47 protein-coding genes (1 of these 47 cut by a window edge) are annotated in these 49,567 nt (G+C 72.1%); 28 read left to right on the forward strand and 19 right to left on the reverse strand.

The genetic code is table 11. The features are described from left to right. A protein-coding gene (locus tag ACZ7OO_RS26165) for a helix-turn-helix transcriptional regulator (RefSeq protein WP_471508180.1) crosses the window boundary here: on the reverse strand, positions 1-1,175 show its beginning. Its footprint begins 1,633 nt before the window's first position; the window shows 1,175 of its 2,808 coding nt (coding positions 1-1,175); the start codon lies at positions 1,173-1,175; its stop codon lies beyond the left edge, outside the window. Between the two features lie 171 nt (positions 1,176-1,346). On the opposite strand from ACZ7OO_RS26165, the gene ACZ7OO_RS26170 reads away from it, so the two are divergent. The 5 genes from ACZ7OO_RS26170 (at position 1,347) to ACZ7OO_RS26190 (ending at position 7,712) form a co-directional block, all read left to right on the forward strand. After that, positions 1,347-4,127, forward strand: coding sequence for an AAA family ATPase (locus ACZ7OO_RS26170; RefSeq protein WP_471508182.1), 2,781 nt, complete (start codon positions 1,347-1,349; stop codon positions 4,125-4,127). Positions 4,128-4,158: 31 nt separating this feature from the next. After that, positions 4,159-5,124 carry an alpha/beta hydrolase gene (locus tag ACZ7OO_RS26175; RefSeq protein ID WP_471508184.1) on the forward strand — a complete coding sequence of 322 codons (966 nt, stop codon included), beginning with the start codon at positions 4,159-4,161 and terminating at the stop codon, positions 5,122-5,124. A 73-nt stretch (positions 5,125-5,197) separates the two neighbouring features. Further along, complete coding sequence (locus tag ACZ7OO_RS26180) at positions 5,198-6,226, forward strand: AraC-like ligand-binding domain-containing protein (RefSeq protein ID WP_471508186.1); 1,029 nt, start codon at positions 5,198-5,200, stop codon at positions 6,224-6,226. Positions 6,227-6,231: 5 nt separating this feature from the next. Further along, positions 6,232-7,251 carry a helix-turn-helix domain-containing protein gene (locus ACZ7OO_RS26185; protein WP_471508188.1) on the forward strand — a complete coding sequence of 340 codons (1,020 nt, stop codon included), beginning with the start codon at positions 6,232-6,234 and terminating at the stop codon, positions 7,249-7,251. Beyond that, positions 7,248-7,712: a DUF5709 domain-containing protein gene (locus ACZ7OO_RS26190; protein WP_471508190.1), complete on the forward strand. Its 465-nt coding sequence runs from the start codon at positions 7,248-7,250 to the stop codon at positions 7,710-7,712. The genes ACZ7OO_RS26185 and ACZ7OO_RS26190 overlap by 4 nt, the downstream gene beginning before the upstream one ends. A 163-nt stretch (positions 7,713-7,875) precedes the next feature. On the opposite strand, the gene ACZ7OO_RS26195 is transcribed toward ACZ7OO_RS26190, so the two are convergent. From ACZ7OO_RS26195 to ACZ7OO_RS26205, 3 genes are all read right to left on the reverse strand, one after another. Next, positions 7,876-8,781, reverse strand: a complete 906-nt coding sequence (locus ACZ7OO_RS26195) for a LysR family transcriptional regulator (RefSeq protein ID WP_471508192.1) — start codon at positions 8,779-8,781, stop codon at positions 7,876-7,878. 48 nt (positions 8,782-8,829) lie between these two features. Then, positions 8,830-9,417 (reverse strand): Dps family protein, encoded by a 588-nt coding sequence (locus ACZ7OO_RS26200; RefSeq protein ID WP_471508194.1) that lies wholly within the window; start codon positions 9,415-9,417, stop codon positions 8,830-8,832. 198 nt (positions 9,418-9,615) lie between these two features. Further along, positions 9,616-10,848 (reverse strand): MFS transporter, encoded by a 1,233-nt coding sequence (locus tag ACZ7OO_RS26205; protein ID WP_471508196.1) that lies wholly within the window; start codon positions 10,846-10,848, stop codon positions 9,616-9,618. Between the two features lie 111 nt (positions 10,849-10,959). Between ACZ7OO_RS26205 and ACZ7OO_RS26210 the strand changes: the two genes are divergently transcribed. The 5 genes from ACZ7OO_RS26210 to ACZ7OO_RS26230 all read left to right on the forward strand — a co-directional run bounded on the left by ACZ7OO_RS26210 (position 10,960) and on the right by ACZ7OO_RS26230 (position 14,135). Then, positions 10,960-11,103 carry a hypothetical protein gene (locus tag ACZ7OO_RS26210; RefSeq protein ID WP_471508198.1) on the forward strand — a complete coding sequence of 48 codons (144 nt, stop codon included), beginning with the start codon at positions 10,960-10,962 and terminating at the stop codon, positions 11,101-11,103. 500 nt (positions 11,104-11,603) lie between these two features. Further along, positions 11,604-12,575, forward strand: coding sequence for an alpha/beta hydrolase (locus ACZ7OO_RS26215; RefSeq protein WP_471508200.1), 972 nt, complete (start codon positions 11,604-11,606; stop codon positions 12,573-12,575). 13 nt (positions 12,576-12,588) lie between these two features. Then, positions 12,589-12,870, forward strand: a complete 282-nt coding sequence (locus ACZ7OO_RS26220; RefSeq protein WP_471508202.1) for a hypothetical protein — start codon at positions 12,589-12,591, stop codon at positions 12,868-12,870. Continuing rightward, a complete protein-coding gene (locus ACZ7OO_RS26225; RefSeq protein WP_471508204.1) occupies positions 12,867-13,592 on the forward strand; it encodes an alpha/beta fold hydrolase in 726 nt (241 codons plus the stop codon). The genes ACZ7OO_RS26220 and ACZ7OO_RS26225 overlap by 4 nt, the downstream gene beginning before the upstream one ends. 105 nt (positions 13,593-13,697) lie before the next feature. Beyond that, positions 13,698-14,135: a glutaredoxin domain-containing protein gene (locus tag ACZ7OO_RS26230; RefSeq protein WP_471508206.1), complete on the forward strand. Its 438-nt coding sequence runs from the start codon at positions 13,698-13,700 to the stop codon at positions 14,133-14,135. A gap of 14 nt (positions 14,136-14,149) precedes the next feature. Here the strand turns inward: ACZ7OO_RS26230 and ACZ7OO_RS26235 are convergent, their stop codons facing one another. After that, a complete protein-coding gene (locus ACZ7OO_RS26235; protein ID WP_471508208.1) occupies positions 14,150-14,692 on the reverse strand; it encodes a GNAT family N-acetyltransferase in 543 nt (180 codons plus the stop codon). Between the two features lie 163 nt (positions 14,693-14,855). On the opposite strand from ACZ7OO_RS26235, the gene ACZ7OO_RS26240 reads away from it, so the two are divergent. Together ACZ7OO_RS26240 and ACZ7OO_RS26245 are read left to right on the forward strand one after the other, a co-directional pair. Continuing rightward, positions 14,856-15,185, forward strand: coding sequence for a hypothetical protein (locus tag ACZ7OO_RS26240; RefSeq protein ID WP_471508210.1), 330 nt, complete (start codon positions 14,856-14,858; stop codon positions 15,183-15,185). Positions 15,186-15,206: 21 nt separating this feature from the next. Beyond that, positions 15,207-15,953 carry a sigma-70 family RNA polymerase sigma factor gene (locus ACZ7OO_RS26245; protein WP_471508212.1) on the forward strand — a complete coding sequence of 249 codons (747 nt, stop codon included), beginning with the start codon at positions 15,207-15,209 and terminating at the stop codon, positions 15,951-15,953. Here ACZ7OO_RS26245 and meaB read toward each other — a convergent pair. The 4 genes from meaB to ACZ7OO_RS26265 form a co-directional block, all read right to left on the reverse strand. Further along, entirely contained in the window at positions 15,941-16,927 is a 987-nt protein-coding gene (meaB, locus tag ACZ7OO_RS26250; protein ID WP_471508214.1) for a methylmalonyl Co-A mutase-associated GTPase MeaB, read from the reverse strand. The two genes, ACZ7OO_RS26245 and meaB, sit on opposite strands and share 13 nt — an antisense overlap. Further along, on the reverse strand, positions 16,924-19,098 hold the full coding sequence (gene scpA, locus ACZ7OO_RS26255) for a methylmalonyl-CoA mutase (protein ID WP_471508216.1): 2,175 nt from the start codon (positions 19,096-19,098) through the stop codon (positions 16,924-16,926). The genes meaB and scpA overlap by 4 nt, the downstream gene beginning before the upstream one ends. Continuing rightward, entirely contained in the window at positions 19,098-20,903 is a 1,806-nt protein-coding gene (locus tag ACZ7OO_RS26260) for a methylmalonyl-CoA mutase family protein (protein WP_471508218.1), read from the reverse strand. Before ACZ7OO_RS26260 ends, scpA begins: the two co-directional genes overlap by 1 nt. 113 nt (positions 20,904-21,016) lie before the next feature. Then, complete coding sequence (locus ACZ7OO_RS26265; RefSeq protein WP_471508220.1) at positions 21,017-21,514, reverse strand: MarR family winged helix-turn-helix transcriptional regulator; 498 nt, start codon at positions 21,512-21,514, stop codon at positions 21,017-21,019. A 102-nt stretch (positions 21,515-21,616) separates the two neighbouring features. On the opposite strand from ACZ7OO_RS26265, the gene ACZ7OO_RS26270 reads away from it, so the two are divergent. Then, on the forward strand, positions 21,617-22,132 hold the full coding sequence (locus ACZ7OO_RS26270) for a YceI family protein (protein WP_471508222.1): 516 nt from the start codon (positions 21,617-21,619) through the stop codon (positions 22,130-22,132). A gap of 38 nt (positions 22,133-22,170) precedes the next feature. Here the strand turns inward: ACZ7OO_RS26270 and ACZ7OO_RS26275 are convergent, their stop codons facing one another. Then, positions 22,171-23,877 carry a hypothetical protein gene (locus ACZ7OO_RS26275; protein ID WP_471508284.1) on the reverse strand — a complete coding sequence of 569 codons (1,707 nt, stop codon included), beginning with the start codon at positions 23,875-23,877 and terminating at the stop codon, positions 22,171-22,173. Between the two features lie 292 nt (positions 23,878-24,169). On the opposite strand from ACZ7OO_RS26275, the gene ACZ7OO_RS26280 reads away from it, so the two are divergent. The 4 genes from ACZ7OO_RS26280 to ACZ7OO_RS26295 all read left to right on the forward strand — a co-directional run bounded on the left by ACZ7OO_RS26280 (position 24,170) and on the right by ACZ7OO_RS26295 (position 27,537). Further along, positions 24,170-24,559, forward strand: a complete 390-nt coding sequence (locus tag ACZ7OO_RS26280; RefSeq protein WP_471508224.1) for a cell division protein SepF — start codon at positions 24,170-24,172, stop codon at positions 24,557-24,559. An 817-nt stretch (positions 24,560-25,376) separates the two neighbouring features. Then, the gene (locus ACZ7OO_RS26285; protein ID WP_471508286.1) at positions 25,377-26,564 is read left to right on the forward strand and encodes an AAA family ATPase; all 1,188 of its coding nucleotides are present in this window, start codon (positions 25,377-25,379) and stop codon (positions 26,562-26,564) included. Then, positions 26,561-26,893, forward strand: coding sequence for a nucleotide pyrophosphohydrolase (locus ACZ7OO_RS26290; protein ID WP_471508226.1), 333 nt, complete (start codon positions 26,561-26,563; stop codon positions 26,891-26,893). The genes ACZ7OO_RS26285 and ACZ7OO_RS26290 overlap by 4 nt, the downstream gene beginning before the upstream one ends. 185 nt (positions 26,894-27,078) lie before the next feature. Beyond that, a complete protein-coding gene (locus ACZ7OO_RS26295; RefSeq protein WP_352224872.1) occupies positions 27,079-27,537 on the forward strand; it encodes a DUF6099 family protein in 459 nt (152 codons plus the stop codon). A 422-nt stretch (positions 27,538-27,959) separates the two neighbouring features. Here the strand turns inward: ACZ7OO_RS26295 and ACZ7OO_RS26300 are convergent, their stop codons facing one another. Further along, the gene (locus tag ACZ7OO_RS26300; RefSeq protein WP_471508228.1) at positions 27,960-28,118 is read right to left on the reverse strand and encodes a hypothetical protein; all 159 of its coding nucleotides are present in this window, start codon (positions 28,116-28,118) and stop codon (positions 27,960-27,962) included. A 240-nt stretch (positions 28,119-28,358) separates the two neighbouring features. Between ACZ7OO_RS26300 and ACZ7OO_RS26305 the strand changes: the two genes are divergently transcribed. The 5 genes from ACZ7OO_RS26305 (at position 28,359) to pheA (ending at position 34,903) form a co-directional block, all read left to right on the forward strand. After that, a complete protein-coding gene (locus ACZ7OO_RS26305; protein ID WP_471508230.1) occupies positions 28,359-29,282 on the forward strand; it encodes an LLM class F420-dependent oxidoreductase in 924 nt (307 codons plus the stop codon). 646 nt (positions 29,283-29,928) lie between these two features. Next, entirely contained in the window at positions 29,929-32,685 is a 2,757-nt protein-coding gene (locus ACZ7OO_RS26310; RefSeq protein WP_471508232.1) for an alpha/beta fold hydrolase, read from the forward strand. An 18-nt stretch (positions 32,686-32,703) separates the two neighbouring features. Further along, on the forward strand, positions 32,704-33,627 hold the full coding sequence (locus tag ACZ7OO_RS26315) for an NAD-dependent epimerase/dehydratase family protein (RefSeq protein WP_471508234.1): 924 nt from the start codon (positions 32,704-32,706) through the stop codon (positions 33,625-33,627). 7 nt (positions 33,628-33,634) lie between these two features. Then, positions 33,635-34,042, forward strand: coding sequence for a nuclear transport factor 2 family protein (locus tag ACZ7OO_RS26320; protein ID WP_471508236.1), 408 nt, complete (start codon positions 33,635-33,637; stop codon positions 34,040-34,042). A gap of 9 nt (positions 34,043-34,051) precedes the next feature. Beyond that, complete coding sequence (gene pheA / locus ACZ7OO_RS26325) at positions 34,052-34,903, forward strand: prephenate dehydratase (protein ID WP_471508238.1); 852 nt, start codon at positions 34,052-34,054, stop codon at positions 34,901-34,903. On the opposite strand, the gene ACZ7OO_RS26330 is transcribed toward pheA, so the two are convergent. Next, entirely contained in the window at positions 34,876-35,817 is a 942-nt protein-coding gene (locus tag ACZ7OO_RS26330) for a LysR family transcriptional regulator (protein ID WP_471508240.1), read from the reverse strand. The genes pheA and ACZ7OO_RS26330 overlap by 28 nt on opposite strands. A 119-nt stretch (positions 35,818-35,936) precedes the next feature. Between ACZ7OO_RS26330 and ACZ7OO_RS26335 the strand changes: the two genes are divergently transcribed. Then, positions 35,937-36,608 carry an FMN-dependent NADH-azoreductase gene (locus tag ACZ7OO_RS26335; protein WP_471508242.1) on the forward strand — a complete coding sequence of 224 codons (672 nt, stop codon included), beginning with the start codon at positions 35,937-35,939 and terminating at the stop codon, positions 36,606-36,608. Positions 36,609-36,638: 30 nt separating this feature from the next. Here the strand turns inward: ACZ7OO_RS26335 and ACZ7OO_RS26340 are convergent, their stop codons facing one another. Together ACZ7OO_RS26340 and ACZ7OO_RS26345 are read right to left on the reverse strand one after the other, a co-directional pair. Continuing rightward, positions 36,639-36,779 (reverse strand): BBE domain-containing protein, encoded by a 141-nt coding sequence (locus tag ACZ7OO_RS26340; protein WP_471508244.1) that lies wholly within the window; start codon positions 36,777-36,779, stop codon positions 36,639-36,641. Positions 36,780-36,784: 5 nt separating this feature from the next. Further along, entirely contained in the window at positions 36,785-36,979 is a 195-nt protein-coding gene (locus ACZ7OO_RS26345; protein WP_471508246.1) for a hypothetical protein, read from the reverse strand. Between the two features lie 80 nt (positions 36,980-37,059). Between ACZ7OO_RS26345 and ACZ7OO_RS26350 the strand changes: the two genes are divergently transcribed. Beyond that, positions 37,060-38,532, forward strand: a complete 1,473-nt coding sequence (locus ACZ7OO_RS26350) for a 3' terminal RNA ribose 2'-O-methyltransferase Hen1 (protein ID WP_471508248.1) — start codon at positions 37,060-37,062, stop codon at positions 38,530-38,532. Further along, on the forward strand, positions 38,529-41,072 hold the full coding sequence (locus ACZ7OO_RS26355) for a polynucleotide kinase-phosphatase (RefSeq protein ID WP_471508250.1): 2,544 nt from the start codon (positions 38,529-38,531) through the stop codon (positions 41,070-41,072). The genes ACZ7OO_RS26350 and ACZ7OO_RS26355 overlap by 4 nt, the downstream gene beginning before the upstream one ends. 22 nt (positions 41,073-41,094) lie before the next feature. On the opposite strand, the gene ACZ7OO_RS26360 is transcribed toward ACZ7OO_RS26355, so the two are convergent. Together ACZ7OO_RS26360 and ACZ7OO_RS26365 are read right to left on the reverse strand one after the other, a co-directional pair. After that, complete coding sequence (locus ACZ7OO_RS26360) at positions 41,095-41,988, reverse strand: hypothetical protein (protein ID WP_471508252.1); 894 nt, start codon at positions 41,986-41,988, stop codon at positions 41,095-41,097. A 199-nt stretch (positions 41,989-42,187) separates the two neighbouring features. Next, the gene (locus ACZ7OO_RS26365; protein WP_471508254.1) at positions 42,188-43,291 is read right to left on the reverse strand and encodes an SPFH domain-containing protein; all 1,104 of its coding nucleotides are present in this window, start codon (positions 43,289-43,291) and stop codon (positions 42,188-42,190) included. A 128-nt stretch (positions 43,292-43,419) separates the two neighbouring features. Here ACZ7OO_RS26365 and ACZ7OO_RS26370 point away from each other — a divergent pair, with 128 nt between their 5' ends. From ACZ7OO_RS26370 to ACZ7OO_RS26380, 3 genes are all read left to right on the forward strand, one after another. After that, positions 43,420-44,643, forward strand: coding sequence for an arginine deiminase (locus tag ACZ7OO_RS26370; protein ID WP_471508256.1), 1,224 nt, complete (start codon positions 43,420-43,422; stop codon positions 44,641-44,643). A 99-nt stretch (positions 44,644-44,742) separates the two neighbouring features. Then, complete coding sequence (gene argF / locus ACZ7OO_RS26375; RefSeq protein WP_471508258.1) at positions 44,743-45,750, forward strand: ornithine carbamoyltransferase; 1,008 nt, start codon at positions 44,743-44,745, stop codon at positions 45,748-45,750. A gap of 125 nt (positions 45,751-45,875) precedes the next feature. Next, complete coding sequence (locus ACZ7OO_RS26380) at positions 45,876-47,312, forward strand: amino acid permease (RefSeq protein ID WP_471508260.1); 1,437 nt, start codon at positions 45,876-45,878, stop codon at positions 47,310-47,312. Here ACZ7OO_RS26380 and ACZ7OO_RS26385 read toward each other — a convergent pair. The 3 genes from ACZ7OO_RS26385 to ACZ7OO_RS26395 form a co-directional block, all read right to left on the reverse strand. Further along, entirely contained in the window at positions 47,272-47,724 is a 453-nt protein-coding gene (locus ACZ7OO_RS26385) for an ATP-binding protein (RefSeq protein ID WP_471508262.1), read from the reverse strand. The genes ACZ7OO_RS26380 and ACZ7OO_RS26385 overlap by 41 nt on opposite strands. Positions 47,725-47,969: 245 nt before the next feature. Beyond that, a complete protein-coding gene (locus ACZ7OO_RS26390) occupies positions 47,970-49,181 on the reverse strand; it encodes a sulfate adenylyltransferase subunit 1 (RefSeq protein WP_471508264.1) in 1,212 nt (403 codons plus the stop codon). Positions 49,182-49,183: 2 nt separating this feature from the next. Then, positions 49,184-49,567 (reverse strand): phosphoadenosine phosphosulfate reductase domain-containing protein (locus tag ACZ7OO_RS26395; RefSeq protein WP_471508266.1); only part of this gene is annotated, 384 nt, incomplete at its 5' end.

The raw sequence follows: 49,567 nt of genomic DNA on the forward strand, positions 1-49,567 counted from the left end.
CCCCGGCCACGGGCCCGCTCGGCGCTCTCGGCCAGGGCGTCGGCGACGTCCGCGTCCTGGCCGGTCGCCGCGGCGGCCAGATGCCAGGCGCGGCGGTCCGGCTCCCCGGTGAGTGCCGCGGCCAGGGCCAGATGGGCCCGCCGGCGCTCGTGGAAGGAGGCAGCGTGGTAGACGGCCGAGCGGACCAGCGGGTGCCGCGGCAGCACCCGGCCGTCCGCCACCCGGACCAGGCCGACGCGCTCGGCCGGGTCCAGGGCCCGGACGACGTCCAGTTCCGGGGCAGCGCGGATGAGGTCGGTCAGCTCCGCCGTGCCCGCCGCGGCCACCAGCAGCAGGGCCTCCCGGGTGGGCGCGGGCAGGCCCGGCAGATCGGCGGCGAACAGGTTCTCCAGCCGCGCGGTGAGCGGAAGAGCCGCGCCCCCGGCACCTCCAGCGCCCCCGGCTCCGCCCCGGGCCAGGGCGCGCGGCAGCTCGATGAGGGCCAGCGGATTGCCGGCCGCCTGCTGGAGGATCTCCGCGCGCGCCTTGCCCCGGGGCGGATCCGGCTGCGTGTCCAGCACCTGCCCGGCCGCGGTCCGGCTCAGCGGGCCCACCGTCACCTGCGGAAAGTCCCGGTCGAAGCGGGCCGGCACGCTCTCCTCACGGGCGGCCAGGAGCATCACCACCGGCTTTCCCTCCAGCCGCCGGGCCAGAAAGGCCAGTACGTCCACCGAGCCGAGGTCCAGCCACTGGGCGTCGTCCACCAGCAGGAGCAGCGGCCGGCGCGTCGCGGCCTCGGCGATCAGCCCGAGCACACTGACGCACAAGGACAGCTGGTCGAGTCGGAGTTCGTACTCCGCCGCCGCCGGCCCGAAGGCCCGCTCCAGGGCCTCCCGCTGCGCCGCGGGCAGACCGTCGCCGCGCAGCAGCGGATGCAGCAGCTGGTGCACGCCCGACAGACCGAGGCCGGCCTCGCCCTCGCTGCCGCGCACCCGCAGGATCCCGAGGCCCAGGGCCCGCCCCCGCTCGGCCGCCCGGTCGACGAGGGTGCTCTTGCCCGCCCCCGGTTCCCCGGTCAGCACCAGCACCTGGGGACCGCCGCCGTCCACCGCCTCGAGCAGCCGGTCCAGCCGGGCCAGTTCGGCGGCCCGGCCCAGGACGGCCGGATCGGCGGGACGGTCGGTGCCGGTGTGCATGAGCGGTCCTTGTGGTCGAGGGGGCCGGGCTCCTGATACGGCCATCCTGCCAGCGGCGGCCCTCACGGCAGCGACCGCGGGTGACTGGTCATGTGACAGAAGCGTGACTGCCCGGCGTGCGCGATGATGCCCCTGGCCAGGGAGAACGTCCACCGCCAGGGGAGTATGTGCATGACGGTCCAGTCACCCAAGCAGTCCGCGATCGGCGCCGAGGCCGTCGTTCTGGGCCGGGACGGCGAGATCGAGCGGCTCCTGCGGTGCGTGACACGCGAGCCCGGCACTCCCCAGATTCTGCTGGTCCTCGGCGAGGAGGGGATCGGACGCACGGCTCTGCTGCGGCGGGTTCGTGAACTGGCCGTCGGCGAGGGCGTGTCGGTGCTCTCGGCACAGGGCTGGGCCGGTGACCCACAGCATGCCCGGGCCTGCCTCCAGCAGCTGCTGGCGCCGCCGGTTCTCGACGAGGTGGCCGCCCTGCCCGCCGTGCCGCACCGGGTGCTGACCGCCGTGCTCCACGGAGACGAGACGCCGGACGAGGGGGAGCTGCGGGCGGCGCTGACCGCGCTGCTCGACCGGCTCGCCGCCGCGCGGCCGGTGCTGGTGTGTGTGGACGACGCCGACCTGTGCGACCGTGCCACCCTGGAGGCACTGTCCGCCGCCGCCCGGCTGCTGGCCGGCCGCCCGCTGACGGTGCTGCTCGCCGCACGCCACGAGACCGCCCTGCCCGGTCTGCCGCCCGACGCCGAGACCCTGAGCCTGGGCCCGCTGGACGACGCCTCGGCCGCCGCGCTCCTCGACCGGCAGCCGGCGCCGCCCACCGGCAGACACCGGCTGGAGATCCTGGCGGAGGCCGAGGGCAACCCGCTGGCCCTCGTCGAACTGAGCCGCGCCGCACCCGGTCCCGCCGGAGCGGTGCGGCGGGCGCCCGCCGAGCCCGTCTTCGGCGTACGACTCGACGCGCTCCCCGCCGACACCCGCCGCGCCCTGCTGTACGCGGCGGCCGCCGGACCCGGCGAGACCGTCGCCGCCGTCATGACCGCCCTGGACACCGGCGACCTCGCGGTGTGGGCCCCGGCGGAGACCGCCGGACTCGTCTCGCTGGTCGAGGACCGGCTCGTCTTCCGGCATCCGCTGGCGCGGTCGTCCGCATATCTGCGGCAACCCGCGGGCGAGCGCCAGCAGGCCCACCGGGACCTCGCCAAGGTCGCCGTACTGCCGGAGGTCAGGGCCAGGCACCTGGCAGCCGCCACCGTGGGCGGCAACGCGTTCGTCGCCGCCGGGCTGGAGACCTCCGCCTGGCGGTGCGGGGACGCCGTACAGGCCGCCCGCGCCCTGGAACAGGCGGCCCGGCTCACCCCCGGGCGGTCGGCACACGCCCGCCGGCTGGCCGAGGCGCTGACGGCGGCGCAGACGGTGGGCGACCCCGACTGGGTACGGGACCTGTACGGCCGGCTCCTCCAGAAATCCGCCGAGCCGGAGTTCGTTTGTGTCGCGGCCGGTGCCCTGGCCTCCGTCCTCTCCCACGAGTCCGCCCAGCGCGAGGCCTTCGACCTGCTGGCCGCCGCCTCGGAGCACTTTCCTGTGGTCAGCGCACCGCTCGCGCTCGCACTGACGGCGCTGGCGGCGGCCATCGCCGCCCAGTCCGGCCTGCCCGAGCACCGCGCGACCCTACCCACACTGCTCGAACGGGCCCACCGGGCCGCCGGGCCCGAGCGAGGCCACCCGACCGCGCCCGGGCCCGTCGGGGGACTGGACGCACCGGACAGTCGGCGGGCCATGGACGCGCTGGTTGCCGTGGTGGGCCGGCCCGAGACCGCCACCGGTGCACTGCGCGGCCTCGGTCGGCCGCCCCGCGCGCCGCTCGGCGGCCCGGACGCGCCGGCCGGTCGGCCGGCCGCCGCCGCGGTGGCCCACCACGCGGACGAGGCCGACCTGGACCTGGGGCAGTCCCGCATGGCCGACGACCGGCTGCGCGTCGCCCGCGCCTTCGGCCTGCGCGGCTGGTCGGTCCTCGGCTTCGTGGACACCCTCCTGGCCATCGGACGGTTCAGCGAGGCACAGGACGTGATCCAGAACGCCATGACCGAGGCCGCGGTGCTGCGTCTGCCACGCCTCCACGCGGATCTGGAGACGCAGGCGCTGACCCTGCGGGCGCTGCGCGGAACCCTCCCCCCGGAACCCTGGCTCACCCCTGCCGTCTGGAGCACCGTCGGCCTGCAGGAGAACCGGGCCACCCACGCCCGCCTGCTGCGCGCCCACGGCCTTGCCGCCATCGCGCGCGGAGACTGGGACGATGGCTGGCGGCAGCTGCGCGAGCTGTTCACCGCCGACGGCTCGCCACTGCACCCCTTCCTGTCGCCCCGGAGCATCGCCGAACTCGCCGTCGCGGCCCAGCGGACCGGCCGGCCGGCCGAGGCGCTGCCGATCCTGGCGCGGGTGCAGGAGGTGCAGGGGGACCGGCCGAGCACCAGGATGACGCTGCTCCTGCACCACGCGACCGCCCTCCTCGGCCCGGACGACGAGGCCGAGGAGCACTTCCAGCTCGCCCTGGTCAACCACGCGGCGAACCGCTGGCCGTGGGAGTGCGGCCACGTCCGCCTCAACTACGCCCTGTGGCTGCGCCGTTGCCGCCGTACCCTGGAGGCGCGCCGGCAGCTGACCACGGTCCTGGAGACCGCCGAACACCTCGGCGCCGGCCCCCTCGCGGACGCCGCCCGCCGCGAACTGCGCGCCAGCGGAGCCGCACCCGCCCCCGAAGCCGGCGGCCCCCTGGAACAGCTGACGGCACAGCAGCGCGAGATCGTGCAGCTGGTGGCACGCGGCCTGTCCAACCGCGAGATCGGCGAACGGCTCTTCCTCTCGCCGCGCACGGTCGGCTCGCACCTCTACAATGTCTACCCCAAGCTCGGCATCAGCAGCCGCCACCAGCTCCGCGACCTGGTGCAGGGCCGATGAGGAAGCCGGCAGGCCGGCCGGAGGAGCGTGCATGAGGCCCGGACCAGCGGACACGGCTGTCGTCCTCGACCGTGTGGTGCAGCGCCTGGTCACCGCCTCCGCCGCCCCGCCCGCCCTGGACGACCTCGCTCCGGACGCGGCACGGCGGGCGCTGCGGGAGACCCAGGCCGACCGGTTCGGGGACTTCGGCGTGGACGCGTCCTTCCGCGTGGCCCCCATCGGCCCGTCGGGGCTGCTCGGCTTCTGGACCGTGCGCCCGGCGGGGGCGACCGGCCCGCTGCCCGCCGTAATGTATGTGCACGGCGGCCGGTGGACGCTCGGCGACGCACAGACCCACGCCCGCCTCATCAGCGAACTCGTCACCGGCGCGGGCGTGTGCGCGCTCGTCCCCGAGTACAGCCGCACCCCCGAGGCCCGCTACCCGCTGGCACTGGAGGAGTGCTACGCCCTGCTGACCTGGGCGGCCGGCCGGGTCGGTGAACTCGGCCTTGCCCTGGACAGGCTGGCGGTGGCGGGCGACTGCGCCGGGGCCACGCTGGCGGCCGCCGTGACGATGCTGGCGAAGTCCCGGCACGGGCCGCGGATCGCCGCGCAGCTGCTCTACTACCCCCTCACCGACGCCCGCTGCGACAGCGCCTCGCAACGGCAGTTCGCCACCGGCTACCTGCTCACCCGCCGGGCGCTACGCGCCTACTGGGCACGCTATGTCCCCGACCAGGCCCGACGCGCCGAACCCACCGCGGCGCCGCTGCGGGCCGGCACGGAGCAACTGGCCGGACTGCCGCCGGCCCTGGTCGTCACCGCCGAGGCCGATGTGGCCCGCGACGAGGGCGAGCAGTACGCGCGCCGGCTGAGCGAGGCCGGCGTCGACGCGCTGTCCGTGCGCTTCCTCGGCACGATCCACGACTTCGTGGCGCTGCACGCCCTCGCCGACAGCATGCCCACCCGGGCGGCGATCCTGACGGGTTGCGCGTTCCTACGTGCCCGTTTGTCCTGACGGGCCCGGAATCGACCGAGGACCAGTCGGCCGACTGATGCGCCGCCGCCCCTCGCCCGGCGAAGCTGGCGGCATGCCAATCGCGACCGGTTCCCACGAGGAGAGACGGCGGCGTCCGACCGCCTCGGCGCATGCCCGGGCCAGGGTCCTGACCACCCGCTCGGTGCCGCCGGGCGAGAGCCTGGACTACTGGCACGACGCCGTGCTCGACACCCTGGTGGGGATGGACATCGCCACCGAGGGCGGCACCTACGACGCGACGATGCGGACCGACCGGCTCGGGGATCTGGAGATCACCACGGTGGACGCCGACCCCGGCCAGGTCCACCGGGCGCCGCGCTTCATCGCCCGCGGCGACGGACGCAAGGTCTTCGTCGCCGTCCAGAGCACCGGCCGCGCCCGGGTCGAACAGGACGGCCGAACCACCGAGTTGCGGACCGGCGACATCGGGATCTTCGAGACCGTGCGCCCGTTCCGCACCACCTTCCCGGAACGCTTCCGGCTGAAGATCTTCGCGATCCCGCGCCGGCTGCTGGAACTTCCGGAGGCCGACGTGAGGCGGCTCACCGGCCGCGCGGTACGCGCCGGCGGTGGCCTCCCCGCCCTGCTCGCGCCCTTGCTGGAGCGGCTGGCGGACACCTCCGAGTCGTATGCGACGCCGACGGCCGAGCGGCTGGCCGAGAGCGTCATCGACCTGGTGGCCGCCACCGTGGCGGACCAGCTGGGGGAGGACCCCGCCGAGCTGCCGGGCGCCGACAGCGTCCTGCTGCTGCGCGTCAGGACGTACATCCGCTGGCATCTGTCGGACCCGGGACTCACCCCCTCCGTCATCGCCGCGGTCCACGGCATCTCGGTCCGCTATCTGCACCGGCTGTTCCAGGACGAGGACACCACGGTGTGCCAGTGGATCCGCGAACTGCGCCTGCACGAGTGCCGCAGGGAACTCGCCGCCCAGCCGCCCGGAGCCGTCAGCCTGGGCCAGGTCGCCCGCCGCTGGGGTTTCACCAGCTCCGCCGGGTTCGGCAAGGCCTTCCGCAACTCCTTCGGGCTGTCACCGACGGACTGGCTCGACCGGGTACGGGCGGGCGGGACGCCATGCTGACCGCGGTGTCCCGTGCCACCCGGGAACCGGCACCCGGCGACCGCCTCGCCGCCTGGCAGCGGGCGCTGTCGGAGGCCTTCGTCGACCTGGAGGTCACGGTGGGACGGGGCCGCCCCTGGACGGGCGAACTCACCGCCGAACGCCTGGGCGCCCTCCAGATCGCCGTCGAGGAGTCAGGGCCCGGAACTGTCCTGCGCAGCGCCCGCTCGGTGGCCGCCGACCCGCGCACCCACATCCTGGTCCGCCGCCAGCTGGCCGGCACCGCCCTGCTGCTCCAGGACGGCCGCACCGCCGAACTCCGGCCCGGACGACTGGCCTTCCACGACGCGCGGCGCCCCTTCCGGATCGTGCTCCCGGAGCGCCAGCGGGCGCGGATCCTCATGGTGCCCCGCGCCCTGCTGCGCCTGGAGGAACGGCACCTGCACGCCCTGACGGCCACGGTGGTGGACGAGGCCGAAGGGGGCGCGGCGGCCCTGCTGCTGCCGCTCCTCGACGGGCTCGTCGACGAGGTCACCCGGGCCACCCCCGCCCGACGCGAACAACTCGCCCGCACCGCGGCGGACATCCTGGCCACCGTCGCCCTAGTCCAGGCCGGCCGGCAGCCCGAGCCGGCCCTGTGGGAGCGGATCACCGCGTCGGTACGGGCCCGGCTGGGCGAGCCCGGACTCACCCCGCAGGACATCGCCGACCAGCACGCCATCTCGCTGCGCTATCTGCACCGCCTCTTCCAGCGCCAAGGCACCACCGTGGGCGCCTGGGTGCGGACCCGGCGCCTGGAGTCGGCCCGCGAGGAACTCGCCGAGCCCGGCGCAGCCCACCGGTCCATCGCCGCGGTGGCCGCCCGCTGGGGCTTCACCAGCCCCTCCCACTTCAGCCGGGCCTTCCGGGACACGTACGGCATGTCACCGGCACAGTGGCGGAGGGCGACGGCCGAGTACACCCCCGGGCCGCGGCCCGGACCTCCTACCCTTTCCGTTGACGGCCGGAACGAACCGATGGCCCGAGTGACGATGGAGCACGTATGACCGACGAGGCGATGGGTGACGACGTCTACCAGCCGGACGGTTCGGAGGTGCAGGACGACGCCGGTGTGCTGGACGCGTCGGACACCCTGGACTACCGGGCGGGCGAGGAGGCCCTGGACGAGGGCTACTCGCCGCCGGAGCGGCCCTGGGCCGTGGAGCACACGGGCGTCACGGCGGCAGAGGGGTGGCGCGGGGAGACCCTCGACGAGCGGCTCGCCGAGGAGGTGCCGGACACCGCCGACCTGGAGGGCGACGGCATCGGCGACGCCTGGGACACGGACGGCGAGCTCCTCGACGACGAGGTCGGCGACGGCCGTGCCGGACGCCTTGTCGCACCGGACGAGGGCGCCCACGAGAACACCGAGACCGACCTGTTCGCCTCCGACCGGGGCCTGGACGGCGCCGGGGCGTCGGCGGAGGAGGCTGCGATGCACGTGATCCCGGAGTCCGAGAACTTCTGACCACCGGCACCCGTGGGCGCGGGGACGGATTCCGTCCCCGCGCCCACGCTTTGGCCGGCCGGCGGCGACCGTTCGACACCGCCCGTGGCCGCCCGCACCGAGAAACTGACCTTCGCCCGCCTGCGTGCGGCGGCTGTCCGCCCCGCGGTTCGACTGGGGCCGGTCAGACGATGTGGCGCAACAGTGCCGCGACGGCCGCCGGGGGCTCCCCCGGTGGCCGTACCACCATCACCTTCCAGCTCGGCGCGTGCCGGGTGAACCGGTAGGTCGTCAGGTCCGGGAAGCGGTGGGCGATGGTCGGCGGCATGATGCAGACGCCGAGGTCGTTGCGGACCAGTTCGGACGCGGCCACGATGTCGTTGACCTCGAAGGTCGTGGCGCGTTCCACGCCGGCCGCCCGGAACGCGCGGTCGGCCGCGTCGCGGATCGCCCAGCCGGGGGTGAACTCCACCTGCGGCAGCTCGGCGATGCCGGCCAGGTCGACCGTGCCCCCGGGGCCGCTCGCGGTGACGCTCCGGCGGGGCGAGGCCACCAGCACCATCTCCTCGTGGGACAGCAGCTTGGTCACCAGCCCGCGCTGCTGCTGGCGGTCCAGTGCCACCACCGCCAGGTCCACCGTGCCCTCGCGCAGCGCCTGACGGAGGTCGATGACCGCCGCCTGCCGCAGCCGCACCAGCACCCGCGGGTGTTCCGCCCGCAGTGCGGCCAGCGCGTGGTGCAGGTTCGCCCAGACCCCCTGCATCGTGCCGACCGTCACCCGGCCGCGCAGCTCCCCCTTCGCCGCGTCGACCGCCTCGCGGGCGAGCTCGGCGGCGCGCAGCGCCTGCCGTGCCGCCGGGACGAACGCCTCGCCGGCCGGGGTGAGCCCGACCCGGTGCGTGGTCCGGGTGAACAGCGCGGCGCCCAGCTCGCGTTCCAGCGCGCGGACCGTGCCGGAGACGGCGGACTGGACCACGTGCAGCCGCCGCGCCGCAGCCGTGAACCCGCCCGCGTCCGCCACCGCGACGACGACTTCCATCTGCCGTAGGTCCATCATCCGCTCCCGCCGGCGCAGCGCCCGCCTCGGCAAGGCGGCGATCTTCGCCGCATCCTAGGCGGCCGTGTCCGCCGGCCTGTCTCAGGCGCGGACCAGGGGAGTGTCGACGAGGTGCTCCGCCAGGAACCAGGCCTGCAGCTCCCCGGTGCGGATCACCTGCGACACCAGCAGGTCGTTGGTGCCGTCGTCGCCCAGCTCGGCGCTGCGGGCGGCCGCGTCATGGGCGTCGACCAGGATGGTCTCGTGGGCCTCCAGGAGCCGCGAGAGCATGGCCGGGACCTCCTCGACGCCGTCCGGCGGGCGCGGGATCGAGGTGATCTCGGCGACGTGCCGAGGGTCGCCCACCGCGACACCGCCGAGGGTCTGGACCCGTTCGGCGAGAGTGTCGACCAGGGCCAGCTGCTCGCCCGCGTGCTTGTCCAGCAGCAGGTGCAGCTGGTAGAAGGTCGCGCCGCGCAGCAGCCAGTGGTGCTTCTTGTAGAGGCCGTACAGGATCTGCGTGTCCGCCAGGACCCGGTTCAGACGCTGGCAGGAGTACATGCGCGCGTCGTACGAGAGGCCGAGCGGGAACTGCTTGACGGTCCCGAACTCCTGGATGACCTCGCCCTTCTGGTGCAGCCACGGCTGGCTGTGCCCCAGGGCGTTCCCGGGCTCGGAGCTGGTGGTCATGTGCGCCTCCTGGTGGATGTGCTGTGGGGGTGGGTATCGGGTGACGCTAGGCGACTACGCGAGCCGGGCTTTGCCCCGGAGCGCATGAGGTGGCGCCCGTGAGCGCACCCGGTTCGCTCCCGGACCGGCAGCCGTGCACGCACAGGCACGGCCGCCGGCCGCACCGCCCTGAAACCGGTGGAAGCGGCCCCGGCTGCCCTACGCCGAGCGCTCCGCGCGCTGCCGGCGTTCGGTCAGCCAGTACAGCAGCCCAAGCACCGGCAGGGCCGCCCCGAAGAGGCTGACCGCGCTCCAGCCGCCGGCCCGGTAGGCGATCGAGCCGAACTGCGAGCCGAGGGCGCCGCCGATGAAGAAGATGGCGATGAAGGCGCTGTTGAGGCGGGACCGAGCGAGGGGATCGAGTTGGTAGACGGTGTGCTGGCCGAGGATCAGGCTGGTCTGGACGGCCGTGTCCAGCGCGACGGCCGCGAGGGCGATCAGGATCACGCTGTGCTGACCGAAGCCCGCTATCGCGAAGGCCACCGCGGCGAGCGCGAACGCGGCACCGGTCATCTTCCGGGTCAGCCCGTGGTCGGCCCAGCGTCCGGCGATCGGCGCCACGGCCGCACCGGCGGCTCCGACCAGCGCGAACACACCGACACCGACGGCGGAGTAGTGGAAGTACGGCCCGGTCAGGACGTACGAGACGGTGGTCCAGAAGGCGCTGAAGGCACCGAACATCGCCGCCTGGTAGAGGCCGCGGCGCAGCAGCGCGGGGTGCGTGCGCACCAGCGCCACGGTGGAGCGCAGCACATGGTGGTAAGACACGGACGTGGTCGGCGCGTGCCGGGGCAGGGCCAGCCGCAGGGCCACGCCCAGCAGGGCCATCAGGACGGCCGAGCCGAGGTAGACGACCCGCCAGCCGGCGACGCTGGAGACCAGGCTGCTGAGCGTCCGGGACAGCAGGATGCCGGTGAGCAGGCCGCTCATCACCCGGCCCACGATCCGGCCCCGCGCGTGGTCGGGCGCCAGGCTCGCGGCGAACGGCACGAGGATCTGCGCGACCACCGAGGTGGCCCCGCTGATCAGCGAGGCGATCAGCAGCATGGGGAACCCGGTCGCGAGACCGGCCGCCACCAGGGCGAACGTGGTGATCGTCAGCAGGGCGGTGATCAGGCTCCGCTTCTCCAGCCGGTCACCGAGCGGGACCAGGAAGACCATGCCGATCACATAGCCGACCTGGGTGAGTGTGATCAGCGCACCCGCGGTGGCCTCGCTGACGTGGAAGACGCCGCGCAGCTCGGACAGCAGGGGCTGGGCGTAGTACAGGTTGGCGACGGTCATACCGGAGGCGACGGCGAACAGCGCGATCAGCCAGCCCGGCACCCCGTGGGCGGGCTCGGCGGCTGCCTTCCGGCGCGGGGAGCGGACTTCTGACGACGACTGGGACACGGGAACCTTCCTCACATGAGGTGTTGCTCTCACTGAGCACAAGCGCTCCGCGGCCAGCCATGCTTCCCCCTGCACGGCGATGGTCCGGGATGTCAGTCATCTCCGTGGCAGATGGCCGTCTTCGTCGGCCGGGGCCTGGCCGGGCTGCTGGTCCAGGAGGCGCTCACCGACGTCCTGCAGTGGCTGCACACCGAACTGGACCGACCGTTCCCCGGTGCGCCACCGGAAGCGGTCCCGTGCGCTGACGCGTGCTGAGCGGCGGCGTCGGCCGCATGGTCCACCTGGCGCGGGCCAACCTCCGCAACATTCCCCGCCCCTGAGCGCGCAGCTCGGCACGGCTGGTCCGCCCGGCGTGTCGAAGGCGTGTGTCACCCCGGGCAGCGCTCCCGGGGTGACCAGCGCGGAACTCCTCCTCGAAGCGGCGGTCGGTGGCCGTCACCCGGACATGGTGCTGGGCCGACGTGCGGGGACACGTCCTTGTCGGCGCCGACGAGCGTGACCACACCGTCTCGGACGGCGATCGCCCCCGCAGAGGCGAACCGGGGCAGCCGAGCCGTGACGCCGGGTCCGCTCCCCACTGCGCTGTGTCCCCTCCGTGCACACGCACCCGCCCCACAGCGCACCGCGCCGGAGCGTGCGCTGCGGGGACGCCGGAAGTGCGCTCGGGGGCAACTGCCCAGCGCGCCGGGCTCCTACGGTGAGGCGTGACGGCGCCGGAACGACCGGTGTGCCCCACGCAATCCCAGGAGACTCGCATGTCCGAAGCCTTCACGCCCGTCAAGCCGGTGCTCGAACCCGCCGCCCAGGCCTTCGTCGAGGCCACCGCCAACCCGCCCTACCTCTTCGACCTCGCCCCGGCGGAGGGCCGCAAGGCCGTCGACGAGGTGCAGTCCGGGGAGACCGCCAAGCCTGCGGTGGACGAGGAGTGGATCACCGTCTCGGGCGGCCCCACCGGCACCGTCCGTGCCCGCATCGTGAAGCCCGCCGACGCCACCGGCACCCTGCCGGTGATCATCTACATCCACGGCGCCGGCTGGGTCTTCGGCAACGCCCACACCCACGACCGCCTGGTCCGCGAGCTGGCCGTCGGCGCCAACGCCGCCGTCGTCTTCCCCGAGTACGACCTCTCGCCCGAGGTGCGCTACCCGGTCGCCATCGAGCAGAACTGGACCGTCGCCAAGTGGGTCGTCGAGCAGGGCGCGACCAAGGACCTGGACGGCACCCGGATCGCGGTGGCCGGTGACTCGGTCGGCGGCAACATGACGGCCGCGCTGACCCTGATGGCCAAGGAGCGCGGCGGCCTCCCGCTGCTCCAGCAGGTCCTCTTCTACCCGGTCACCGACGCGAACTTCGACACGCCGTCGTACCACCAGTTCGCCGAGGGCTACTTCCTGCGCCGCGACGGCATGTTCTGGTTCTGGGACCAGTACACGACCGACGAGGCCGAGCGCGCCCAGATCACCGCGTCCCCGCTGCGCGCCACCCTCGAGCAGCTCAAGGACCTGCCCCCGGCCCTGGTCATCACCGGTGAGGCCGACGTGCTGCGCGACGAGGGCGAGGCCTACGCCAACAAGCTCCGCGAGGCCGGCGTCCCCGTCACGGCGGTCCGCTTCCAGGGCATCATCCACGACTTCGTGATGCTCAACGCCCTGCGCGAGACGCACGCCGCCGAGGCCGCCATCTCGATGGCCGTACACACCCTGCACACGGCCCTCCACACCGCCTGATCCGGTGTCTGGCGTGACCACCGGCGAGCCGTCCGAGCACGACGGCCACCCGCACCTCAGGCACCTCAAGGAACAGCTGACCGAGCACCACCGCCGGACCCGGGCCGAGCACGAGGAGGCCGAGCTGGAGGCGGCGATCGGCACCGCCGCCTTCGACCTGGGCGCCGACATCGCGCACCCCGCCCCCGGTCACACGGCGAGCGGATACGACGTCGACACGGACATCGGCGTCGGCCCGCACCAGCCGACCAGCCGGACCTCGGACAGCAGACAAGCAGACAAGGAAATCCCATGACCGACGCCACACCCACCGTCGTCCTGGTGCACGGCGCCTTCGCGGACGCGTCGAGCTTCGCCCGGGTCATCCCGGAACTGCTCGCCGACGGGCTGAAGGTGCTCGCCCCGGCCGTGCCCAACCGCAGCCTGACCGGCGACGCCGCCTACATCGCCTCGGTCGTCCGCGCCATACCCGGCCCGGTCGTCCTGGTGGGGCACTCCTACGGCGGTGCCGTGATCACCGTCGCGGGCGCCGAGGACAACGTGAAGGCCCTCGTCTACCTGGCTGGTTACGCCCTGGAGGAGGGCGAGAGCCTCGGCGAGCTGCAGGGCCGGTTCCCCGACTCCGAGCTGGCCTCCGCCCTGGTGTACACGCCGTTCCCGGTCGAGGGCTCGGACGAGCCCGGCACCGATGTCACCGTCGAGATCGACAAGTTCCCCGCGATCTTCGCCGCCGACGTCGACCCGGAGCTGGCCAGGGTGCTCGCCGTCTCCCAGCGGCCCCTGGCCGGCGCGGCCTTCGCCGAGGCGGCCCCGGTCGCGGCCTGGAAGACCAAGCCGTCCTGGGGCCTGGTGTCCTCCTCGGACCACACCATCAACCCCGACGTCGAGCGCTACGGCTACGAGCGCGCCGGCATGATCACGGTCGAGGTCGACTCGTCCCACCTGGTCATGCTCGCCCACCCCGAGAAGGTCGCCGACCTGATCCGCGAGGCGGTCAAGAACCTCGCCGCGGATTAACCCCGCGAGGGCGATGCACTACGGGCCGCGCACCGGTGCCGACCGTGCGCGGCCCTCGCCGTCGTGACCCGGGAGCGATTCGAGTCATCGATAGTCTGCGTCACCATGACGCGCGCCTGGACCTTGCCGATGCTGTTCGTGCTCTGTGGATCAGCCGTTGCGACCGGCCTGCTCCTGCGGGGGAGCCCGGCCGCCGCCGCGGCACTCCTGCTGGTGTTCGTGCTGCTCGCAGGCGTGAACTCACCGCTGGTGTTCCCGCGGTCGATCAGTGCGCCGGAGGCACAACGCCGCAGCGCGGCCGACGGCCGACCGGTCGTCTTCTGGCGGCCGGGCTGCCCGTACTGCATGCGGCTGCGCTTCCGGCTGGGCCGCAGCGCCCGTCAACTGCACTGGGTCGACATCTGGCGTGACCCGGCGGGAGCGGCAGCGGTGCGGGCGGTCAACGACGGGAACGAGACCGTGCCGACTCTCTTCGTGGCAGGGCGGCCGCACACCAACCCGGATCCCGAATGGGTGCGCGAACAGCTCTCTCCCTCGGCGTGAAAGACAAGCCGAACCTAGCCCTCCGAGGCCGGCTTCCAGTCCCGGGCGAGGAGGCCGAGGAGTACCTCGTCCAGGAACTCGCCCATCACCCAGGCCGCGGAGCGAAGTACGCCCTCGCGGACGAAGCCGTTGCGCTCGGCGGAGCGCAGCATCGCGGTGTTGTCCGCCAGTGTCTCGATCTGCAGCCGCTGCAGGCCGCGTACGACGAAACCGTAGTGGCACAGCACCGCGACCACGTCGGTGCCGTAGCCCTTGCCGCGGGCGGACGGCAGCAGCCCCAGACCGAGGTGCGCGGACCGGTTGTGGGTGTCGATGCCCCACAGGACCGCGGAGCCGACCAGCGTGCGGCCGTCCAGCTCCACCACGGAGAACGGGACGTGCCCTTGCTCCTTGTCGTCCACCACGAACCGCGACTCCTTCGAGCCGGGCGTGATCGGCCGCCATGGCCGGCCCTGGGCCCGCGAGTGGGTGACCACGTCGTCGTGGAGTTCGGCCTGCAGGACCGGGACGTCCTCCTCGTGCCGGGCCCTGAGCCCGACCTTGCTGCCGCTGAGCATGCAAGCTTCCTATCCGAGCGGGCCGGCCGGCGGCAAACGAATAAGAAGCGCGGGGCGCCGCCGACTGTGAGGGGGCTCACCGAGCCTGTGAGTTGAGCACGCCACCTGTGGATCGCGGTGCGTCTCCCTGCTGAGCCGGCGCCGGCTGCCAGGACGAGGCGCCATGACGGCAGGGTGGTGTGCGCGCACGTTACGGGCCGCGGTGTTCGCGGTCGTCTGTGTGCTGCTCGCCGCCCTGGGCCACGTCATGATGTCCGGCGGCCCGGTGCCCGGCTGGGCGCTGGCCGCAGGGTTGGTGGCCACCGGCGGCCTGGGCTTGGCCCTGGCCGGACGTGAACGCGGGCTGCCGCTGGTCGTGTCCGCCGCGGTCGGCGCCCAGACGGCGCTGCACAGCGGCTTCTCCACGGCCCAGGCATGGACGTCCCAGAAGGACGCCATGGCCTCCATGCAGATGGCCCCGTGCACATGGCCCCCATGCACATGGCCTCCATGAGCATGGACATGGCCGGTTGACATGGCAGGCATGCACATGGGCCCCACCCACCTGGCTCCCCTCGCATACCTCGGCTTCGGCACCGGCGGCACGGCCTCCACCGGCATGTTCGCCGCCCACCTCCTCGCCGCACTGCTGTGCGGACTGTGGCTCGGCCACGGCGAACGGGCCGCCTTCCGCATCCTGCGGGCCGTCGCCGGCCGCCTCACCGCACCCCTGCGGCTGCTGCTCGCCCTGCCCGCCACACCCGAGCGCCCGCGCCCCCACCCGCTCCGCCGCCGCTCGGACCGGGCGCCGCGGCTGCTGCTCCTCATCCACGCGATCACTGTGCTGCGTTACGTCGCCCATCTGTGCGCCGACCCGCAGGCCGTCGACGACCTCGCCCAGGACACGTTCCTGCGTGCGCTGGGCAGCCTGCACCGCTTCGAGGGCCGCTGTTCGGCCAGGTCCTGGCTGCTGTCGATCGCCCGCCGGGCGGTCGTGGACAGTCACCGGTACGCCGCCGCCCGGCCGCGACCGGCGGACGTCCCCGACTGGCAACTCGCCGTCGAGCGGGCCCAGCCGTGCGGGCTGCCCGGCTTCGACGACGGGGTCGCGCTGCTTGACCTGCTGGCGGCACTGCCCGACGAGCGGCGGGAGGCGTTCGTCCTCACCCAGCTGGTCGGGCTGCCGTACGCGGAGGCCGCGGAGGTCAGCGACTGCCCCGTGGGCACGGTCCGCTCCCGGGTGGCCCGGGCCCGCGAGGCGCTCCGGGGTCAGTTGTCCTGAGGCCCCTCGAAGGCCTTCAGGATGCGCTCGGCGGCCAGCGTCGCCGTCAATGTGCCGTCCCTGACCTGTCGTTCGAGGCCGGGGGCGGCCGCGCGCACCGCCGGATGGGCGGACAGTCGGCCGAGCAGCTCGTCCCGCACCATCGACCAGGTCCAGCCGACCTGCTGCTCACGGCGTTTGTCCGCGAGCCGCCCCGTCGACTCCAGCAGCGCCCGGTGCTGCTCCAGCCGCTCCCAGACCAGCTCGAGCCCGGTCGACTCCCGCGCGCTGCAGCTCAGCACCGGTGGCGTCCAGAAGGCGTCCTTGCCGTGCATCAGGCGCAGCGCGCCCGCCAACTCCCGTGCCGCGGACCGCGCGTCACGCTCGTGCGGGCCGTCCGCCTTGTTGACGGCGATGACGTCGGCCAGCTCCAGGACGCCCTTCTTGATGCCCTGGAGCTGATCGCCGGTGCGGGCCAGGCTGAGCAGCAGGAAGGAGTCGACCATGTCGGCGACCGCCGTCTCGGACTGCCCGACGCCGACGGTCTCGACCAGGATCACGTCGTACCCGGCGGCCTCCATGACCACCATCGACTCCCGGGTCGCCTTCGTGACCCCACCGAGGGTGCCCGCGCTGGGGGAGGGGCGGACGAAGGCGTTCGGGTCGACCGCCAGCCGCTCCATCCGCGTCTTGTCGCCCAGGATCGAGCCGCCCGTGCGGGTGGAGGACGGGTCCACGGCGAGGACGGCCACCCGATGACCCAGCCCCGTCAGCAGAGTGCCGAACGCGTCGATGAACGTCGACTTCCCCACGCCCGGCACCCCGCTGATGCCGATACGCCGCGCCCGGCCGCCGTGCGGAAGCAGCTCGGTAAGCAATTCCTGTGCCAGCGCCCGGTGTTGTGGCCGGGTGGACTCGACGAGGGTGATCGCGCGGGCGATGACCGCCCGCCTCCCGTCGAGTACACCCTTCACATAGGCGTCGACATCGATCACAGGTCGTGCCCGAGTTCCGCCGACAGCCGCTTCACCAGGTCGTAGGCCGCGTCGGGGATCACCGTCCCGGGCGGGAACACGGCCGTGGCGCCCATCTCCAGGAGGGTCGGCACGTCCTGCGGCGGGATGACACCGCCGACCACGACCATGATGTCCGCCCGGCCCTCCTCGGCGAGCCGCTCGCGCAGCGCCGGTACGAGGGTGAGGTGGCCGGCCGCCAGCGAGGACACGCCGACCACGTGGACGTCCGCCTCCACCGCCTGGCGGGCGACCTCCTCCGGGGTCTGGAACAGCGGGCCGACGTCGACGTCGAAGCCGAGGTCGGCGAAGGCGGTGGCGATCACCTTCTGGCCGCGGTCATGGCCGTCCTGGCCCATCTTGGCGACCAGGATGCGCGGCCGCCGCCCCTCGGCCTCGTCGAATGCGTCGACCAGGGCCCGGGTGCGGTCCACGTTCGGGGACTCACCGGCTTCGTTGCGGTACACACCGGAGATCGTACGGATCTGGCTGGCGTGCCGGCCGTAGACCTTCTCCAGGGCGTCGGAGATCTCGCCCACGGTCGCCTTGGCGCGAGCCGCGTTCACGGCCAGCTCCAGCAGGTTGCCCTCGCCGTCGGCCGCCCGGGTCAGCGCGTCGAGCGCGTCCCGGCACGCCGTCTCGTCCCGCTCCGCCCGCAGCCGCCGCAGCTTCTCGATCTGCTGGGCGCGCACCGAGGAGTTGTCCACCTTGAGGACGTCGATCGCCTCGTCGGTCTCCACCCGGTACTTGTTGACGCCGATCACCGGCTGCCGCCCGGAGTCGATCCGCGCCTGCGTCCGCGCGGCCGCCTCCTCCACGCGCAGCTTGGGGATACCCGCGTCGATGGCCTGCGCCATACCGCCCGCCTGCTCGACCTCCTGGATGTGCGCCCAGGCCTTGCGGGCGAGGTCGTACGTCAGCCGCTCCACGTAGGCGCTGCCGCCCCACGGATCGATGACCCTCGTCGTCCCCGACTCCTGCTGGATCAGCAGCTGGGTGTTGCGGGCGATACGCGCCGAGAAGTCGGTGGGCAGGGCGAGCGCCTCGTCGAGGGCGTTCGTGTGCAGCGACTGGGTGTGGCCCTGGGTCGCCGCCATCGCCTCCACGCACGTCCGCGTGACGTTGTTGAAGACGTCCTGCGCGGTCAGCGACCAGCCCGAGGTCTGCGAATGGGTGCGCAGAGACAGGGACTTGGTGTTCTGCGGCTCGAACTGGCCGACCAGCTTCGCCCAAAGGAGCCTGGCCGCCCGCAGCTTGGCGATCTCCATGAAGAAGTTCATGCCGATCGCCCAGAAGAAGGAGAGCCGGGGCGCGAACGCGTCCACGTCCAGGCCGGCTTCGCGACCCGCCCGGATGTACTCGACGCCGTCCGCGAGCGTGTACGCCAGCTCCAGGTCGGCCGTGGCACCGGCCTCCTGGATGTGGTAGCCGGAGATGGAGATCGAGTTGTAGCGGGGCATCCGCTGCGAGGTGAAGGCGAAGATGTCGGAGATGATCCGCATCGACGGCTTCGGCGGATAGATGTAGGTGTTGCGGACCATGAACTCCTTGAGGATGTCGTTCTGGATGGTCCCGGCCAGCTTCTCGGGCGGTACGCCCTGTTCCTCCGCCGCCACGATGTACAGCGCGAGCACCGGCAGCACGGCGCCGTTCATCGTCATCGACACGGTCATCTTGTCGAGGGGGATCCCGTCGAACAGCTGGCGCATGTCGTAGATGGAGTCGATGGCCACGCCCGCCATGCCGACGTCGCCGGTCACCCGCGGGTGGTCGCTGTCGTAACCCCGGTGGGTGGGCAGGTCGAAGGCGACCGAGAGGCCCTTCTGCCCGGCCGCGAGGTTGCGCCGGTAGAAGGCGTTGGACTCCTCGGCCGTGGAGAAGCCCGCGTACTGGCGGATGGTCCAGGGCTGGTTGACGTACATCGTCGGGTAAGGGCCGCGCAGATACGGCGCGATGCCCGGGTACGTCCCGAGGAAGTCCAGGCCCTCCAGGTCACGGCCGGTGTAGAGCGGCTTGACCCCGATGCCCTCCGGGGTCTCCCACACCGGGGCCTCGGAGCCGGTGGCGTGCTTGACGGCCGTACGCCACTGCGCGTCACCGCCCTCGGTGACGGGGGTCCCCAGCTCGATGCCGGAGAAGTCGGGGATTCCCATCAGGACACTCCCATGCGGTCAAGGGTCTCGGACAGCACGGCCACGGCGTCGCAGCCCGCGAAGACGTACGCGTCGACGCCGGCGTACTCGCCCCGGCCCGCGAGGAACACGTGAGCGGCACCGGCCGCCTTCAGCGACCGGGCCGTCTCCTCGGCCTGTTCGGTGTAGAGCGCGTCGCTGGAGCAGAGCACCGCCTCGGCGGCGCCGCTCTCCTCGAAGCGGCCCTCGGTGACGGGTTCGACGCCACCGGCCTGGAAGAGGTTGGCGGCGAAGCCGGCACGCGCGGTGTACGCGGCGGCCGGGCCGATCGTCGCCAGGTAGATCCGGGGGCGGGCGCCGGTCGCCGCGAGGTGGGCGTCCGAGCGGGCGCGCAGTTCCTCGTACGCCTCGTCCCGGCGCACCCGGGGGAGCCCGCCGGACGGAAGCTCGGGCGCGGGCTCGCGCACCGGCGGCTTCTCGGCCAGGTTCGGGAACTCGCTGACGCCGGTGATGGGTTCGCGGCGCTTGGCGAGCTTCTTGGAGCGCTCCGCCCAGGTCGTCGCGAGGTCGGTGCGCAGCCGGCCCGAGCGCAGCACGGCCGCCTGGCCGCCGTCCCGCTCGATGGACCGGAAGAACTCCCAGCCGGCGTGGGCGAGTTCGTCGGTGAGCCGCTCCACGTACCAGGAGCCGCCCGCCGGGTCGATCACCCGGGCCAGATGTGACTCCTCGACCAGGATCGTGGAGGTGTTGCGGGCGATCCGGCGGGCGAACGCGTCCGGCAGGCCCAGCGCGTGGTCGAACGGCAGTACGGTGACCGAGTCGGCGCCGCCGACCCCGGCCGCGAGCGTGGCGACCGTGGTGCGCAGCATGTTCACCCACGGGTCGCGGCGGCTCATCATCACCGGCGAGGTGACGGCGTGCTGCACCTGGGCGCCCGCGTCGGGCGCCCCGCTGACCTCGGCGACCCGCGCCCACAGTCGGCGCGCGGCGCGCAGCTTGGCGATCGTGAGGAACTGGTCGGCGGTCGCCGCGTACCGGAACTCCAGCTGTCCGAGGGCCTGTTCGATGCCCAGCCCGGCTTCGGTCAGATCTCGCAGGTAGGCCACCCCGGTGGCCAGCGAGGCGCCCAGCTCCTGGCCGGCCGAGCCGCCCGCCTCGTGGTACGGCAGCGCGTCCACGGTCAGCGCACGCAGCCCCGGGAACTCCTCGGCGCACCGCTTCGCCAGCTCGGCGACGGGGGCATAGGCCAGGGACTCACCGGTACGCGCCTCGAACCCCAGCGGGTCGGCGCCCAGGTTGCCGCGTACGGCCTTGGGGTCGACGCCCTTCTCGTCGTAGAGCCGGAACAGCTCGGCGGCCGCCTCCGCCACCTCACGGCCGGCGTCGAGTGCGACCGGAGCCAGGTCGAGGTAGACACCGTCGAGGGCGCGGGCGAGGCCGGACACCGGGATACCGCCTTGGCCGACGATCAGCCAGAGCGAGGTGACGCCGTTCTCCAGATCGGCGAGGACCGCGCCGTCGTGTGCTGCCACGTGCCGCTGCCTTATGTCCCAGCCGCCCGCGGTGCCGACCTCGGGCCGTCCGCCGCGCACATACGGCGCGAAGCCGGGCAGGCCGGGGTCGGGCGCCGTGTCGCGCGCGGTGTAGAGGGGACGGGTACGCAGCCCGTCCTCCAGCGTCGTGGACAGAGCTTCCTCAGCGGCCTCGCCCGAGACTTCCCTGCCCGACTTGCGCAGCACACCCTCCACGAGGCGTTGCCACTGCTCGTGTGTCGCGTCAGGGAACTCGGCGGCCAGTGAGAGCCCGTCGTCAGGCAGGACCGTCATGCTCGGATGCTAGGGCAGAGCGCCAAAAGTGCACGGGTGACGGGGCTGTGACCTTGCCCTCTCCGTGGTTGTGACCTGAGCCTCTCCCGGGTGAAGTGACCGGATTCGTGCGGTCAGTCCGTGCCGTCGGCGAGCTTCGGCACGAGCGCGCACAGGGCCTCGCGCTGTTCCGGTCCGATGACGTGAGTGAACGCCTGCCCGACCGTCTCCGCGAGGGTGGCGGAGGCGTCACCGAGGAGGCCCCGGGCCTTGTCGGTGAGGGCCACCTCGACGCCCCGCTTGTCACCGCAGACGGCCTTGCGGGTGACCAGGCCGGCGTGCTGGAGGCAGGCGATCTGGTAGGTGAGGCGGGTCTTGGGGCGGCCCAGCAGCTCGGCGATCCGGGTCATGCGCAGGCCCTCGCTCGGTTGCTCGGCCAGCAGACACAGGATCAGGAACTCGTCGTGGGAGACGTCCAGCGTCTCCTTCACGACCGACCGCAGCCGCTGCTCCACCGCCCCCGTCGCGGCCAGCAGCAGCATCCAGGCGCGCAGTTCGCCGGGGAGCAGTCCGCCGCCTGTGACGGACGGGCATTCGGGCAGCTCTGCGGGGTGTTCCTGGGAGGCCGTCATGGCATCGAGTCTACCTGTTGTCCAAATTTGAATAGTGGGCTAGCGTGATGGTCATCCAAATTTGGACCATAACTCGGACCACTACTCGATGGGAGTACGGCCATGACCGTCACCGTGGAAACCGGCCTCTGGCAGCTCGACCCGACCGCCTCCACCGTCGCCGTACGGCACAAGTCCGTCTGGGGCCTGGTGACCGTCAAGGGCACCTTCACGGGCGTCACCGGCCGGGGCGAGGTCGCCGCCGACGGCACCGCCACGGGCGCGCTGGCGATAGACGCGGCCTCCCTCGACACCAGGAACAAGAAGCGGGACGACCATCTCCGCTCGGCCGACTTCTTCGACGCCGCCAACCACCCGGAGATCACCTTCGCGGTGCGCGGTGCCGAGCGGCGCGCGGGTGACGTGGTGCACGTCGACGGTCAGCTGACCGTCCGGGGCGTCAGCAGGCCGCAGCAGGTCACCGCGAAGCTGGTCTCGGCCGACGCCGACGGACTGACGCTTCAGGCCGAGTTCACGGTGGTGCGCGAGGAGTTCGGGGTCACCTTCAACCAGATGCGCATGATGGGCGGGCCGACCACGGTGGCCGCCACCCTCCGCTTCACGCGTGTGACTGCCTGACCGACTCTCCTGTGATCTGAGGGGTTTCGCGTGACCGGCTATCCGGCCGTCCTGCGCAGCTTGACGTCCTTGCTGGACAGGGTCTGCGGATCCGCCGTGAAGGCGCGCAGCCGGATCCGGGTGCTCGGCTTGGCGGGGATGCCGAACCGGCCGTTCGGCGGCTTGAGTTCCACGCTCGCCGTGCCGTGCGCGGGAATCGTCGCCGGACCCCGCACCAGCAGCCAGTACCTGCTCATGCCCTGGCCGGTGGTGAGGGTGTAGTGCGGGGTGAGCGGGACGCTCCCCGTGTTGACCACCTTCAGCGTCATCGCCCGGACCACAGCTGTCGACTGCTTGGCCCGGCGCAGGGTGGTGATCTCCATCCGCAGCGGTGGCCTGCCGGACACCGCGAGGCCGGCGCTCACCAGCGCCGGCACGAACAGCAGGACGACCGTCCCGACCAGGACGGGTCGGCGGCGGGACCCGGTCAGGAAGGCCGGGCGCGGCTGCCAGGCGTGCCCGAACTCCGACAGGGGTGCGGTGACGGCCGCCGCCAGCCACAGCGGGGTCATCAGCAGGTAGTAGCCGTCCTGTGAGCGGGTCGCCAGGAAGAAGGCGAGCCAGGGCAGCACGGTCGCGGCCGGGCCGAGGCGCCGTACGAACAGCACGAACAGGGCGAGCAGGGCCGCCGCGAGCAGCATGCTCGCGTGCGAGTACCAGTCGATGCGGTCACTGCCGTTCGTGAAGTACAGCGTGACGTCCACCAGGCCCTGGCCGTGCACCACGGCGCCCTGGGTCAGCGGCAGCGCGATCCCGCCCAGCCAGCGGCCGGGCTCGGACACGATGAAGTACATGTTGATCAGCAGCCAGACCGCGACGGCGACGCCGACGATCCGCAGCACCACCAGAGCGGCGGCCCGGCCGCCCAGCTCCCCGCGCCGCACCGCGTAGATCCCGGCCAGCAGGAACGGCGTGACGAACCACGGCAGCTGCTGCGCCGCACACGCGGCGCCCAGGCACGCCGCCCGGGCGACCCCCGCCGTGCCCAGCCGGCCGCCCGCGCCGATCCGCGGCCAGCGCACCACCACCGGGATCAGCAGGGCGAGCCCGATGATCGCCGGATAGCCGACCCGGGCGTACGACGGCAGGAAACCGAAGCCCAGACACGCCAGCGTCGCCGTCGACCGCCACGGCAGCGGGAGCATCCGCCACAGCGTGATCGTGCCGGCGATCAGCGCGCCCGTGCACACCGCCGTCGCCGGGGCGCCGGAGTGGCCCAGCCACAGCAGCGGGACGGTGAGCAGCGGGGCCAGCGGGGGATAGCCGTACGTGAAGTCGTAGCCGCCGCCTATCGTCGGCGTGAGGGCGATGCCCGTGCCGTGGAACAGCCAGGGCCAGGCCTGCCCGTAGACGGTGTGCCCCGCGACGAGTTCCTTGGCGGCCTGGGTGGTGAGGACGCCCTCGTCGCCGCCGTTGTGGTTCAGTGCCCAGGCGCACAGGGCGAGGGTGACCGCCGTGACCAGGACCACCAGGTCGAGGCGGGCCAGCGACCGGGTCCTGCGGACCGTCAGCGTCAGTACGCCGGTCACCAGGATCGAGACGTAGCAGACCGAGATCAGGGCCGCCATGACCAGGTGGTGCGTCGCCGCCTGCGCCCAGATGGAGCGGGTGCCGATGAACAGACCGATGTCGGAGAGGAGGGTCAGGACGCGGTGCCACGGCGCCGGGGCCCCGAGGTCTGTGAGGTCTCCCGGAGCGGCGGACACCGCCGACAGCGTCCGCCGGCCGGGTGTCACCTGCTGTGTTTCTGCCAAGTGCACGCACCGGACGCTAACCCCGGGCGGTGAGCGGAGCATGGCTGGAGGAGAAGAGTCCGGTGTGAGGGCGGTAAGAAGCCCCCAATGCGCGGCAATCGCGTGAATAGTGACAAGATCACTCTTTCTTCGCATGGGTGCCCACGCGCGTTCGCGCTTCGTGTCGCTGTTGGGCCGAACGGGTGACTTGGCGTAAGAATTGGCTGGTGCAGGCATCGAACGCAAGTCAGGTCAGGGGGAGCCGGTGAGCCGTTACGACGTCACCGATGAACAGTGGGAGGGGCTCGCCCAGGTCGTGCCGCTGCGGGGCCGTGACGCCTGGCCGTCGGCCGTGAGCCACCGGTCGCTGCCGGACGCGGAGACCGAGACGCGGCGCCGTTTCGTCGTGCTGCGGGTGAATGTCTTCGCCGACGCGCGTGAGGTCGCCGAGACGCTGATGGCGGGTGTACCGGTGCTGCTCGACCTTACCGGTGCGGAGACGGAGGTCGCCAAGCGCGTCCTCGACTTCAGCACGGGCGTCGTCTTCGGCCTGGCCAGCGGGATGCACCGGGTGGACCGCAACGTCTTCCTCCTCACCCCGCCCGGCACGGAGGTCAGCGGGCTGATGGAGGGGGCGGGGGTCTCGGGCGGCTGAGGGGAGCACCGTCTCCGGCTCGGCCCTCGGTCGGGGCATCGGTCATGGGGTGGCTGCGCGCTCGTCCCCCGATCGTAGGAAGGTCCCGACGGCGGAACGGTTCACCGGTCGGCCGGAGCCCTACGGTCCGCATATGCCCGTGCCCTCTGCCTCACCCGCGTCCCACCACTCTCCGCCCGCCGGTTCCGCCCCAGACGACACGCCGACGTCGCCCGAAGCCGCGCCGCTATCGGCGATGTCGGGTGCCTCGACGGGCTCTGACGGCCTCAGGCCCAAACGCCCCCACGGGTCGCGCCCCGCTACCCCCACGGAACCGCGGGAGACCGTGCCCCGCGCCCGCACCGCACCACCGACCGCGGAGCCCGCCGGTCCACCCGCCGCGGCATCGGCCACGCGGTCCGCGTCCGGCGATGCGGCTGCCCCGGTGCCGACCGCGCCCTCGGAGACCGGTTCCGCCGGTCGGCCCGCCACCGCGTCGGCTCCGCGCGCGGCGACACGTGCCGGCGGTCCGGCTGCTCGCTCGTCGGCCGCCCTCCCGACCGCCGGTCGGGCCGGTTCTGGCGATCCGTCCGCCGTCGCGTCGGCTTGGCATGCGGCGGCATGCCCCGGTGGTTTGTCTGGTTCCGTGTCGGTTGTGGGTTCGGGTGTCGGTTCTGCTGGTGTGTCTTCTGCGGTGTCGGCTTCGGGTGCGGCGGTAGGTGCCGGTGGTTTGTCTGGTTCCGTGTCGGTTGTGGGTTCGGGTGCCGGTTCTGCTGGTGTGTCTTCTGCGGTGTCGGCTTCGGGTGTGGTGGTACGTGCCGACGGTCCGTCCGGCCCCGTGTCGGTCGGCCGCCCGGGCGGTGCCTCCGCTGGTCCTGCCGTCCCCTCCGCCCCCGTGGCCACCCCCCGGCGCGACCCCCGCCCCCGGGTCACCGAGCTTCGGCTCTCCGCCTTCGCTCGGCATCGGGGGGCGAGTTTTCCGCTTGGGCGGGTCACTCTTTTCGCCGGGCCCAGTGGGAGTGGGAAGTCCGCCGTGCTCGCGGCCTATGAGGCGCTGGCACGGCTGGGGGGCGGGGCCCCGCTCGCGGAGGTGTTTCCCGATCCTGTCGCACTGGTGCCGGAACGGGCGCGGCCCGATGCGCAACGGCGGCGGGGGTTTCGGATCGGCTGTACCGCCGACGGCCCGGAAGGGCCCGTACGCCTCGATGTCGCCGTGCAGGCCGAGCCCGAACTCCGCATCGTCGGCGAGCGGTTGACCGCCGGCGGGCTCGTGCTGCTGGAGACGGCCCTGCGCGACCCCGGGCGGCGGGCCGTACAGGCCGCCTGGCACACGGCGGGCAGTTCCCCGGTGACCAGGGCCCCGCTGCCCGACGACCGGCTCGGCACCGCCCTGCTGCCCCTGCGCGTCGCCGGAAAGACCGACGGCCAGCGCCAGGTCCTCGCCGCCGCCGAGCAGATGGTCGTCGCCCTGCGGTCGGTGTTCGCCTGTGATCCGCGGCCCGAGGGCATGCGCACCCCGGTTCTCGTCGGCTCCGGTCGGTTGCTGCGAGGCTGCGACAACCTCGCCGACGTCCTCTGGCGCACCCGCTCCGAATGCGGCCGCCGGCACGGACTGCTCGTCGACGCGGTGCGCACCGGCTGCGCCGGCCCCGTGACCGACCTGCTCGCCGAGCCGCTCGGCGACGGCACGGTACGGGCGCTGCTCGACCGCGGCGACGGCCACCGCTCGGAGCTGGAACGGCTCGGTGACGGCGAGCTGCGCTACCTCGCCCTCGCCCTGGTCCTCTTCACCGGCCCCGGCGTCCTGGAGGTCGACGCACCCGGCGAGGTCCCCGACGCGATGCGCAGCCTCACCGTCCTCGCCGACGGCTTCGACCGCTGCCTGGACCCCCGCCAGCGCACCGAACTCCTGCGCACGGCGGTCCTGATGGGCGAGCGCGGCCACATCCGCTTCGTCGGCGCGGTGAGCGACGCGACCTGGGCCGTCGGAGCGGGGGCGATCACAGTGGTACATCTGGACGCGTGACCGACGAAGAACCCCTCGACGTGGCGAAGCTCCAGCGCCGGCTGGCCGAGTTCGCCGCCGCCCGCGACTGGCAGCAGTACCACACGCCCAAGAACCTGGTGGCCGCCCTCAGCGTGGAGGCATCCGAACTGGTCGAGATTTTCCAGTGGTTGACCCCGGAGGAGTCCTCCCGCGTGATGGACGACCCCGACACCGCCCACAAGGTCACTGACGAGGTCGCCGACGTCCTGTCCTATCTGCTCCAGCTCTGCGGAGTCCTGGACATCGACCCGCTGGCCGCACTGGATGCCAAGATCGAGCGCAACGAGAAGCGCTTCCCGCGCCCCTGACGGAGGGTCACGGCGGAAGTGCAATACTCCGGGATAACGCTCGGTAGCCAAAACCCCGCCCGAATCCGAATTGTTGTCCACAGATTTCCCTCTTCCTCTGGCTCCACGTCTCACATGCCCTCACTCTGGGTAGTGAACTACTGAGTGCTGCAAGGCAGTTCGGACCGACGGGGACGGGGCGACGGATGGACGCGATGCGGCTCATCGTGGCGAGCAGACGGGCGCTGGCGAGCGGCGCCGGCGTACCGGAAATGATGACCGAGGTGTGGCAGGCCCAGGCCCTGGCCCAGGCGATCGGCAGCCGGCTGGCCGTCTCCGGCCCACCCGAACTGCGCGGCGAGGCCCTCGGCCTGACCGAGCTGGCGGGCCGGGGCTGCGGGATTCTGGGCGCCCCTGACCTGGACCCCGGCACCCTGCGTGCCGCCCAGCTCACCGAACTGGACGACGCGCGGCTGACCCTGCTGAGTCTCGGCGGACTTCTGGGCGAGGTCGGCATCACGCTGGTCGGTATGGCCAGCGCCGCGGCCGACGAGGCGACGTACTGGCAGTGCATGGAGGCCATCGACGCGGCCGACGAGTCGCGGGACCGGGTGCTGGAGATGCTGCGCAAACTGGCGGCACGGGAGGAAGTCCGCGACGGCTAGACGGCGGGCGCCGCCTGCAACGGAAGAGTGTGCAGGTCACACGGTCAGGATGAACTGACCAACCTGACCGTCCCGTTGAACCTGTGCCGCGTCTCACCGTCCCCTGGGCGTTTCGGCCAGTGACAGGTGCACCGGCGGCGCCCGGCCAGGAGCGGGCACCTCCCGTGCGGCAGCGGCACGTCTTCGGGCTGCCTGCACCAGGACTGGAGGTCTTCGTACCCGTCCCGCTCCGTCAGGGTGCACTCGGCGGCTGCGGCGGTTCGAGTTCGCACCTGCGGTCCTGGCGCCGACGGCTCGCCGCCGGGCATCAGCCCGCTGATCTGCCCGTCGATCTTCCCCGGCGGCTGGGCGAGCCGCCCGCGGCGCCGGACGCGCACGGGCCGTCGGCGGCCGGCCGGGAGGCGATCAGGACACGACAGGCCCTACCTCGGGTCGGCCTCTTCCTTCGGGGCCCGCTGCAGATCCGCGTCCAGCGCGGAGAGATCCGCGTTCAACGCCGCCATGAGTTCCTCCATCTGCTGGAGCAGCCCCTTCGGCTGACCGGTGGGGCCACCCTGGTGCGAAACGGACTTTTCGGACAAGACGGCCTCCTCGGCCCCCCGGCGCGCCGTCGGCGGGCCACGACTACGCGCGACGGCGAGGACCGTCCGGCGCGGGTGCCGGACGGCCCGGCTCCCTCCAGCCAACGATCACCGCAGAGGCCGGTCACTGGTCCGGCCCCGCCCCGCGACCCGCCGTTGACGACATTCACCCTGGCGGGGACGCACGCCACGGCTCGGGCCGATGCGGTTGACGGGGCCACGGCCATGCAGGATGGACGCATGGACCTTCGCATCTTCACCGAGCCACAGCAGGGCGCGAGCTACGACACCCTCCTCACCGTCGCCAAGGCGACCGAGGAACTCGGGTTCGACGCCTTCTTCCGCTCCGACCACTATCTGAAGATGGGCGACGGAGACGGCCTGCCCGGCCCCACCGACGCCTGGATCACCCTGGCGGGTCTCGCCCGCGAGACCAAGCGGATCCGCCTCGGCACCCTCATGACCGCGGCCACCTTCCGGCTGCCCGGTGTGCTCGCCATCCAGGTCGCCCAGGTCGACCAGATGTCCGGCGGCCGCGTCGAACTTGGCCTCGGCGCGGGCTGGTTCGAGCAGGAGCACAAGGCGTACGGCATCCCGTTCCCGAAGGAGAAGTTCGGCCGCCTGGAGGAGCAGCTGGCGATCGTCACCGGGTTGTGGGAGACCAAGCTCGGCGAGACCTTCGACTTCCACGGCACCTACTACGACCTGACCGACTCGCCCGCGCTGCCCAAGCCCGCCCAGGCGCGGATCCCGGTGCTGATCGGCGGTCAGGGCGCCACCCGCACCCCGAAGCTGACCGCCCGGTACGCCGACGAGTTCAACATGCCGTTCGCCTCGATCGAGGACAGTGAGGCGCAGTTCGGCCGGGTGCGCGCCGCCGCCGAGGCCGCCGGCCGCAAGAGTGACGACCTGACGTACTCCAACGCCCTCGTGGTCTGCGTCGGCAAGGACGACCGGGAGGTCGGCCGCCGCGCCGCCGCCATCGGCCGTGAGGTCGACGAGCTGAAGGCGAACGGCCTGGCCGGCACCCCGGCCGAGGTCGTCGACAAGATCGGCCGCTACGCCGAGATCGGCTCGCAGCGTTTCTACCTCCAGGTCCTCGACCTCTCGGACCTGGACCACCTGGAGCTGATCTCCGCCCAGGTCCAGTCGCAGTTGTCGTAACCCGGACCGGCCCGGCCGCTCCCGGCCCCCGTCACCGGGGCCGGGGGCGGTTGCTTTTCGGTACGTCGCTATTAGTGACACCGACCGTAAGAAAAAATTCCACCCGCCCCATTCCGGGCCTTCCAGGACTTAATGCCGAGGGGCAAGTGGTGGATTTGCGGGAGCGAGTCGCAGGTACCGTGCTTTCCTGCGCCAACCGGTTTTTACTTTGTGCTTTCCTGGGTCCTTTGACAACTCGGTGCGCAGGTTTCTATTCTCGGCGGGTATTCAGAGCTCCGGCGCCGTGGCTCTCGGTACTGACCTGGTCGGTGGGGGACGATGTACAGGTACTTGCCCGATGTTCCGGAACGCTCGATTTCTGTTTCCGAGGTTCCGTCGTGATGCCTTGTAGATTCCTCTGAGCCTGGGCGTGCACGCTTCCGGTGTGGTTTCCCGGATTTTTTTCCTGCCCGGTTTCCCCGGCTGACCTGCCCGGTTTCCTCAGTTGAACGGTGTGCCGTACGCCCTTGGTCGGCGCGCCGTAAGCCATTCGACCCGCCGTACCGGCACGGCGTTTCGGCCACCACCCGTGGCCGCAACCTGGCCGCCACCCGTCCACGGCCGCCACACCTCGGCCATCGACGCGACAGGAAGAGAAGGCATCGCCATGACCACAGCCGTATCCACCACACGCACCATCGTGGACCTGCTGCGCGACGCCGCCCGGAACCACGCCACATCCGGGCTGCGCTACCCCCGGACCGCGACCGACCCCGACGCACCCTTCCAGAGCTATCCCGAACTCCTCGACGCGGCCCGGTCCGTGCTCGGCGGCCTGCGCGAGCGCGGGCTCACCGCCGGCGACAAGGCCGTACTGCTCCTGGAGCGGCCCAAGGAGTTCCTCGCCGCGTTCTGGGCCTGCCAGCTGGGCGGCTTCGTGCCCTGCCCGATGGCCGCGCTCGGCGGCGACCCGGAGCGCTGGGCCGCCCAGCTCGCCCATGTCGACACCCTCCTGGACCACCCGCTGATCGTCACCAGCGAGACCCTCGCCGCCGAACTCCCGCGCACCGAGGGCCTGTCGGTCGTCGCCCTGGAGGAGCTGTACGCCGAGCCCGCCGACGCCTTCCACGAGGCCGACCCGAAGGACACCGCCGTCCTGGTGCTGACCTCCGGCTCCACCGGCAACTCCAAGGCCGTGATGCTCTCGCACGGCAATCTGCTCGCCTCCATGGCCGGCAAGAACGGCTACCACCGGCTGACCGGCACGGACACCACCCTCAACTGGGTCTCCTTCGACCATGTCGCCGCCCTGCTGGAGTGCCACATGCTGCCGCTGTACGCGGGCAGCACCCAGCTGCACGTCGAGGCGCCCGTCGTCCTCCAGGAGCCGCTCAACTTCCTGCGGCTGATATCCGGCTTCGGCGTCACCATGACCTTCACCCCCAACTTCCTGCTGGGGCTGATCAATCCACAGGCCGACCGGCTCGACGAGGAGGACGGCGCGGGCCTCGACCTGTCCCGGCTGCGGCACATCATCAGCGGCGGGGAGGCCGTCGTACGCACCACCGGCGAGACCTTCCTGAGCCGCTTCGCCCCCTACGGCCTGCGCGCGGACGCCCTCTGGCCCGCCTTCGGCATGTCCGAGACCTGCGCCGGCAGCATCTACTCCGTCGAGTTCCCGGCCGCCGACCAGGGCCAGGAGTTCGCGAACCTGGGCCGGCCCGTCGAGGGACTGCGCATCCGGATCGCCGACGAGGAGGACCACCACGAGCTGGCCGAGGGCGAGGTGGGCGAGCTTCAGCTCAACGGCCCGATGATCACGGCCGGTTACCACAACAACGAGCAGGCCACCCGGGACGCCTTCACCCCCGACGGCTGGTTCCGCAGCGGCGACCTCGGCCGCCTCGACGAGGGCCGGCTCACCCTGGTCGGGCGCAGCAAGGACAGCGTCATCGTCAATGGCGTCAACTACTTCAGCCACGACATCGAGTCGGTTCTCGAAGGCCTCGACGACGTGGCCCGCTCCTATGTCGCCGCCTTCCCGACCCGGGCCCCCGGCAGCGACACCGAGCAGCTGGTGATCGCCTTCCACCCGGAGTGCGCCGACGGCGACGAACTCGCCCTGTACCGGGTGCTGACCGCCGTCCGCAGCAGTGTCGTCATGCACTGGGGCTTCCGGCCCGCCCTCATCCTGCCGCTGCCCGAGAACGCCTTCCCCAAGACCAGCCTCGGCAAGATCCAGCGCTCACTCATGCGCAAACGCCTGGAGGCGGGAGCGTACGACGAGATCCGGGCCACCGTCGACGACCTGGTGCTGCGCCGGCTCGGCGGCTACAACGCGCCCGAAGGCGACACCGAGACGGTCCTCGCCGGGATCTACGCCGAGATGTTCGACACCGACCCGGAGAAGCTGAGCGCCACCGCCAACTTCTTCGACCTCGGCGGAACCTCACTGGACATCCTGCGGCTGCGCTCCCTGGTCGCCCAGCGCCTCGGCGCGGCCGACCTGCAGATCATCACCGTGCTGCGGGCCCCGACGGTCCGCGCCCTCGCCGCCCACCTCGACGGCGCCGCGAACGGCGAGCAGGAGTACGACCCGATCGTGCCCATGCAGGTCAACGGCGACAAGACCCCGCTGTTCTGCGTCCACCCCGGGGTCGGCGAGGTCCTCGTCTTCGTCAACCTCGCCAAGTACTTCGTCGGCGACCGGCCCTTCTACGCCCTGCGCGCCCGCGGCTTCAACCCCGGGGAGACCCCCTTCGAGAGCTTCGCCGAGATGGTCGACACCTATGTGCGGGCGATCCGCGCACGGCAGCCGCACGGCCCCTACGCCGTCGCCGGATACTCCTACGGCGGTGCTGTCGCCTTCGAGATCGCCAAGGTGCTCCAGGACCAGGGCGAACGGGTCGACTTCGTCGGCAGCTTCAACCTGCCGCCGCACATCAAGTACCGCATGGACGAGCTGGACTTCGTGGAGACCGCGGCCAACCTGGCGTTCTTCCTGGAACTCATCGACAAGAAGCAGTCCCTCGAACTCCCGGACAAGGTGCGCCACTTGGCGAAGGACGAGCAACTGGCGTACTTCATCGACCACGCCCCCGAGGGCCGCCTCGCCGAACTCGACCTGACGTTCGAGAAGTTCCGGGCCTGGGCGGAACTCGCCGACGGCCTCACCAACCTCGGCCGCACCTACGCCCCCGGCGGCAAGGTCCGCTCGATGAGCGTCTTCTACGCCATCCCGCTGCGCGGCACCAAGGAGGACTGGCTCAACAACGAACTGCGCCGCTGGGACGAGCACACCACCGAGGCCAACCGCTACATCGACGTACCCGGCGAGCACTACACCCTGATGGGTCCGCGGCACGTGGCGACCTTCCAGTCCATCCTCCGCAAGGAACTCGACCGCGCCCTCGGCGACGCCTGACCACAGGAGAGAGAATCAGTGAACGGCAAGAAGATCCTGGTCACCGGCGCCACCGGACAGGTCGCCGGACCGGTGGCCAAGGCCCTGGCCCAGGAGAACGAGGTATGGGCGCTGGGCCGCTTCGGCACCCCCGGCACGGAGCAGGACCTCACCCGGCACGGCGTCCGCACCTTCCGCTGGGACATGGACGACACCGGCGCCGGCTCCCTCAAGGGCCTGCCCGAGGACTTCACCCATGTCTTCCACTCGGCGGTGCGGCGCGGCGAGGACGGTGACTTCAACGCGGCCGTCGAGGTCAACTCGGTCGCCGCGGGACGCCTGATGACCCACTGCCGTACCGCCGAGGCGTTCCTTTACGTGTCCACGGGCGCTCTGTACGCCCGCCAGACCCTCGACCACAAGTACACCGAGACCGACCCGCTGGACGGCAGGGCCGACTGGCTGCCCGCCTACCCCGTGGTCAAGATCGCCGCCGAGGGTACCGTCCGCGCCTTCGCCCAGACCCTCCGCCTGCCCACCGTCATCGCCCGCCTCAACATCGCCTACGGGCCCGGCGGTTACGGCGGTGTCCCGATGCTCTACTTCAAGCGGATGCTCGCCGGCGAACCCATCCCGGTGCCCGCCCAGGGACAGAACTGGTGCTCCCTGCTGTACACCGACGACCTCGTCGAGCAGGTCCCCCACCTGTGGAACGCCGCCGGTGTGCCGGTGACCCTGACCAACTGGGGCGGCGACGAGTCGGTGGGCATCACCGACTGCGTCCGGTACCTGGAGGAGCTGACCGGGGTAGAGGCGAACCTCGTCCCGAGCGAGGTCACCCGCGAGACCTACCAGTTCGACCCGACCCTGCGCCGTTCGATCACCGGTCCGTGCAAGGTGCCCTGGCGCGAGGGCATCCGCAGGACCCTGGCCGCGCTGTATCCCGACCACCTTAAGGGCTGAGGCACACATGAGCGAGAACACCACCGATCCACTGGCCCCGGTCCACGCCGCCTACGCGGCCTTCGCCGCCCGGGACGTGGGCGCGCTGCTCGACGCCTTCCACCCGGACATCGAGTGGGTGCACCCCGAGGGCATGGCGAAGTACGGCCTCGGCGGCACCAAGCACGGGCACGCCGGCGTCAAGGAGTTCCTGTCACACGTGCCGACCGTGGTGGGCGGGATGCGGCTGCACCCCGAGGAGTTCGTACGCGAGGGCGACCGGGTGGTGGTCTTCGGCCACCGCGACGTCGCCTCCCTGTCCGGCCACACCGAGTCGCTGCCGTTCGTGCACTCCTGGGTGCTGCGCGACGGGCGTGCGGTGCGGATGGAGGACATCTTCGACACCGTCGCCTTCCTCCGCGTCATCGAGAGCTGACGGCCCGCGATGACCTACGCCTACCTCGGCCCCGAGGGGACCTTCACCCAGATCGCCGTACGGCGGCTGCTGGCGGTGGTCCCGCCGGGCCGGCGCGGCCCGCACCGCCCGTTCCCCACCGTCCCGGCCGCTCTGGAGGCGGCCCGGCGGGGGGAGTGCGAGGCGGCCGTGGTGCCCCTGGAGAACTCGGTGCGCGGGGTCGTACCCGCCACCATGGACCAGCTGGCCGCGGCGGACATGCATATCAACGCCGAGGTCGAGGTGCCCGTGAGCTTCGCGCTGATGGCTCCCGAGGGCACCGGCCCGGCGGACGTCACCGAGGTGCTCAGTCATCCGCATGCGCTCGGCCAGTGCGAGGACTGGCTGCGCGCCCGCCTGCCCGGGGCCAGGACCCTGGCGGCGGCGTCCACGGCGGCGGCCGCCCAGGAGGTCGCCCGGACCGGCACCCCGGGCCGGGCGGCCGTCGCGGCGCCGGCCGCAGCCGAGCTGTACGGGTTGCGGATCCTCGCCGTCGGTCTCGGCCGGGAGGCGGCCGCGGTGACCCGGTTCGTGTCGGTGGCGCCCCGCTGGCACCACCCGGCCCGCACCTCACGCGAACGCACCTCGCTGCTGCTCGCCCTGGGGGACGGCGGCCCCGCGCTGCTCCCCGACGTCCTGCACGCCTTCCGGTCCCGCGCGGTCGAGCTGTCCTGGATCCAGTCCTGGCCCACCGGCGAGGGCCTCGGCCGCTACCACGTGTTCCTCGACGTCGACGCGCACATCGACAGCAGACGGCTGAGGATGGCGATGGCGGAGGTCGGGGCCCGGGACGTGGAGGTGCGGTTCCTGGGCAGCTATCCCCGCTGGTCCGCAGCGTCCTGATGTTGCGTCAGCTCGGCCGCGGCCTCGCGCACGGCCGGCAGCAGTGCGGCCACCTGCGGACTCCGTACGGCGCCCTCGCGCACCACCAGGGTGATACGGCGGGTCAGCTCGGGTCCGTCCGGGGTGACCCGGGCGACCGGGAGTCCCGGCCGGCTCGGCACCAGGTCGGGCACCAGCGCCACGCCCCAGCCCAGCGAGACCAGCCCGAACACGGCCTGCATATCGCCGATGTCGGAGACGATGTCGGGCACGAAACCGGCCCCCGCGCAGGCGTGCAGGGCGAGCCGGCCGAGCCGCGAGGTCCGGTCGAGCAGCCATTGCTCCCCGGCGAGCTCCTCCAGTCGACAAGGGTGTTCACGCTGGGCCAACGGGTGGTCCGGCGCCACGATCAGCCGGATCCGGTCACTGAGCACCTCCTCCTCGTACAGGCCGGGCACCCGCGGCTCGGGCACCTGCGGGTAGCCGGCGGCCAGCACCGCGTCGAGGCGGCCGAGCCGCACCGTCTGCCGCCCCTCGTCCGGGGCCACCCCGTGCAGCGTGATGCGCAGCTGCGGATGGTCCGCGCGCAGCCGGTTCAGCGCCGGCACCAGCAGCGCGGGCCCCTCGTGCAGCGGGACGCCCACCCGCAGCTCGCCGCCGATCTCCCCGTCCCTGGCCAGCAACTGGGCTTCGGCCGCCTCCAGTTGACTTACGATCTTGTCCGCGTGCGCCACCAGCAGCCGCCCGGCCGCGGTGAGCTCCGCCCGCTTGCTGCCCCGGTCCAGCAGAGCGGTGCCGGTCTCCGACTCCAGGGCGGAGAGCTGCTGGGAGACCGCGGACCGCGTGTAGTTGAGGGCCTGCGCGGCCGCGGCGATGGACCCCCGGGCGCCGACCTCACGCAGCAGAACCAGTTTCCGTACGTCCAGCACCGTCACCCTCGCTAACGCTTCCGGTTATGAACTGCCACGCCAGATTACGGGACAACCCTCCCGCCGGGACTTTCAATGGATCACAGACGGACACGAACGACCTGATCAGACAGGGGATTCCCATCATGCCGACGCTGCTCCACCTCGACTCCAGCCCGCGTGCGAACTCGGTCTCCCGCCAGATCTCGGGCGAGTTCGCCGAGGCCTGGCGCAAGGCCAACCCCGAGGGCACCCACGTCTACCGCGACCTCGCCGCCGATCCCGTGCCGCATGTCGACCACCCGCAGATCGAGGTGATGCACCGCCTGGAGAAGGAGGGCGTGCGCGACCTCACCGCGGCCCGGGAGGCGGCCACCACGCCCGAGGAAAAGGACAGTTGGGCCGTCACCTGGCCGCTGATCGAGGAACTCGTGGCCGCCGACACCATCCTGCTCGGCGTGCCGATGTACAACTTCTCGGTGCCGTCGACCTTCAAGGCGTGGTTCGACCGTGTGCTGATCGCCCCGCTGATCGTCGACCCGGCCACCGGTGAGGGCCCGCTGTCCGGCAAGAAGGTCGTGGTGGCCTCGGCGCGCGGCGGAGCCTACGGTCCCGGCACGCCCCGCCACGACTCCGACCACCAGGAGCGGTACCTGAAGGCCGCCCTCGCCATGGTCGGCCTGGCGACCGACCTCACCTTCCTGCACGCCGAAATGACCAAGTCGGCGCATGTGCCCCGGCTCGCCCAGTTCCAGGAGATGGCCGCGGCGTCGTACCAGAAGGCGATGGAGGGTGCGCGGACGCACGGCGCGTTCTGAGCTCCGCCGCCTCGGACGGCCTGAAGTCGGCTACCTCAGGAGGAAGTTCCGGTCGAAGACGTTCTCCGGGTCGTACCGGTCCTTGAGGGTGCGCAGCCGGGACAGAGCCGGCTCGGGGAACGCCTGCGCCAGCACCTCCGGCTTGCGCCGGGTGTCGAAGCTGAGGTACATGCCGTTCAGTTCTGGGTGCGGTGGGCGTAGGCGGTGGCGGCCGGGTCCGTGTCGTTGACCGCCCCGCCCACCGAACGGAACTGCTCCATCAGCACCTGCCCCGACTCCAGGGCGTCCGCGACCGCCCGTGCCGCGTCCGGGGTGAGATGATCGAGCAGCCCGGAGCGGGTGGCCCCCGGGCGTCCGGGGTGCTCACGCACTGCCGAACTGACTGCCCGGCGAACGGCCGTACCGGTAAAACCAGTGGTCACGGCGGGGCAAACCCAGCAGACTCGGGCATGTGTTCCTGACGATCTCCACGAGCGGCACCGCCGCCACCCCGGCCACCGACCTCGGGTTCCTGCTGCACAAGCACCCCGACAACGCGCAGACCTTCTCGACCTCCTACGGCATCGCGCACGTCTTCTACCCCGAGGCGGATGCCGAGCGCTGCACGGCGGCGCTGCTCCTGGAGGTGGACGCGGTGGCGCTGGTCCGGCGCGGCAAGGGCAAGGGACGCGGCGGGGCACCCGACGCGGCGCTCGCGCAGTACGTCAACGACCGCCCGTACGCGGCCTCCTCGCTGCTCGCCGTGGCGATAGGCAACGTCTTCTCCAGCGCGATGCGCGGAGTGTGCCGGGCCCGCCCCGAGCGCGCCGCCGCCCCGCTCCCGCTGCGCGTCGAGGTCCCGGCGCTGCCCGCACGGGGCGGACCCGACCTCGTACGACGCCTCTTCGAGCCGCTCGGCTGGACGGTGACCGCCGAACCGGTCGCCTTGGACTCCGAGTTCCCGGACTGGGGCGACTCGCGGTACGTCGGTCTCGTCCTGGAGTCCGAGTCGCTCACCCTCGCCGAGGCGCTGCGCCACCTCTATGTCCTGCTCCCCGTCCTCGACGACGCCAAGCACTACTGGGTGTCCGCCGAGGAGGTCGACAAGCTGCTTCGGGCGGGCGAGGGCTGGCTGCCCGGCCACCCCGAGCAGAAGCTCATCACCACCCGCTATCTCTCCCGCCGCTGGTCGCTGACCCGGCAGGCGATGGAGCGGCTGGAGCTGGTGCGGCTCGCCGAGGCCGACGACAGCGAGGTCGAGGAGATCGACAACGCGGTCGAGGAGGAGACGGAGGCGGAGGAGAAGCCGGCGCCGCTCGCGGTGCAGCGCCGGGAGGCGATCCTCGACGCGCTGCGCCGGTCCGGTGCCGCCCGGGTCCTCGACCTCGGCTGCGGGCAGGGTCAGTTGGTGCAGGCGCTGCTGAAGGACCCCGCCTTCACCGAGATCGTCGGCGTCGACGTGTCGGTGCGGGCGCTCACCATCGCCGCGCGCCGGCTCAAGCTGGACCGCATGGGCGAGCGGCAGGCGTCCCGCGTCAAGCTCTTCCAGGGCTCACTGGCCTACACCGACCAGAGGCTCAAGGGGTACGACGCCGCCGTGCTCAGCGAGGTCATCGAACACCTCGACCTGCCCCGGCTGCCCGCCCTCGAGTACGCCGTGTTCGGCGCCGCCCGCCCCCGCACGGTCCTGGTGACCACGCCGAACGTCGAGTACAACGTCCGCTGGGAGACCCTCCCCGCCGGACACGTCCGGCACGGCGACCACCGCTTCGAATGGACCCGCGAGGAGTTCCGCGCCTGGGCCACCCGGGTCGCCGAACTTCACGGCTACGACGTCGAGTTCACCCCCGTGGGCCCGGACGACCCCGAGGTCGGTCCGCCCACCCAGATGGCCGTTTTCGACATAAGCACCACTCCCGCCGTGAAGGAGGCGAAGGCAGCATGACCGAGCGGACACACGGACGGGTCCTTCCCGTCACCGACCTCTCCCTGGTCGTCCTCGTCGGCGCCTCCGGCTCCGGCAAGTCCACCTTCGCGCGCCGCCACTTCAAGCCCACCGAGGTGATCTCCTCCGACTTCTGCCGGGGGCTGGTCTCCGACGACGAGAACGACCAGGGCGCGACGAAGGACGCCTTCGACGTGCTGCACTACATCGCCGGCAAGCGGCTGGCCGCCGGCCGCCGTACGGTCGTCGACGCGACCAGCGTGCAGCAGGAGTCCCGGCGCCAGCTGATCGACCTGGCCAGGCAGTACGACGTGCTGCCCATCGCCATCGTCCTCGACATGCCCGAGGAGGTGTGCGCCGAGCGCAACGCGGCCCGCGCCGACCGGGCCGACATGCCCCGCCGGGTCATCCAGCGCCATATCCGCGAACTCCGCCGCTCCCTCAGGCACCTGGAGCGCGAGGGCTTCCGCAAGGTGCACATCCTGCGCGGTGTCGAGGAGGCCGAGTCGGCGAGCGTCGTCACCGAGAAGCGCTTCAACGACCTGACCCACCTCACCGGCCCCTTCGACATCGTCGGCGACATCCACGGCTGCGCCTCGGAACTGGAGTCCCTGCTGGGCCAGTTGGGCTATGCGAACGGCGTGCACCCGGACGGCCGGACCGCCGTGTTCGTCGGCGACCTCGTCGACCGCGGCCCGGACAGCCCGGGCGTGCTGCGCAGGGTGATGTCCATGGTGAAGTCGGGCAACGCGCTGTGCGTGCCCGGCAACCACGAGAACAAGTACGGGCGGTACCTCAAGGGCCGCAAGGTCCAGCACACCCACGGACTCGCCGAGACCATCGAGCAGATGGACGGCGAGAGCGAGGAGTTCCGGAAACAGGTAAGGGAGTTCATCGACGGACTCGTCAGCCACTACGTCCTCGACGGCGGAAAGCTGGTCGTCTGCCATGCCGGACTGCCCGAGAAGTACCACGGCCGTACCTCCGGCCGGGTCCGCTCGCACGCCCTGTACGGCGACACCACCGGCGAGACCGACGAGTTCGGCCTGCCGGTGCGCTATCCCTGGGCCGAGGACTACCGGGGCCGGGCGGCCGTCGTGTACGGCCACACACCCGTCCCGGAGGCGACCTGGCTGAACAACACCATCTGCGTGGACACCGGCGCCGTCTTCGGCGGCAAGCTGACCGCGCTGCGCTGGCCTGAGCGGGAGCTGGTCGACGTACCGGCCGAGCGGGTCTGGTACGAGCCGGCCAGGCCGCTGCGCTCCGAGGCCCCCGGCGGCCAGGACGGACGCCCGCTCGACCTGGCGGACGTGCACGGCCGGCGGGTCGTGGAGACCCGGCACCAGGGCCGGATCGCGGTCCGCGAGGAGAACGCGGCGGCCGCCCTTGAGGTGATGAGCCGCTTCGCGATCGACCCGCGCCTGCTGCCGTACCTGCCGCCGACCATGGCTCCCACCGCTACGAGTCACGTCGACGGCTATCTGGAGCACCCGGCGGAGGCCTTCGCGCGGTACGCGGAGGACGGGGTCGCCCGGGTCGTGTGCGAGGAGAAGCACATGGGCTCGCGGGCGGTGGCCCTGGTGTGCCGGGACGCGGAGGTGGCGCACAAGCGCTTCGGCGTCGCACCCGGCCCCACCGGCTCCCTCTACACCCGCACCGGACGCCCGTTCTTCGACGACGAGTCGGTCACGGAGGAGATCCTCGGCCGGATCCGCGTGGCGGTCGACACGGCCGGACTGTGGGACGAACTCGCCACCGACTGGCTCCTGTTGGACGCCGAGCTGCTGCCCTGGTCGCTCAAGGCCGGCGGCCTGCTGCGCACCCAGTACGCGGCCGTGGGCGCCGCCTCCGGCGCGGTGTTCCCGGGTGCGCTGGCGGCCCTGGAGGGCGCGGCGGCGCGCGGTGTGGACATCACCGGGCTGCTGGGCCGGCAGCGTGAACGTGCCGCCGACGCGGCCGCGTTCACCGACGCCTACCGCCGTTACTGCTGGACCACCGAGGGCCTGGACGGGGTGCGCCTGGCCCCCTTCCAGATCCTCGCGGTCGAGGGCCGCAGCCTCGCCACGCTCCCGCACGACGAGCAACTCGCGCTCCTGGACCGACTGGTGGAGCACGATGCGACCGAACTGCTCCGGACCACCCGGCGCCTGTATGTCGACACCGGGGACCCGGAGTCGGTGCGGACCGGTGTCGACTGGTGGCTGGAGATGACCGGCCGGGGCGGCGAGGGCATGGTCGTCAAGCCGCTCGGCGCGGTGGTGCGCGACCCGAAGGGCCGGCTGGTCCAGCCCGGCATCAAGTGCCGGGGCCGCGAGTACCTGCGGATCATCTACGGCCCCGAGTACACCCGCCCCGACAACCTCACCCGGCTGCGCAACCGGTTCCTCAACCACAAGCGGTCCCTGGCGATCCGCGAGTACGCGCTGGGCCTGGAGGCCCTGGACCGCCTCGCGGACGGCGAGCCGCTGTGGCGGGTCCACGAGGCGGTGTTCGGGGTGCTGGCCCTGGAATCGGAGCCGGTCGACCCCCGGCTGTGAGGCCGGCCGACCGGCTCCGAGGTCAGCCGACCAGTCGGAGGCGGTGGGCGCAGGCTCCGACCCGGACCGTCTGCCCCCAGGTGAGCTCCAGGGCGTCGGTGTCGATGCCGTCACCGAAGGCGATCAGGCGGTCCGACTCGACCGTGAGCGTCAGCACCGCCGAGGCGGTCAGCTCGCCGGCGACCAGGGAGGTCCCGGTCGCCGGGGAGGGCCAGGCCTCCCGGACGAACCACAGCAGGCGGTCCTCGGTGGGGGAGGGCAGCGCCAGCCGGGCGCCGCGCTCCTGCCACAGGGAGCGCAGCCAGCCGGTGGCCCCCGTGCCGGTGCCCACCAGCACCCCGGAGGAGGCCTGGGCCTCGACGACACCCCCGTCGTCCTCGAGGCCCAGGCGGTAACGGGCGGTCTGATGACCGGCGGTACCCAGATAGATCTCGTTGAGCGCCACGAGCCGCTGTGTGTCGTCGGCCACCGCCTCGACCATCGTCAGCTCGTCGGCGCCCGTGCCCTGGAACGAGGCCAGCAGGACGGCCGCGTGCTCCGGCCGGTGCCGCACCAGCACACCGGGGTTGCGGCCGGGGTCGGTGTCGATCCCGATCACCGGCTGGCCGTCCAGGTACTTGGCCACGTTCGCCACCAGCCCGTCCTGGCCGACCACCACGACCACGTCCTCGGGCGCGAACAGGAAGCGGTCCAGGTCGCCCCGCTCGACCAGCGCCTGACGCCAGGTCAGCGGAATCGCCGCGGCCACCTCGGCCAGTGCCCGCCCGGTCCGGCGGTGCCGCTCGGCGACCTCCTCGATGTCCCGCCCCCGGGTGGAGAGGAAGAAGGCGGCCTGCCCGTGAGTGCCGTGGTGGGCCACCAACTCGTCGTACTCGGTGGTCCGGTGGACGAGGACCACCCGGGGCGCGAGGCTCATGACGCCGCCTCCCGTGGCCGGCCGAGCCGGGCGGCAGGCCTTCCGCTCGGGTCGGCCGACAAGAAACCGTGAGTCAGGCCGGCCTGATCCAAACGACAGGCCCCCGGTGAGGCGGCCGGCCAGGGCTCCACCGATTCAGCGGCGCGCTGGGCCGCCGCGTCCTGCCTGCCGCCCGCGACCGGGGGCCTGCGGTCCGCGGTCACGCCCCCTCCGCCGAGCCCAGCTTTGCTAGCAACCCCGTCAGCACGTCAGGCGACACGGTTACGCTGTCGATACGCGGCAGGTTCTCGGCGAGCCGCGTGCCCGTGAGGGCGTGCAGCGTGGCCACGTCCACCTCGCCGTGCACCCGCAGCCAGGCCGCCTGTGCCGCGGCCCGGGCCTCGCCGACCTCCCGGGCCCCCTCGGCCTCGGCCCGCGCGAGCGTGACCGCCCGGGCCGCCTCGGCCTCACCCAGCTTCACGGACCGGGCAGCCTCCGCCTCCGCGAGCCGCACCATGCGCGCCGCTTCCGCCTCTGCCAGCTTCACGGACCTCGCGGCCTCCGCCTCTGCGCGCACCGCGTCGGCCGCCGCGTGCTCCTCCGCCTCGCGCCGCGTGTTGGTGCCTCGCTGCTCGACCAACTGCTCCTCGCGGCGGGCCAGTTCGATCTGGCTGGCCAGCTCGTTCTCGGCGATCGCCCGCTCCCGCTCGACGGCCACTGCCCGCCGCTCGTAGGTGGCCCGGTCGGCATCCTGCTGGATCTGCTCGCGGGCCGGGGTGCGCAGCGCCCGCTCCACCTCCGGCTCTGGCCGCAGCGCCATCACCCGCACGGCCACCACCTCGATCCCGGTCGCCGGCAGCCGGGGCTCCGCGCCCAGCCCCTCGGCGATCCGCTCCCGGACCGCCGCCACCCCGTCGACCAGCGCCTCCGCCAGCGGGGTGCGGGCCAGCACGGCCAGTGCGTGCTGCTGGGCCGTCTCCGTGAGCAGGGTGCCCAGTTGTTCCAGCGGGGTGCCCCGCCAGACGCCGGTGTCGGGGTCGATCGAGAAGTCGAGGCGGGCAGCCGCCAGCGCCGGGTCGCCGATGCGGTAGGTGACCGTCGCCTGCACCGCCACGTCCTGGAAGTCGGCCGTACGGGCGTGGAAGGTCATCGCCAGCTCCCGGTCGTCGACCGGTATCTCGGAGATCGCCGCGGTGAGCGCGCGGAACCAGAAGCTGATGCCCGGCCCGTCGTGCAGCAGCCTTCCGCCCCGGTGATGTCTGATGTGCGCCGTCGGGGCCCCACGCAGATGGCGCCGCCCCAGCCGCCGGGTGATGTCGGCCATGAAGTCCCCCTCGTGATTTAGAGTCAGCATGACAATAATTGCCTCTCTCGCGCTTGTCGTCAAGGGGACGAGAACAAGAAACGGTCGACCTGGGGGTGAACCCGGTCCGCGATGGTCAGGATGGTGGCATGGGATTCCAAGTCGACTCCGAAGCCGGGCGGCTGCGCCGCGTCATCCTGCACCGGCCGGATCTGGAGCTCAAAAGGCTCACCCCCAGCAACAAGGACGCCCTTCTCTTCGACGACCTCCTCTGGGTGCGCCGGGCCAGGGCCGAGCACGACGGTTTCGCGGACGTGCTCCGGGACCGCGGGGTCGCCGTGCATCTCTTCGGCGACCTGCTCACCGAGACGCTGGCGATCCCGGCGGCTCGCGCCCTCGTCCTGGACCGGGTCTTCGACGAGAAGGAGTACGGCCCGCTGGCCACCGACCATCTGCGCGCCGCATTCGAGAACCTGCCCGCGTCCCAGCTGGCCGAGGCGCTGGTCGGCGGCATGACCAAACGGGAGTTCCTGGACGAGCACGCGGAGCCCACCTCGGTCCGCTTCCACGTCATGGACCTCGACGACTTCCTCCTGCAACCGCTGCCCAACCACCTCTTCACCCGGGACACCTCAGCCTGGGTCTACGACGGCGTCTCCATCAACGCCATGCGCTGGCCGGCCCGGCAGCGCGAGACCGTGCACTTCGAGGCGATCTACCGGCACCATCCGCTCTTCCGTGACGAAACGTTCCATGTCTGGTCGGAGGGGCAGGCCGCCTACCCCTCCACCATCGAGGGCGGCGACGTCCTGGTGATCGGCAGCGGCGCGGTCCTGATCGGGATGAGCGAGCGCACCACCCCGCAGGCCGTGGAGATGCTCGCGCACAAGCTTTTCGCGGCGGGCTCCGCGCAGACGATCGTGGCCCTGGACATGCCGAAGCGGCGCGCCTTCATGCACCTCGACACCGTGATGACGATGGTCGACGGCGACACCTTCACCCAGTACGCCGGGCTCGGCATGCTCCGCTCGTACACCATCGAACCGGGCGCCGGCGAGAAGGAGCTCAAGGTCACCGACCATCCGCCGGAGCACATGCACCGCGCGATCGCCGCCGCCCTCGGTCTCAGTGAGATCCGGGTCCTCACCGCCACCCAGGACGTGCACGCGGCCGAGCGCGAGCAGTGGGACGACGGGTGCAACGTCCTCGCCGTCGAACCCGGTGTGGTCGTCGCCTACGAGCGCAACTCCACCACCAACACCCATCTGCGCAAGCAGGGCATCGAGGTGATCGAGATCCCGGGCAGCGAGCTGGGCCGGGGGCGGGGCGGGCCGCGCTGTATGAGCTGCCCGGTGGAGCGGGACGCCGTATGAGGAGCGCCGTGCCAAGAGCGACACTGGCTGTATAGAAATGTGAAACATCGTATAGACTTCCAAAAGTCCCCGCGTCGACCTCTACTGCTGGAGCGCCCCATGGCGACAGTCCCGACCGCCCTCGCCGGCCGCCACTTCCTCAAGGAGGCGGACTTCACCCAGGAGGAGTTCCGCGGGCTGGTCGGGCTGGCCGCCGAGCTGAAGGCGGCGAAGAAGGCCGGGGCCGAGACGCAGTACCTGCGCGGCAAGAACATCGCGCTGGTCTTCGAGAAGACCTCCACCCGAACCCGCTGCGCCTTCGAGGTCGCCGCCGCCGACCAGGGCGCCGTCACGACCTACCTCGACCCGGCCGGTTCGCAGATCGGGCACAAGGAGTCCGTGAAGGACACCGCCCGGGTCCTCGGCCGGATGTTCGACGCGATCGAGTACCGCGGGCATGGACAGGGCGTCGTGGAGGAGCTGGCCGCGTTCGCCGGGGTCCCCGTCTACAACGGTCTCACCGACGAGTGGCACCCCACCCAGATGCTCGCCGACGTGCTCACCATGACCGAGCACAGCGACAAGCCGCTCACCGGGACGGCCTTCGCCTACCTCGGCGACGCCCGCTACAACATGGGCAACTCCTACCTCGTCACCGGCGCCCTGCTCGGCATGGACGTGCGGATCGTGGCGCCCCGGCTGCTGTGGCCGGACGGCACGATCGTCGAGCTGGCCGAGCGGCTCGCCGACGCGTCCGGCGCCCGGATCACGCTCACCGAGGACGTGAAGGAGGGCGTGCGGGGCGCCGACTTCATCGCCACCGACGTATGGGTGTCGATGGGCGAGCCCAAGGAGGTCTGGGACGAGCGGATCGCGCTGCTCGGCCCCTACGCCGTCACCATGGACGTGCTGCGTGCCAGCGGCAACGCCGACGTCAAGTTCCTGCACTGCCTGCCGGCCTTCCACGACCTGGGCACCGCCGTCGGCCGCGAGATCTACGAGCGCCATGGACTGACCGAGCTGGAGGTCACCGACGAGGTGTTCGAGTCCGAGCACTCGCTCGTCTTCGACGAGGCCGAGAACCGGATGCACACCATCAAGGCGGTGCTCGTCGCCACGCTCGCCTGACCGCCGTATCGCAAAGGCCCCACCAGGCCCTATTCTGTCCGGCGGCCCGGCGCCACCCCTGCCGCGGCCGCCACGGCGACCGACCCCGGATCGCACCCGCACCACCAGAAACGAGCACCACCCGCATGCCCCGCATCAAGTCCCCGCACCTGCTGGTCGCCGAATCCGGCGCCGACCGCGCGGGCCACGGCCTCCGCCGCACCATGGGCCTCTTCCAGCTGATCTGTTTCGGCATCGGCGCGGTCGTCGGAACCGGCATCTTCGTCGGCCTCTCCGACTCGGTCGCCCAGGCCGGACCGGCCGTCGTGATCTCCTTCGTCCTCGCCGCGGTCACCTGCGTCTTCACCGCCCTCTCCTTCGCCGAGCTGGGCGGCGCGATCCCGGTCTCCGGATCGTCGTACTCCTTCGCCTACGCCGGTCTCGGCGAGTCCACCGCGTTCCTGGTCGGCTGGTGCCTGCTCCTCGAGTACGGCATCTCGATCTCGGCCGTCGCGGTCGGCTGGAGCCAGTACGTCAACGAACTGCTGCACAGCCTCACCGGCCTCCAGCTCCCGCACGCCCTGTCCGCGGGCCCCGGCGACGGCGGGATCGTGAACCTCCCGGCCGTGATCGTCATCGCGATGGCCGCCGTACTGCTGGTGCGCGGGGCGCGGGAGAGCGCACGGGCGACCGCCGCGATGGCGGCCGTGAAGCTCGTCATCCTGCTCGCCTTCTGTGTGATCGGCTTCAGCGCCTTCAAGGACGGCAACCTGGTGCCGTTCTCCCCGGCGGGGCTCGGCGGCATCGGCGCGGGCACCACCGCCGCGTTCTTCTCGTACATCGGCTTCGACGCGATCACCACCGCCGGCGAGGAGGCCAAGAACCCGCGCCGGGACATCCCCGTCGCGATCCTCGTCTGCATGGGTGTGGTGACGCTGCTCTACTGCGCGGTCGCCCTTGCCGCGACCGGCGCCATCGGCGGCGACCAGGTGGCAGGGCGTCCCGCGGCCCTCTCCTACGTCGTCAACCAGGTCACGGGCTCCACGGTCGGCGGCGGCGTGATCGCCTTCGGCGCGGTCGTCGCCATTGCCTCCGTCGTGCTCGCGGTGATGTACGGCCAGACCCGCATCCTCATGTCCATGTCCCGGGACGGGCTGATCCCGCGCGTCTTCGAGAAGGTCTCACCGAAGACCGCCACCCCGGTCGCGGGCACCCTCATCGTCGCGGTCGTCTTCGCGCTGCCGGCGGCCTTCGCCTCACTGGACGCGGTGATGAACCTGTGCACCATCGGCACCCTCGCGATCATGGCCGTGGTGAACATCGCGGTGATCGCGCTGCGCCGCCGCGAACCGGCCCTGGCCCGCACCTTCCGGGTGCCCCTCTACCCCGTCCTGCCGCTGCTGGGCGTCGGTTTCTGCCTGTATCTGATGTACGAGACCGGGTGGGCGACCTGGATCCAGTTCGCCGTCTTCCTGGCGGTGGGCCTGCTGGTCTACGTCGGCTACGGGCGCCGGAACTCCACGCTGGCCCGCGCCGAGGTGATCACGCCGGACGCCACTGACGCGGTACTGCAGGAAGCCTGAACCACACCGCCTTGCCGGACTCGGTGGGGCGGTGCCCGCAGGACGCGCTGAGGGCGCGGATCAGCAGCAGACCGCGCCCGCCCTCCTGCATGAGGTCGGGCTCCTCGATCACCGGACGGGTGAGGTGACCCGGCGGCGCCGGGTCCGGGTCGTGCACCTCGACCTTGCAGCCGCCCGGCATCAGCTCGACGACCAGCTCTATCGGCCCCTTGCCGGCGGTGTGCTCGACGGCGTTGGCGACCAGTTCCGCCGTGAGCAGCTCGGCGGTGTCGGTGTCCGCCGCATGGCCCGACTCCTCCATCGCCGAACGCACCAGGGCACGGGCGACCGGCACGGCCGCGACGGTGTGCGGCAGCGCGATGCGCCAGGAGGCGGCGGCGGAAGGTGGTTCGTACACGGCGGTTCCGTTCATGGCGCAGGCGATCATGCTTGTCCTGCTTTCAACTGTAGGAATGGTACGGGTCCCGTCCCGGAGCCTGTCGGCGAACCCCGAGCGGGACTTTCGGCCCGGTATCGGGCTGCTTACCCCGCCCGGCGGCCCGTCTCGCACGACCGGCCCCGCTGTTACCGCCTTATTGACGCTCCGTGACGTTGTGACCGCCGTACACGCGAAGGAGCCCCCGGCGGGCGCCGGGGGCTCCTTCGCGGAAGAGGGGATCAGGCGAAGTCGACCATCCCCGCGGTCAGCGTCGCGCCGTCCGCCGGAGCGATCAGGATGAACGCGCCGGTACGCCGGGAGACCGCGTAGGCGTCCAGCGGCAGCGGCTCGGCGCTGCGCATTGTGATCCGGCCCAGGTCGTTGGCGGTGAGCTCGGCCGCGCCCGCCAGGTCCCGGACGATCGCCTTGACGGTCCGCGTGGTGTGCTTGAGCAGCACCCGGTCGCCGACCCGGAGCGGCCGGTCGGCCAGATGGCACACGGCCGCCGTGACGTCCTGGGTGAGCACGGGCACCTCAGGCCCGGCGGTGATCATGTCGCCGCGCGAGACGTCCCGCTGGTCGGCCAGGCGCACCCCGATGGACTGCGGGGCGTGCGCGGCCTCGACCGCGCTGCCGAGCACGTCGATCGCGGCGATCTCGGAGGTCTCGCCGGAGGGGTGGACGGTGACGCGGTCGCCGACCCGCAGCGAGCCGGAGACCAGCTGGCCCGCGTAGTGCCGGATGTCACCGTGCCGGATGACGTACTGGACCGGGAAGCGGGCCGGGGCGTCGGCCGCGTCCGCGGCGACCGGGACGCTCTCCAGGAACTCGAGCAGGGCCGGCCCGCCGTACCAGTCCATGTGCGGGGAACGGTCGACGACGTTGTCACCGACCAGCGCGGAGACCGGGATCGCGGTGACCTCGGGAAGGCCCAGCTCGGCGGTCTGCGCGGTGAAGTCGGCGACGATCCGCTCGAACTCGGCCCGCTCGTAGCCGACCAGGTCCATCTTGTTGACCGCGAGGACGACATGCGGGACCCGCAGCAGGGCGGCGATCGCGGCGTGCCGGCGGGTCTGCTCGACGACCCCGTTGCGGGCGTCGACCAGGACCACGGTCAGCTCGGCGGTGGAGGCACCCGTCACCATGTTGCGGGTGTACTGCACGTGGCCGGGCGTGTCGGCGAGGATGAACCGGCGCTTCGGGGTGGCGAAGTAGCGGTAGGCCACGTCGATGGTGATGCCCTGCTCGCGCTCGGCGCGCAGCCCGTCGGTGAGCAGGGCCAGGTCGGGGGCGTCCTGCCCGCGCGAGGCCGAGGCGCGTTCCACGGCCTCCAGCTGGTCGGTGAGGACCGACTTGGAGTCGTGCAGCAGCCGTCCGACGAGGGTGGACTTGCCGTCGTCGACCGAGCCGGCCGTCGCGAAGCGCAGGGTGTCGATGGTCGTGCCGGTCATTTCTAGAAGTACCCCTCGCGCTTGCGGTCTTCCATCGCGGCCTCGGACATCTTGTCGTCGGCGCGGGTGGCGCCGCGCTCGGTGAGCCGGGAGGCGGCGATCTCGGCGATCACGGCGTCCAGCGTGCCGGCGTCGGAGTCGACGGCGCCCGTGCAGGACATGTCACCGACGGTCCGGTAGCGCACCTGGCGCTTCTCGACGGTCTCGCCGTCCTTCGGGCCGCCCCACTCGCCGGCCGTCAGCCACATCCCGCCCCGCCGGAACACCTCGCGCTCGTGCGCGAAGTAGATCTGCGGCAGCTCGATGCCCTCGCGGGCGATGTACTGCCAGACGTCCAGCTCGGTCCAGTTGGAGAGCGGGAAGACCCGGACGTGCTCGCCGGGGGC

This window comes from Streptomyces sp. NPDC111744 (genome assembly GCF_055634995.1).

Bases quoted from the DNA above. Each gene is read 5' to 3' on its own strand.
- ACZ7OO_RS26170 (WP_471508182.1), top strand. From the start codon at position 1,347: ATGACGGTCCAGTCACCCAAGCAGTCCGCGATCGGCGCCGAGGCCGTC.
- ACZ7OO_RS26175 (WP_471508184.1), top strand. From the start codon at position 4,159: ATGAGGCCCGGACCAGCGGACACGGCTGTCGTCCTCGACCGTGTGGTG.
- ACZ7OO_RS26180 (WP_471508186.1), top strand. From the start codon at position 5,198: ATGCCAATCGCGACCGGTTCCCACGAGGAGAGACGGCGGCGTCCGACC.
- ACZ7OO_RS26190 (WP_471508190.1), top strand. From the start codon at position 7,248: ATGACCGACGAGGCGATGGGTGACGACGTCTACCAGCCGGACGGTTCG.
- ACZ7OO_RS26200 (WP_471508194.1), bottom strand. From the start codon at position 9,417: ATGACCACCAGCTCCGAGCCCGGGAACGCCCTGGGGCACAGCCAGCCG.
- ACZ7OO_RS26210 (WP_471508198.1), top strand. From the start codon at position 10,960: ATGGCCGTCTTCGTCGGCCGGGGCCTGGCCGGGCTGCTGGTCCAGGAG.
- ACZ7OO_RS26215 (WP_471508200.1), top strand. From the start codon at position 11,604: ATGTCCGAAGCCTTCACGCCCGTCAAGCCGGTGCTCGAACCCGCCGCC.
- ACZ7OO_RS26225 (WP_471508204.1), top strand. From the start codon at position 12,867: ATGACCGACGCCACACCCACCGTCGTCCTGGTGCACGGCGCCTTCGCG.
- ACZ7OO_RS26230 (WP_471508206.1), top strand. From the start codon at position 13,698: ATGACGCGCGCCTGGACCTTGCCGATGCTGTTCGTGCTCTGTGGATCA.
- ACZ7OO_RS26235 (WP_471508208.1), bottom strand. From the start codon at position 14,692: ATGCTCAGCGGCAGCAAGGTCGGGCTCAGGGCCCGGCACGAGGAGGAC.
- ACZ7OO_RS26240 (WP_471508210.1), top strand. From the start codon at position 14,856: ATGACGGCAGGGTGGTGTGCGCGCACGTTACGGGCCGCGGTGTTCGCG.
- ACZ7OO_RS26245 (WP_471508212.1), top strand. From the start codon at position 15,207: ATGGCAGGCATGCACATGGGCCCCACCCACCTGGCTCCCCTCGCATAC.
- scpA (WP_471508216.1), bottom strand. From the start codon at position 19,098: ATGGGAATCCCCGACTTCTCCGGCATCGAGCTGGGGACCCCCGTCACC.
- ACZ7OO_RS26260 (WP_471508218.1), bottom strand. From the start codon at position 20,903: ATGACGGTCCTGCCTGACGACGGGCTCTCACTGGCCGCCGAGTTCCCT.
- ACZ7OO_RS26265 (WP_471508220.1), bottom strand. From the start codon at position 21,514: ATGACGGCCTCCCAGGAACACCCCGCAGAGCTGCCCGAATGCCCGTCC.
- ACZ7OO_RS26270 (WP_471508222.1), top strand. From the start codon at position 21,617: ATGACCGTCACCGTGGAAACCGGCCTCTGGCAGCTCGACCCGACCGCC.
- ACZ7OO_RS26295 (WP_352224872.1), top strand. From the start codon at position 27,079: ATGGACGCGATGCGGCTCATCGTGGCGAGCAGACGGGCGCTGGCGAGC.
- ACZ7OO_RS26305 (WP_471508230.1), top strand. From the start codon at position 28,359: ATGGACCTTCGCATCTTCACCGAGCCACAGCAGGGCGCGAGCTACGAC.
- ACZ7OO_RS26310 (WP_471508232.1), top strand. From the start codon at position 29,929: ATGACCACAGCCGTATCCACCACACGCACCATCGTGGACCTGCTGCGC.
- ACZ7OO_RS26320 (WP_471508236.1), top strand. From the start codon at position 33,635: ATGAGCGAGAACACCACCGATCCACTGGCCCCGGTCCACGCCGCCTAC.
- pheA (WP_471508238.1), top strand. From the start codon at position 34,052: ATGACCTACGCCTACCTCGGCCCCGAGGGGACCTTCACCCAGATCGCC.
- ACZ7OO_RS26335 (WP_471508242.1), top strand. From the start codon at position 35,937: ATGCCGACGCTGCTCCACCTCGACTCCAGCCCGCGTGCGAACTCGGTC.
- ACZ7OO_RS26340 (WP_471508244.1), bottom strand. From the start codon at position 36,779: ATGTACCTCAGCTTCGACACCCGGCGCAAGCCGGAGGTGCTGGCGCAG.
- ACZ7OO_RS26355 (WP_471508250.1), top strand. From the start codon at position 38,529: ATGACCGAGCGGACACACGGACGGGTCCTTCCCGTCACCGACCTCTCC.
- ACZ7OO_RS26360 (WP_471508252.1), bottom strand. From the start codon at position 41,988: ATGAGCCTCGCGCCCCGGGTGGTCCTCGTCCACCGGACCACCGAGTAC.
- ACZ7OO_RS26365 (WP_471508254.1), bottom strand. From the start codon at position 43,291: ATGGCCGACATCACCCGGCGGCTGGGGCGGCGCCATCTGCGTGGGGCC.
- ACZ7OO_RS26370 (WP_471508256.1), top strand. From the start codon at position 43,420: ATGGGATTCCAAGTCGACTCCGAAGCCGGGCGGCTGCGCCGCGTCATC.
- argF (WP_471508258.1), top strand. From the start codon at position 44,743: ATGGCGACAGTCCCGACCGCCCTCGCCGGCCGCCACTTCCTCAAGGAG.
- ACZ7OO_RS26380 (WP_471508260.1), top strand. From the start codon at position 45,876: ATGCCCCGCATCAAGTCCCCGCACCTGCTGGTCGCCGAATCCGGCGCC.
- ACZ7OO_RS26385 (WP_471508262.1), bottom strand. From the start codon at position 47,724: ATGAACGGAACCGCCGTGTACGAACCACCTTCCGCCGCCGCCTCCTGG.
- ACZ7OO_RS26390 (WP_471508264.1), bottom strand. From the start codon at position 49,181: ATGACCGGCACGACCATCGACACCCTGCGCTTCGCGACGGCCGGCTCG.